Raw genomic sequence first — 57671 nt, forward strand, 5'->3', positions numbered from 1 at the left:
AATCTAATTTATATTTACGAATTAAATTATGTATATCTTCATCGGAAATATTATGACCATGTTGAATCATGAATCTCTTTCCGTGAATTATAGAGAAAACATAGGGTGTTTGTATAGGGATATCAAGCATCATTTGGTCTACAAAGGCATCACAATTCCCTTGAGCAATGAGCAAAGGAATAGGACAGGTATTTAATGCATTCGAAAGTTTTTGTGGATTATATCCTTCAGGAATTGAATTACGTGGTCCATGGTATAATACATCACCTGCATGAAAAATAACTTCTGTCTTATTTAAAAAATTCCACGCTTTTTCCCATGATTTATAATCTCCGTGAGTATCACTTATAATACCAATTTTCATAGAAAATACATCTCCCTTCTTAAAAGTTCTTTTATATTATTTTACCACAAATATTTGTTCTTTAAATGGGTGGGGAGTGGCTGGATGGTGTAAAGTTTTTGTAGGAAACAGTTTAAATAAACTTTTCATTAAAAGATTTTAACGTCGCTTCTCCTACACAAATTTTACGCTTTCAAAAAATATGCCCACAACTTGAGTGGGTACTAATATTTTGGTACATACATTTCTCTCCTCTGATTGCATTTTATTGTACAATGTAAAATGCTGTTATACATGAAATACCCCGTTTTTTTAGGTTAACCATTGACAGTTAACATTTTTCTCCAAATACACCTTATTGAAAGGTATACCTATTTTTTTACGTTATTCCGGAAATACTTATTTTCCTTGATTTTTTTAACCAGCCTGATATTGTTAATTTTGATATGCCATATTCGCTGCTCAACTCTAACACACTTACTGCCAAACCCGTAGTGGACTTTCACCACCAAGTTATCGCCCATGCCGGGCGCACAAGAAAAAACTCCATTCCAGTTGAATGGAGTTTTAAAATTATCATCGAACCAAAGTTATCGTATATAATTCACTACATCCTTTTTTCTTTCAGGTGTCTTAAGCTCCTTTTTCAGGTCTGGATATCCTAAGGCTACGGTAAAATATGGTTTATAGCCCTCCGGGAGATTGAGCTTTGCTACTTCCTCTTCCATTTCAAAGAGGAAGCTTGTGAGCCCTAACCAGCATGAGCCTAATCCAATACTGTGAGCGGCTAGCAGCATGTTTTGAATGGCTGCACAACAATCCGCTAAGGGCGAATAGGCATCCTTTCTACCGGAAACCACCACGAGTGTAGGTGCGTTATAGAAAAGATGCAGTTTTTCACTTCGGCCCATGCTGGATATCCAATCTATATCCGATTTTGCCATGGCTTCCTTGGTAACCCTACTGAAATGATCGATCAATTCTTTATTTTGTATTACGGTAAAGTGCCAGGGTTGCTCATTGTGGCCACTGGGTGCATAAATGGCCGCTTCCAGTATTAAATTAAGCTCTTCATCTTTTATCTGCTCAGGTTTGAATTTCCTTATGCTTCTTCTCGTCTTGATAGCAGAAATAACCTCGTTCATTTTAACCCACATCCTTTCGCTTTGCTCAAGCACAAATTGTAATGAAAGTGTGCTATTGAGCGATATTTTTGATATAATTTCTTTAAAATATATAGATATACTACAAAGCACGGAGGAGGGAGTGGAATTATTTTTACCACTCATTGGACTCAAGTCCGCATTTTAACATGTGTAGAATATCTTCTCAAGCACAAATAAGTGTGACTTTGATCACGTACACTAATCATTGTATAAGCAATTCCTTAGTGTTTTTGTGCTGGATATTCAGTCAATGTCTATATATTTTAATTTTTATCTCTAGGGTTGATCAATCAGTCAAGATGAAGGTTTGCAGAAAACACTATGACTTTATCAATCTTTGTGTTTCTGAGTTGGATAAAGCCATTTCTCAATTAGCCAAACCTTATCAAGACTTGATTGATATCTCTGTTACCCTACCTGGCATAACCGAAAAATCGGCAACTTATATCATCGCTGAAATCGGCACGGATATGACAGTTTTTAAATCTGACAAGCACCTTTGCTCTTGGGCTGGTCTTACTCCTCAAAACAACGAAAGTGCAGGTAAGAAAAAATCTGTCCATGTCTCAAGAGCAGGTGTTTACTTAAAACCTCTCTTAATACAGTGTGCCAATGCAGCAATTAGGGATAAAAAGAATCCTTATTTTAGGATTAAATATGAACGTATTAAAAAGCGCCGCGGTCATAAACGGGCAATTGTTGCTATTGCTCGTATGATCCTCACTTGTCTCTATTGCATAGGCAACAATATATTAAGAAAGCTATTAAACTTTTAGAAAAAGAAGGTTGTACTATTATCCCTCCAAAAATTACTTAAACATTATATGTTACCATTATTTGGCTTTGGGCAGCTTCATTTGGTGCCCTTTTTGTCATGCCCAAATTTAACTATTTTACTTTCACACTAACCCCTCCTAATTCCATAATTACTTTTAGGTTTTTGCAGAACCCCAAAATCCTCATAAATTAAGGGGTTCTGCTATATATTTTCAAAGGAATTCCCCCGCTTTTGTCAAATTCTTATATAGAGAAATACAAAATTCACAAAACGGAGGAAATCCTATGAAAAACAAAACTAAGCAATCATCTCTTTATATTGTTACTAATGGCTTAGGTGTTTAAAGCCATATAATGTCCATTTCAATTTCCTGATTGTAAGAGGGAAAACTGCTTTTTTCCTTCACATAAATTCTGGTACCATTTGTCTTCATCAATACTTTAGAACCTCTGCGAGTAATTCAAGCTGAAAGGCCATCGATTAATCTGAAAAATCTGTACATTGGCAAAAGAATCTCAGGGAAATCGGACGGCAGTCCATTCTCAAGATGATGATACTTTATCAAATAATACACCTTACTGTCTATATTATATAACGCCTTGCTTAAATCAGCACTTCGAAATGCATGAAGATAACCCTTTTCAAACGCTTCTTTCGGATTTACTATATCTCCTATCTTCAAGTCCGGCTGTACTTTCCCGATATCATGCAGAATAACTGCCTGTACAAGTGCATTCTTATCCATCCCAGGTAACTCCATCAAACCTTGTCTAAAAGCGTCTGCAATTAATTTAAGCATGTTTACGAGATACCTAAAACCACCATTCCTAATCACACCGGCTATCCTTACCATGTCTGTACTTTCGTCGTACTCATCCATATACTCTGGAATAGATTTTAATCGTGTCTCTATGCGCTGTGGTCCGGAAGCATGATCGTAATGCCGTTTCCACTTCATTTTGACTACTTCTCAATTTTTGCATCATATTGTATTCCACTTTATATCGGGAAATGTAACTAAAAAGTTATTTGTCTCACCTAAAATATTCGTACTCATTCTTTTTTCTTTTTGCATATTGACAAAACAAAGAAAAGCAAGTATAATTAATGCAGAAAGTAAATAGAAAAGAAGGCAAAGGCGCCTTTAGAAGAAAGGTGCCTTTGCTTTTTTAATTATTAGCCCTCAAATTTAATTTTCCATCAAACTTTATACCAAATATTATCTCCTAAAAAACCTTTTTAAAATATGAAGATCATTTTTATTATACCACAAATTAATTCAAATTTGAAAAAAGGAGCACAAGGAGGTGAAAATGGTTACTAATAGGACGTACCTAATGTATACTGAATATTTTAAGAAAAATAAAGAAAAATGAGAAAATCGTAGATATGTTTTTAAAATGATTATAATAGCCAGCAGAATTTGCAGCGGATTTGCACCCTTTTAAAAAGGAAAGGGGTGTAGCAGGACAGATTAGGTGCTTATAGCAAAAAAAGTGTAAGACTATTATTAAAAAACAGAAAATTTTAAAGGAGGATGGTAGGCCGTGCGTAAAGGCTTTGTTAGGGTAGTAGCATTAGGTTTATTATCGTTTTTACTTTTGTTTACTTCGGCGTGTGGAAATAAGTCTGAGAGTAGCAATGCTATAAAAATTGGAGCAAACTTAGAGCTGTCGGGAAATGTTGCCACATTGGGTCAATCAGGCTTAAATGGAATTATGTTAGCAGTAGATGAAATTAACAATGCTGGTGGAGTTCTTGGTAAAAAGATTGAAATAGTCAAGTATGACAATAAGTCTGATAATACAGAAGCCGCTTCGGTTGCTACTCGGTTAATTACCCAAGATAAAGTAGTTGCTATTATTGGTTCGTGTACTTCTGGCAATACCCTATCTTATGTTAATATTGCCGAAACTAATAAAGTTCCTGTGATCTCGCCCTCGGCAACTAACCCTGATGTTACAGTAGATCCTAAAACAGGCAAGGTAAGAGAGTATATTTTCCGTACTTGCTTTATAGATCCTTTCCAGGGAACGGCAATGGCAAAGTTCGTTTTGAATGAATTAAAGCTTAAAAAAGTTGCTGTTTTAAAAGATAATACAGCTCCTTATTCGGTGGGTTTGGCTAAGTTTTTTGTAGAAGCTTTCAAAGCTGGCGGTGGCGAAATTTTAGCTGATGAAAACTACACTACCCAAGATCAGGATTTTCGCTCGGTATTAACCAAGATTAAAAATTTAAAGCCTGAATTTATTTATGTACCTGGTTATTACGAGCAAGTGGGTCAAATTGTAAAGCAAGCACGGGAGCTTGGTATTAATGTTCCTATGGGCGGTGGTGATGGCTGGGATTCGCCAAAACTTGTTGAAATTGCTGGTGCTGCTGCGCTTAATAACACCTTTATTACCAATCACTATTCGTCTTTAATGCCTGATCCAAAAGTTCAGGACTTTGTTAAAAAGTATAAGGAAAAGTACGGCAGCGAACCGGATGCAATGGCTGCAGTAGGTTATGATACGGTACTTGTTTTAGTTGATGCCATTAAACGGGCTGGTGAAGCTACACCCGAAAAGATCAAAGAAGCTTTAAAGACCACCAAGGATGTAGAAGGAGTTACTGCAAAAATCTCCTTAGATGAAAATCACAATCCTGCTAAAAGCTTGGTGATTTTGGAATACAAAGACGGTAAGCAAACCTATAAAGCTTATGTAAATCCTTAAAAGATTAAAGGGGGAGGAATATTCCTCCCCTAAAAAATGAATTTAATTAGGTTAGAGGTGGTTAATATGATGGAATTTATCCAGCAGTTAATAAATGGAATATCAGTGGGAAGTATTTACGCTTTAATTGCTTTAGGATACACTATGGTTTATGGTATTATAAAACTCATCAATTTTGCCCATGGCGATGTTTACATGCTTGGTGCCTTTGCAGGACTATATGCGACCTTGGTTTTAAAAATGTCTTTTGTTCCAGCGTTAATTTTTTCCATGATTGTGTGTGCTATTTTAGGCATTTTTATCGAAAGATTGGCATATCGTCCTTTAAGAAACTCACCAAAAATTGTAATTTTAATTACTGCAATAGGTGTTTCCCTTCTTTTAGAATATACCACAATGTTTTTCCTGGGTCCGCAACCTCGAGCATTTCCGAAAGTTTTTAAAGAGATTTCGTATTCATTACTTGGCGGAAAGATTACCATATCAAATAGGGAAATTTTAATTATTGCGGTCACGGTTATCTTAATGATTTTACTGCAGTATATAGTTCATAATACGAAAATTGGAAAAGCAATGCGGGCAGTTTCTTATGACATGCAAGCTGCTCGTTTAATGGGAATAAATGTGGATACGACAATATCCATCACCTTTGCTCTTGGTTCAGCTTTAGCTGCGGCAGCAGGAGTGCTGGTAGGAATATATTACAATAAAGTATTTCCTTTAATGGGAATTATGTTCGGTTTAAAAGCCTTTGTTTCAGCGGTTTTAGGAGGAATAGGAAGTATACCTGGAGCAATGACCGGAGGGCTTATTTTAGGGATTACCGAGTCCTTAGTAAGTGGGTACGGTAGTTCTTTATATAGGGATCCCGTAGCTTTTGTGATTTTGATTATTATCTTATTAGTTAAACCTTCTGGCTTATTTGGGAAAAACGTTCGGGAGAAAGTGTAGGTGAAAGGGAATGCTAAAAAATTGGTTTACAAAGGAAAATCTTGCAGTAACATTGTTGTTAATAGCGCTTATGGTAGGAGTTCAGGTTTTGTATTCAGCAGAAATCATTAGTCCTTTTGTGATGTTAAACTTAATTATTATCGCAATTAATATCATTCTTGCAGTAAGTTTAAATTTAGTGGTTGGTTATACGGGACAATTCTCTATTGGTCACGCGGGATTTATGGCATTAGGTGCTTATGCGTCGGCTATTATGACTTTAAATTTTAATGCTCCTTTTATTGTATCCTTGTTAGTTGGAGCAATAGTGGCGGGTATTGGCGGCGTTATAATTGGCATACCTACCTTGCGTTTAAAAGGTGATTACTTGGCTATTGCTACTTTAGGGTTTGCAGAAATAATCCGGGGGGGTAATAACAAATATTAGTTATTTAGGTGGAGCTTACGGCTTAATGGGAATAACCCAGAGGACTAATTGGCTGTGGGCTTTTGGCTGCATGTTGGTTACAGTTTTAGTTATCAAAAATTTTGTTCAATCCAGCCACGGTCGGGCGTGTATTTCGGTTCGAGAAAATGAAATTGCGGCGGAAGCAATGGGAATAAATACTACAAAATATAAAGTTATAGCTTTCACTATGGGTTCATTTTTTGCTGGAATTGGCGGGGCACTCCTTGCTCATTATATTACCTTTATTGAACCAAATGCTTTTAACTTTTTAAAATCCTTTGATATACTTGTGATGGTAGTTTTAGGAGGGCAAGGGAGCCTCACTGGCTCAGTGGTAGCGGCAATTGTACTGACGTTAATTTCTACATTTTTACAGAGTTTAGCAGAACTGCGACTTATAATTTATGCCATAATCTTAATTTTGGTAATGTTATTTAGACCACAGGGCCTTCTTGGAACCCATGAGTTATCCTTTAAGCTTTTGCAGAAAAAGAGAGGTGTAAGTCATGGCAGCCATTCTGCAGACGCATAGCCTGGGGATTAGCTTTGGAGGATTAAAAGCAGTTCAGGATTTAAATCTGACCTTAAATGAAGGAGATTTAGTTGGGTTAATCGGACCAAACGGTGCAGGTAAAACAACGGTTTTTAACCTTTTAACGGGGATTTACCTTCCAACCACAGGTGATATAATTTTTAAAGGCGAAAGCATAGTAGGGTTAAAGCCTTACCAAATTGCTGCTAAAGGAATAACCCGCACTTTCCAAAACATTCGTTTGTTTGGTGAACTTTCGGTTTTAGAAAATGTTTTAATTGCCAGGCACTTACATGTTCCATATAACATGATGCATGCTATATTCCGTCTTGGGAAGTTTTACCGAGGAGAAAAAGAAATGCGGGATGAAGCTTATGAGTTATTAAAAATCATGAACTTAGCTCATAAGGCGGAAGAAAAGGCCAAAAACTTACCTTACGGAGAACAGCGCCGATTAGAAATTGCCCGAGCATTGGCTACTCACCCTTCCTTATTACTTTTAGATGAACCAGCAGCAGGCATGAACCCTCGAGAAACGACAGAGTTAATGGAATTAATTGATTTTATCCGAGGTAAGTTTAATATGACTATTTTGCTTATTGAACACGATATGCATTTAGTAATGAACATTTGCGAGCGGATTTACGTTTTGGACTATGGAGTTAATATTGCTCATGGGACGCCTGAAGAAATTAAAAACAACTCTCGGGTCATTGAAGCGTATTTAGGAGAGGGGGCATAACTATGAGCGGGAAAGAAGTATTAAGAATTGAAGAGTTAAATGTGTTTTACGGGGCCATTCATGCTTTGAAGGGAATATCGCTTACCGTAAACGAAGGTGAAATAGTAACCTTAATTGGGGCAAATGGTGCGGGAAAAAGCACTACTTTAAATACAATTTGCGGATTGGTCAAGCCTAAATCGGGAAGAATAATTTTTGAAGGTAAGGATATTACTGATAAAGCTGCTCATGATATCGTAAAAATGGGTATAAGCCAGGTGCCTGAGGGCCGACGGGTTTTTGCTAACATGTCGGTAATGGAAAACCTAGAACTAGGTGCTTATCTTTTAAAAGATAAAGTGGAATTTAAACGCAGGCTTACTAAGGTTTTTGAGCGGTTTCCGCGGCTTGCTGAAAGAAAGGGACAACTGGCCGGCTCTTTATCTGGCGGAGAACAGCAAATGTTAGCGATGGGGCGGGCATTGATGTCGGCACCTAGACTCATGCTTTTAGATGAGCCTTCAATGGGTTTAGCTCCTCTGTTGGTTAAAGAAATTTTTGCGATTATTAAAGAACTAAACGAACAAGGAACTACTATTCTTTTAGTAGAACAAAATGCACATATGGCTCTTTCTATTGCTCATAAAGGCTATGTATTAGAAACAGGAAATATTGTGTTATCTGGCCCCGTTTGGGAGTTGGCAGAAAACCCGCAGGTAAAGGAAGCTTATCTTGGGGGTTAAAGAGGAGGTTAGTAAGGCAATTTTACTCATCAGATTAAAGGCGAACCTCTACTTTTATACATAAAAAGTTTGGTTCGTCATGATATTATTTTTGTCAAAAAATTTACATTATAATAAAATTTTGAAAGTTTGCTCTGAGAATTGACAGGAGGCATTTAGTATAAGTACTCTATTTTTCTACAGCTTGGTTCCTGAACAATTCAACATTTATTATACATCCTTAAAAATAAAATATAAAAATATAACCTTAGAATGAAACAAAGGCGTTTCATTTATATGAGTATGCCTTTGTTTTATTTTTTAATATTTTATGCTTTTATACTTTAATTAATCATTATTCTATCTCCGTAAGAAAATGGCATTTTAGTTTTTATAAGTCCATCTGGTTGTGGCAAGACTAGAGGATGGAAGACTACATCACTGGAAGATTCGGTTAAAGGAGGTGAAAGGGTGAATCGCACTCATTTTGAAAAAGAATTAGAGAAACTTCATTATGACGTATTAAAAATGGGTAGCCTTGTAGAAGAGGCGATAGCGAACGCCATTGTTTCTTTAGTGAACCATGATACAGAATTGGCTCAAAAAGTTATAGATGACGATGACAGAATAGACAAAATGGAAGTAGAAATTGACAATAAATGTGCAAAGATCATTGTAACCCAGCAGCCAATTGCAAGGGATTTGAGAATAGTTTTGACAGGGCTTAAAATTGTTACAGACTTAGAAAGAATGGCAGACTATGCAGTAGATATAGCAAAAACTACTTTGAGGATTGCTCATCAAAAATATATAAAACCATTGATATATATTCCTAGAATGGCTGAAACCGTAAGAGAAATGGTAAAAATGTCATTGGATTCTTATGTCCGACAGGATTTAGACCTTGCAAGGACGATTGGTGAAAAAGATGATATAGTAGATGCCCTTTACAAACAAGTATTTACAGAACCATTAACTTATATGATGGAAGACCCAAGAAACATCGACCAGGCGAGTCAGTTTTTGTTTGTAGCTCGTTATCTTGAGAGAATTGCTGATCATGCTACTAATATATGTGAATGGGTAATTTACTTAGATACGGGAGAGCATATAGATTTAAATTAAAAATATTAGGTTGTTGAACAATTTTAAGCAAAGCCGCAGCCTATAACGAAAGTTTATGTGGAGTAAGGCGTCATTACTGCTGTTTATTTGGTGTATTTTGGTTTTCATTTTTATACATTTTTTAATTTTAATAACTTCAATAGGAATTCCTCTTGTAGATAAAAATCAAATAACTTCTATTCTATAAATAATATAGTTTTCGATAAAATTTTAAAAAAGTGTTGATATGGAGTGTATTAAAACAATTGGTAGCTACTTTACCGACAAAAGTCGTATGGGAAGTTATCCATGTGCCAGTTTGTATAATCATGACTACTGTCTATCCAATTAATCTTCTTCCAATTCATAGGCCATAACTGGCAATCTTCCTATAGCCAATGTTATATTAGCACAATCGTTGACAGTAACTACATTGGTGATATGGTGAACTAAAGGTGAGGTGAGCATTTTTACACAATGTCAAGAAGAAACATGCTTCCCTACGCAGGCATTACCCTGACAGGTTCAAAGGGTCGGGAACGAATTCCCTCTCAGCCACTTCTTGGCTCCCATAGCACTCGTCTTATTTGGTTTTGTCCAATATGCTTAAAGTAATTATACCACAAACCTAAAAGAATTCAATAATTATTTTGAAAATGGTATCAATATTCAATGAGTTAAGTCTATATAGTGTAATTTCATCCATGAAGTGATAGAAATTTTTGAGAAGTTATTAAAAGAAGGTATGGACATTACAGAGCTTGTATCAATAATCAAGGAAATAACGGATAAATTGGGGAGGGAAGCAATAATAGGATATGAAAGAACATATTACAAATCCAAAAGAGATGGTAGGTACACATATTTGGTAGATGACGCATTAGGGATAGAAAGGCATGAGAGGATAGAGAAGGGAGTAAAAATAAGGCTAGTAGAAAAATCGATATAAGAATCATACGAGAAAAGCAGTAAAGAAGCATGTCCAGAGGAATTAAGTAAACAGACGGTATTAAACGCAATAAAAGAAATAGGGGAAGTAGAAGTAAAGAAAGAAGAAAAAGTGAAGAAGGAAGTAAGGGTGTTATACATAGAAGCGGACGAAGACTATGTATCCTTACAAGATGGGAGTAAAGAGATGCCACGACTTGTATACATACATGAAGGGAAAGAAACAAAGAATGGGAGGAATGAACTAAAGAATGTTTATTACAAAGCATACGTAGGGGGAAAACCCGAAGACATATGGATAGATGTAGCAAATTATATAAATGACAATTACAAAGAAGAGAAGATAAAGAAGGTATACATAGCGGGGGATGGGGCAAAATGGATAAAAGAAGGATTAGAGTGGATACCAAAATCCAGATTTGTACTAGATAGGTATCATTTAAAAGCAACATCGAGGGAACCAAGATATAGAGATAGAATATAGAGGGCAGTAAACGAAGGGGATGAAAAAGCATTAAAAGAGGCATTTAATGAACTAGCGAAATTAGCAGAAACGGAGCAAGAGAAGAAGAAAGCAGGAATCCATTAGGATGGAGTAGAGAAGGGCTAAAGTTAATGGCAAAATTAAGGGTATTTAGCAAGAATGGAGGCAACTTAAGAGAAATAGAGCGGCGTAATAAAAGAAAAAATACCAATGGAGGTTACAAATTAACGAAGAAGCAGATGAAAGAGGTAGTGAAGAGAGCTAAAACGTATATAAATGAAAAGATAAATAATATTACGGTTTTAAATATAGGTAAAGTAACACCAATATACAGAATTTTAAAAGCAATAAAATATGAAAGTGTGATATAGAAAACATAATGGATGGGAACCTTGATTTAATGAGATTTCAGGGGTTGTCTTTAAAAAATGTCCTACAGTATCTTGACATCATTCACAATGGCACTCTTGACATGTCAATAAATCTCTGATAAAATACCTTTGTGCAGATTTTTACTCAGTGACCCTATGGTTCGAGTTCCTAATGGCGCACTATTTTAATATGCGGGCATGGCGGAACTGGCAGACGCGCCAGACTTAGGATCTGGTGTCTTTCGACGTGGGGGTTCAAGTCCCTTTGCCCGCACCAAGGTATAATAAGGATTGAAAAATAATGCAATACGCATTATTTTTTTAATAAATGAAAAAAGTAAGTTTCAAAGGAAAAGTGATAAAATTACAATAACTTGAGTTTGATTCACCGTTTTTTTATGTTATAATATTATAAGTTTAGAAGACTTTATTCGAAAGAATAAGAAATAGGAGGATTTACTTAATGGGTGTGAGTCTTAAAAAATTAGAGAAAAGTGTTGCAACGATTGAACTTACCATACCAAGTGAAAAGTTCGAAGAAGGTTTAAATTTTGCCTTTAAAAAGAACGCTTCAAAGTTCAATGTGCCGGGTTTTAGAAGAGGGAAAGCACCGAGAATTATTGTGGAAAGGTATTACGGTGAAGGAGTGCTATATGAGGACGCTGTAGAATATGTTTTTGATGGGGCATATAAAGAAGCTCTTAAAGTGTTTAATTTAGAGCCAATAGATTATCCAGACATTAATATTTTACAAATTGGAAAAGGTAAAGACTTAATTTTAGAAGCTACAGTACCTGTTATGCCAGAAGTGGAACTGGGAGACTACAAAGGTATAGAAATTGAAAAAATAGAGTATAATGTGTACGATGGCGATGTAGAATACGAGTTAGAAAAGTTAAGGCAGCAAAATGCAAGGATTGTCCCTATCGAAGGAAGAGCTGCCCAAGAAGGAGATATAGCTGTAATAGATTTTGAAGGTTTTATCGATGACAAGCCTTTTGAAAGTGGCAAAGCTGAAAATTATGAATTAGAATTAGGAAGCGGTACTTTTGTGCCTGGTTTTGAAGAACAAATTGTAGGCCACAATATAAATGACACTTTTGATGTGAATGTTACTTTCCCCGAAAATTACAGGGTAGAGGAATTAAGAGGCAAATCTGCTGTTTTTAAAGTCACTCTCAAGGCTTTAAATAAGAAAGAACTGCCTGAATTAGACGATGAATTTGCAAAAGATGTAAGCGAATTTGAAACCTTAGAAGAATTAAAAGCTGATATAAGAAAAAAAATAGAAGAAAAAAATAGATTAGAAGCTGAAAATGAAATGAAAGAAAAAGCGGTGATTAAAGTTGTAGAAAATGCAAAAGTGGACATTCCAGATGTCATGGTAGAAAGGCAAATAGACATTTCTTTAAGGGATTTGGACTATAATTTGAGATATCAAGGCTTAGACCTTAATAAGTATTTGGAAATTACAGGTAAAAGTTTAGAAGATTTAAGAAAAGAAATGTGGGAAGGAGCTCTAAAGAGAGTAAAGACTCAGCTTGTTATAGATAAAATAGCAAAAGTAGAGAAGATTGAGGCTACAGAGGAAGAATTAGAAAATAGGTTAAAAGAAATGGCAACGAATTACAGAATAAATTTGGAAGAATTAAAGAAAAGTCTCACTGAAAGCCAAATAAATAGCATAAAAGAAGATATAGCCTATTTTAAGACAATTGACTTTATTTTTAGTAAGTGTAAAATAATAAGTAAAGATAAAGTGGAGTGATTTTTATGAGTCTTGTACCTATAGTAGTAGAGCAGACTAATAGAGGCGAACGTTCATATGATATATTTTCTCGCTTGCTTAAAGACAGAATCGTTTTTTTGGGAGAAGAAATAAATGATACTACAGCAAGCTTAGTCATTGCGCAGCTTCTGTTTTTGGAAGCTGAAGACCCTGACAAAGACATCTGGCTTTATATAAATAGTCCAGGAGGTTCTATAACTGCAGGTTTTGCCATTTATGATACTATGCAATATATAAAACCAGATGTAGTGACTTTGTGCGTTGGAATGGCCGCATCTATGGCTGCCTTTTTGCTGGCAGCAGGTACAAAAGGAAAGAGGTTTGCACTTCCAAACAGCGAAATAATGATACATCAGCCTTTAGGAGGCATGCAAGGCCAAGCTACCGACATTAAAATTCACGCTGAAAGGATACTGAGGTTAAGAGATAAGTTAGACAGGATACTTGCGGAAAATACGGGGCAGCCTATCGAAAAAATAAAGGCGGATACTGAAAGAGACTTTTTCATGGATGCGGAGGATGCAAAAGCATACGGCATTATAGACGAGGTCCTTGTCAGGAAGAAAAAATAACGCCCCAAAAGAGGTGGAATTATGGCCAAATATGATAATCAAAAGCAACTAAAGTGCTCATTTTGCGGAAAGACACAGGATCAAGTAAAGAGATTAGTTGCAGGTCCTGGTGTATATATTTGCGACGAATGTATTGAGCTCTGTCAGGAAATCATAAATGAAGAATTTGAGGAAAATATAGATGTAGAAATCGGGGAACTCCCAAAACCAAAAGAAATAAAAGAATTTCTTGACCAATATGTGATAGGTCAAGAAAAAGCAAAAAAAGCTTTGGCGGTTGCTGTTTACAACCATTACAAAAGGATTAACAGCCGATTAAGGCCAGATGATGTAGAGCTTCAAAAGAGCAATATTTTGCTTTTAGGACCGACTGGTTCCGGTAAAACGCTTTTAGCGCAAACTCTTGCAAAATTACTCAATGTTCCTTTTGCAATAGCGGATGCTACTTCTCTTACCGAAGCTGGATATGTAGGTGAAGATGTAGAGAATATACTGTTAAAGCTTATACAGGCGGCGGATTACGACATAGAAAAAGCAGAAAAAGGAATAATCTACATTGACGAAATAGACAAGATAGCGAGAAAATCTGAAAATCCTTCTATTACTCGCGACGTATCAGGAGAAGGCGTTCAACAGGCACTACTTAAGATTTTGGAAGGAACTATTGCCAATGTGCCGCCCCAAGGAGGAAGAAAACATCCTCATCAAGAATTTATTCAGATAGACACCACCAATATATTGTTCATATGTGGAGGTGCTTTTGAAGGCATTGAAAAGATAATAGAATCTCGAATTGGCAAAAAAACATTGGGTTTTGGTTCAGACGTACAGAGCAGGAAAGAAAAAGATATCGGAGAGATTTTAAATCATATAATGCCTGAGGACCTCCTTAAATTCGGTATGATACCTGAATTTATAGGAAGGGTTCCGATTGTTGTAACGTTGGAGGCTTTGGACAAAGAGGCGTTAATAAGAATACTCACAGAGCCGAAAAATGCTTTAGTAAAACAGTATGAAAAGTTGTTTGAATTAGATGGTGTCAAACTTGAATTTGAGAAAAAAGCTTTAAGCCTTATAGCAGATAAAGCATTAGAGAGAAAGACAGGTGCAAGGGGTTTAAGGTCAATTCTGGAAGAGATTATGCTGGATGTAATGTATGAAATACCTTCCAGCGACAACATAGAAAAATGCATAATAACAGAGGAGACTGTTTTAAAGAAAGCTCCTCCTACACTGGTCTATTCTGATGTTCAAAAGACCAAGAAGAAGATAAAAAAGGCGGAATCCATCTCCTAAAAAAATTATAAGGAATTTACATCAATCCCCCTTCTCCTTCACATACTAAGATAGTGAATGAGAAGGGGGGTGGGATTATATTGCACAAAGAGGGGAAGATATGACACAGAAAAAGTACGTATTGCCTATGATTCCTTTGCGAGGACTAACAATTTTTCCCTACATGGTACTTCATTTTGATATAGGAAGAGGAAAATCCATTCGGGCTTTAGAAGAAGCCTTTATGAACAATCAATTGATATTTGTTTCAACGCAAAAAGAGGCAGAGATAGAAGATCCTTCTGTTGATGACGTTTACAAAGTAGGTACCATTACAAAAGTTAAGCAAATGCTTAAACTTCCAGGGGAAATCATACGAGTGCTTGTTGAAGGAATTAGCCGTGCTGAGATTCAGCAAGTCACCAAAGATGAGGAATTTTTTGAGGTTGAAGTTTTGGAAAAGGAAGAAAAAAGCGAGATAGAGAAAACACCCGAATTAGAGGCTTTGATGAGAAGTGTAACTTCTTCTTTTGAAGAGTATGTAAACATGACATCTCGGTTACCAATAGATAGCCTTTATAGCGTGTTTAGCATAGAAGAACCAGGAAGACTTGCGGATGTTATAGCAGCCCATATAGCTTTAAATACCAGCCAAAGCCAGCAACTTTTAGAATGTTTTGACGTAAATAAAAGATTAGAGACTCTTTTAGGGTTTTTGATGAAGGAATTAGATATATTAAAGATTGAAAGAGAAATAAATGCAAAAGTTAGAAGTCAAATCGATAAGTTGCAAAAAGAATACTATCTGCGGGAGCAGTTAAAAGCTATAAAAGCTGAATTAGGGGAAACTGATGAAATTGACCAAGAAATAGAAGAATATGAAAAAAAGATAAGCAAAGCGGATTTGCCAGAGGAAGTAAGAAAAAAAGCAAAAGAAGAATTAAAGCGCTTGTCAAAAATGGCTCCTGGCTCTGCTGAAGCGTCTGTTGTGAGAACTTATTTGGATTGGATACTGGACTTGCCTTGGAATTATGAGACAGAGGATATTTTGGATTTAAAGAGGGCACAAAAAATATTGGACGAAGACCACTATGGCCTTAAAAAGGTCAAAGAGAGGATAATTGAGTTTTTGGCTGTAAGAAGTTTTTACAACAAAATAAAAAGCCCTATTCTTTGCCTTGTAGGTCCTCCAGGTGTCGGGAAAACTTCTTTGGGCAGGTCTATTGCAAGAGCTATGAACAGGAAGTTTGTAAGGTTATCTTTGGGTGGAGTGAGAGATGAAGCTGAAATAAGAGGGCACAGGCGTACATACGTTGGAGCTATCCCCGGAGGTATTATAAATTCTATAAAAATAGCTGGCTCAAAAAATCCTGTTTTTTTGCTGGATGAAATAGATAAAATGAGTTCAGACTTTAGAGGAGACCCTGCTTCTGCAATGCTTGAAGTTCTTGACCCGGAACAAAATTCAGCTTTTAGAGACCATTACCTTGATTTACCTTTTGACCTTTCCAAAGTGTTATTTATAACTACTGCTAATACTACTGATACAATACCGGCACCCCTTTTAGATAGAATGGAAGTAATATACGTGTCTGGATATACAGAAGAAGAAAAACTTCACATCGCAAAAGACTATTTGATACCTAAAATATTGCAAGAACACGGAGTAACTGATAACAGAATTGTCATTCAAGAGTCTGCGATTAAAGGGATTATATCTGAATACACGCGAGAGGCTGGAGTAAGAGGATTAGAAAAGAATTTATCAAAAATTGTGAGAAAAGCCATAAAGAAAATGGTAGAGGATAACGTACAAGTAGTAAAAATAGGAAAGCAAAATCTTGTATCCTATTTGGGTAAACCTATCTACAGAATTGACAAAGCAAACCTAAAGGATGAAATAGGGACTGCTATGGGCCTTGCTTGGACAAGGACAGGGGGAGACACTTTAACAGTAGAAGCATCAGTGATGCCGGGAAGCGGTAAACTCAATCTCACTGGCCAGTTGGGGGATGTGATGAAAGAATCTGCTCAAGCCGGTTTTAGCTATATAAGAGCAAATGCCCAAAAATTAAATATAGATAAAGATTTTTACAAAAATGTCGATATACATATACACGTCCCTGAAGGGGCAATTCCAAAAGATGGACCTTCTGCAGGCATAACGATGGTGACAGCTATGGTATCTGCCCTTAAAAAAGTGCCGGTGAGAAAAGATGTGGCGATGACAGGAGAGATAACCTTAACTGGCAAAGTCCTTCCTATAGGAGGAGTAAAGGAAAAAGTTTTGGCAGCCCACAGGGCGGGAATACTTAAAGTAATACTTCCCTTTGAAAATAAAAGGGACTTAGATGAAATTCCTCAAAGTGTGAAGAGAAAATTGGAATTTAAGTTTGTAGAGAAAATCGACGAAGTGCTGGACTTTGCCCTGGTTAAGGAGGGCGTTTATGAAAATTAAAACTGTAAGGCTTGCTCACACTGCTTTTAATGAAGAACAGTATCCCAAAGATAACCTTCCCCAAATAGTTATTGTAGGTAGGTCAAACGTGGGTAAATCTACTTTGATAAATACTGTTTTAAATAGAAAAAATCTTGCAAGGACGAGTTCAAGACCGGGAAAAACCCGAGGTATAAATTTTTATTTGATAAACAACAACTTTTATTTAGTAGATTTGCCTGGATATGGGTATGCCGAAGTGTCAAAAGAGATGAAAAAACAGTGGGCGAAAAATATAGAGACTTTTCTCAATACTTCTAAAAATTTACGTCATGGCTTGTTTTTACTGGATATTCGAAGGACACCTAATGAAGATGACTTTCTCATGATAAATTGGTTTAGATATAGAAATTTGCCTTTTACAGTAGTATTGACTAAAGCTGATAAAGTAAACAAAGCGGAGATTGCTAAAGCAGTTGATGATATTTGTAAAATTTTTAACATTACTAAAGAAGATGTAATAGTTTTTTCTTCTTTGCAAAAATTAGGGGTACTTCAAGTGATAGCGATTTTTGATAAATATACTTAAAAAGATGAGTTTTTGCATGATTATGGAGGAATTTAGTTGATAAGGGGGTTAAGTCGCTAAATTTTTGATAATTTGGCAGAGATAGGTGATTCTAAGTTTAGTAAACGATTGTATTAAAATTTTATAAGAGGTACAATTTAATTAACCATCCATGCTTAACAAAACACAACCATAGATGAAAATATATTTTCGTATTAACTATTGATAAAAATTTTGTTTTGTGTGTTTGTGTGGAGGGATGATTTTGGTGAAAGGTTCGTTAGAAAGCAAGATTAATGAAGAAATGATCAAACTCACAAAAGAGGCAATTGGAAGAGGTGCGGAAGCTGCCAAAACCCGCATTTGCGATGACATGGTAATTGTAAGGCTTAGTAAGTCTTTGAGCCATGAAGAAATGCAAATTATCTCTACACAGGAAGGTAGAAAGCTTATCAAGCAGTTGAGAGAAGTGTTAGATGAGATATTAAAACCAAAATTTGAAGAGATGATATCTAGACTTACAGGATGCAATGTTGTGAGCATTTATAAAGATGTCAATCCACAAAAAGGGGAATATATCTATTTATTTGTATTAGACAGAAACTTAGAGGAAGAACTAAGAGCCAGATAAAATGAGTGAATATTGCTGTTTAATGGCAAAAAAGTAAATATTCTAAATTGAAAATTTTGAATCACAAGTTTATAATTATATGTGTTGGGAGTATCAGAAAGGAGGTGACTTGAGTGGAGATTGAACCGTCGGTAGTGTTTACGATACCTTTGTTTGGCGGAATTCCTGTTACAATGACAGTAGTAGTGGAATGGATTATAATGGCTGTACTAATTATTGCCTCATTAATAGTCACAAAGGGATGGAAACTAGTTCCTGAAGGTACACAAACTGTGGTAGAAGTTGCAATTGATAGTTTCAATAAATTTGTTGAAAATTCACTAGGTAACCATTGGAAAGAATATGCACCATACCTTGGAACTGTTGCGTTGTTTCTTATTGTAGCAAATACGATAGGCATTTTTGGTTTTCCGCCTCCTACGAAGGACCTTAGTACGACCTCTGCTCTTGCTATTATGTCAATTACTACTGTCATCATAGCCTCTATAAGAGCGAGAGGGATAAAGGGATTTGCAAAAAGTTTTTTTAAGTCCCCGATAGATTTTTTTATACAAATGTTAGACCTTTTTACAAGGCCACTATCACTTGCAGCCCGACTTTTTGGCAATATATTAGCAGCTACAACAATAATGGAACTTATTTCAAAGGCTGTACCGATAGTAGTGCCTGCAGTATTTAGTTTGTATTTTGACCTTTTTGACGGATTTTTACAGATGTTGGTATTTGTATTTTTAACGATGTTGTATATTGAAGAAGCAATAGAATAAGGTATAATAAAAGTAGTAAAACGATTAAAAAATTTTAATAAAAATAAAATAAAAAAATAAAAAAGAAAAGGAGAGGATTTAAATGGATTTATTAGCTATAGGAGCAGCTATTGCTGCATTAACAGGTATAGGCGCAGGTATTGGTATAGGCCTTGCGACAGGAAAGGCAGTTGAAGCTGTATCAAGGCAGCCGGAAGCAGGTGGAAGGATTATGCAGCTTCTTTTATTGGGAGGCGCGCTTGCAGAGGCAACAGCTATATATGGGTTGCTTGTGTCAATTATGTTAATAATATTCAAGCCATAATTCAATTCATTTACATTTAATAAATTTCGATTTCCTTACGAAAGAAGGGAAGAAATTGGCTCTTTTCAATGTCTGGACATTTATTTTTACAATAATCAATATATTGGTTCTTTACTATATATTGAAGAAGGTTTTATTTAAACCGGTGACAGAATTTCTTGAAGCGAGAGAAAATAAAATCAAATCCTCTTTAGAAGAGGCAGATAAAGTGAGGCAAGAAGCTTACAAGCTAAAGGCAAAATACGACGAGATGCTACAAAATGCTGACAATGAAGGAAAAGCCATTATTGAGAGGGCACAGAAATTTGCGGAGGATAAAGCAAACAAGATTATTGAGGATGCTAATAAAGAAGCTAAAGCTATATTAGAGAGAGCTAAAGAAGAGGTAACCTTAGAAAAGATTAAAGCAATGCACGACTTAAGAGTAGAGATATCGCAATTAGTCATCGATGCTGCTTCTCGCGTCTTTGAGAAAAAGCTTCCCATTGATGATGAGGACATCATCAATGAAGTCATTGAGGAGGCGGGGGCATCATGGCGCAAATAATTGCGAAAAGGTATGCTTATGCCCTCTTTGATGTAGCAAAGCAGCACGATAAAGTTAAGGAATATTATGAGGAGTTAAACAAAGCAATCGAAATAATTCGAATTGAGGAAGTAAAAAAAATATTTAAAAATAAAAGCATTAACAAGGCTCAAAAGATAAAATTTATGGAACAAGTCTTAGCTGGCATTGATAAAGATATATTAAATTTCATAAAAGTAGTAATATCAAAGCATAGAGAAGACTTGATAGAAGATATTGAAGAACAATTTCAAAATCTCTATAAAGAATATTTTAAAATTGTAGATGCTAAAGTTGTGTCTGCTTATCCTTTAAAAGAGAGTACAATACAAAAACTTAAAAATAGCTTAGAGTCAAAACTTGGCAAACATGTAAATATTGAACCTATAGTAGATAAAAGCATATTAGGCGGTTTAAAACTTATTATTGGGAATACAATAATCGATGGTTCAGTCAAAGCAAGACTTACTGCACTTCTAAAAAATATGCAACAAGCCGTGTAAAATGATTTTAAGAAGGTGAAAGAGTATGAGCATAAGACCTGAAGAAATAAGTTCAGTTTTGGAAGAAAAAATAAAGAATTTTGATTTTAACCTTGAAACACAAGAAATTGGCCATGTTATTCAATCTGGTGATGGAATAGCTAAAATTTATGGCCTTGATAATGCTATTTACGGAGAGATGGTGGAGTTTGAAAGCGGAGTCGTTGGCATGGTGCTAAACCTCGAAGAAGACACTGTCGGTGTAGTTGTTCTTGGAGACCCCGAAAAAGTTAAAGAAGGTGACATAGTAAAAAGGACAGGAAGAATCATGGAAATCCCCGTAGGGAAAGAAATGTTAGGAAGAGTAGTAAATCCCTTAGGGGAACCCATTGATGGGAAAGGACCAATAAACTATGAAGCAAAGCGCCCCATTGAATATCCAGCTCCGCCGATAGTCAGAAGGAAGTCTGTTGATACACCTTTACAGACAGGTATTTTGGCGATAGATTCTATGATACCTATTGGAAGAGGACAGAGGGAATTAATAATAGGAGATAGGCAGACAGGTAAAACTGCCATTGCTATAGATACTATAATAAACCAAAAGGGCAAAGGTGTATATTGTATCTACGTTGCAATAGGTCAAAAGGCTTCCACTGTTGCAGGAATTGTCAATACGTTAGAAAAGCATGGTGCTATGGCTTATACGACGGTTGTTGCTTCTACAGCCAGTGATTCAGCTGCACTTCAGTATATCGCACCTTATGCAGGATGCGCTATGGGAGAACATTTTATGTACCAGGGTAAAGATGTGTTGGTGGTTTACGACGACTTGTCTAAACATGCTGTTGCTTACAGAACTATATCTTTGCTTTTAAGAAGGCCACCAGGAAGAGAGGCGTACCCTGGCGACGTTTTCTACCTTCACTCAAGGCTTCTTGAACGTTCTGCGCGACTTGCTGATGAGTACGGTGGAGGGTCTTTGACGGCTCTTCCGATTATTGAGACATTGGCAGGGGATGTATCTGCATATATTCCAACAAACGTAATTTCCATTACAGACGGGCAGATATATCTTGAGTCAGAGCTTTTCTATTCAGGAATAAGACCTGCCATAAATGTAGGACTTTCCGTATCTCGTGTTGGTGGTGCCGCACAAATAAAAGCGATGAAAAAAGTAGCAGGTCGCTTAAGGTTGGAACTTTCTCAGTACAGAGAATTGCAAGTCTTTGCTCGATTTGGATCTGATTTAGATAAAGCTACTCTTGAAGTTTTAAGACAAGGGGAAAGACTTGTTGAAATTACAAAGCAACCTCAATATCAGCCAATGCCAGTAGAAGATCAGGTAATAGCTATATATACTGTGGTAAATAAGTATGTAACTGATATCGAAGTAGGAAAAGTCAGGTCTTTCGTAAAAGGACTTTTAGAATTTTTAGATATAAGTCATCCCGAAATAAAGCAGTCAATAAGAGACACAAAAGATTTAACTTCCGAGACAGAGGAAAAATTAAAAGCTGTAATTTTGGAGTACAAGGAAAAGTACGCCACAAAGGGTGATAGTTAATGGGGAAAAGAGATATAGCCTTGCGCATTAAAAGTGTTAAGGAAACACGAAAAATTACGAGAGCTATGTATTTAATATCAGCTTCAAAGTTTCAAAAAGCCAAAGTTATGTTGGACAATGTAAGACCTTATTACCAGAAGGTTCAGCTTACAATGAAAGATATACTGCTTCACAGGGGGGAAGTTACCTCCCGCTATCTTGAAAGAAAAGAAGATAACAAAGAGAATAAGAAAAAATCTTTAATAGTCGTAACAGGGGACAAAGGCCTTTGTGGCGGTTATAACCACAATGTCATAAAAAAAGCTCAAGAAATCATTGGTAAAGAAGAAGTAAACTTAATGGTAATAGGAGAAATTGGAAGGCTTTATTTCACGCTAAAAGGATATAATGTGGATGGAGAATTTCTCTATACCGCTCAAAATCCAACTACAGCCATAGCAGGAGAAATTAGCGATGTCATATTAAATGCTTACAATAGAGGGCTGACAGATGAAATATCTATTGTTTATACTGAAATGCAAGGACTTGTACAAAAGGTAAGGGTTTTAAGACTTTTACCTTTAGACATTGACAACTTTATGGCGTTAGCCAATGAAGGAGAAGAAGCTGAAAAGAATGAAGTAGTAATTGACAGTGACATGATATACGAGCCTTCTGCTTCAGAAGTTTTTGATGTGCTTGTTCCTGAGTATCTCAAAGGTCTCATATACAGCATACTTGTTCAAGCATTTGCTTCAGAGCATTTTGCAAGGATGGTAGCAATGGATGGTGCCACTTCTAATGCAGATAAAATGATAAACAAACTGACATTAGAGTATAACAAGCTCAGACAAGCATCTATTACTCAGGAAATATCAGAAATAATTGCTGGGGCATCTGTATAAAAGGAGATGATAAATTGAAGAAGGGATATATTACACAGGTTATTGGTCCTGTTGTTGATATAAAGTTTGAAAGCGATTTACCGCCTATAAACAATGCTATCAAAATCCCGATGGAAGACAGAGAATTGGTAGTTGAAGTAGCGCAGCACATAGGGGATAATGTAGTAAGGTGTGTTGCGATGGCTTCAACAGACGGTTTAAGAAGAGGCATGGAATGCGTAGATACAGGTGGACCTATAATGGTTCCTGTGGGAAAGGGAACTTTAGGGCGAATGTTTAACGTATTGGGGCAGCCTATAGACGAATTAGGAGAGGTAAAAGATGTACAATACATGTCCATTCACAGAAAAGCGCCCCCCTTTGAGGAACAAAGCCCTGCTACTGAAGTTTTGGAGACAGGTATTAAAGTTATAGACTTACTTACTCCTTATCCCAAAGGTGGTAAAATAGGGCTTTTTGGTGGTGCTGGTGTCGGTAAAACGGTTTTGATAATGGAACTAATACGAAATGTTGCTATAGAACATGGTGGTTACTCAATTTTCACCGGTGTGGGTGAAAGGTCCCGTGAGGGAAATGAATTGTGGCATGAAATGCATGAATCAGGAGTTATAGACAAAACCGCTTTTGTATTTGGACAGATGAATGAGCCACCGGGAGCCAGAATGAGAGTAGGTCTTGCAGGGCTTACAATGGCAGAGTATTTTAGAGATGAAGAACACCAAGACGTATTGCTATTCATAGACAACATCTTCAGGTTTGTTCAGGCAGGTTCAGAAGTATCAGCACTTTTGGGAAGAATGCCTTCTGCCGTTGGCTATCAGCCTACTTTGGCGACAGACTTGGGACTTTTGCAAGAGAGGATTACTTCTACAAAGAAAGGATCTATTACCTCAGTTCAGGCTGTTTATGTTCCTGCTGATGACCTTACTGACCCTGCTCCTGCTACTACGTTTACTCACCTGGATGCAACAACGGTATTGTCAAGAAGTATTGCAGAAATGGGAATTTATCCTGCAGTAGATCCTTTAGATTCTACTTCACGTATATTGGAACCTCATATAGTAGGAGAAGAACATTATTATGTAGCAAGAAAAGTCCAGGAGATTTTGCAGAGATATAAAGAATTGCAGGATATCATCGCTATATTAGGAATGGAAGAGCTGACAGAGGAAGACAAACTCATAGTTTATAGAGCAAGAAAGATACAGAGATTTTTGTCACAGCCTTTCTTTGTAGCAGAAGCTTTCACAGGAACTCGAGGAAAGTATGTGCCGCTAAAAGAGACAATCAGAGGATTTAAAAAGATTGTAGAGGGCGAAATGGACGATATTCCAGAAGCAGCCTTTTACATGGTAGGAAATATCGACGAAGTATACGAAAAGGCTAAAAGCATGAAATGAGGTGAAAAAGATGGATAAAAATTTTCACCTCGAGGTTTTAACACCTCATAGAAAGTTTTATGAAGGGGATGTGGAAGAGATAATAGTGACTATTACCACTGGCCAAATAGGTATCTTAAAGGGCCACATCCCCATGACAGCGGCTATAGGCACAGGCACTCTTCAAATCAAAAAAGACGGCCAGTGGCGAGAAGCATTTATCTCTGGCGGCTTTATGGAAGTCAAAAGAGACAGCGTGACGATTTTGTCCAGTGCAGTAGAATGGCCTGAAGAAATTGACGTAGCTCGTGCTCAAGCAGCCAAAGAAAGAGCAGAAGAAAAACTTAGGCAAAAGAAAAGCCGCCAAGAGCATCTTTTAGCAGAAGCTGCTTTAAAGAGGGCTCTTATGAGATTGCGTATTGCAAGTAAATATCAAAATATATAAAAAATACCTCCAAAACCAGGTATAAAAACTTCCTACTGCGTTTAAAATGTTAGTAGGAAGTTTTTTATTTAAACCTTATTCAAACCAACAATTGATTTAAATATTAAGATAGAGATTTATCTGATACTGGTATTTCAGAAAGTACAATGCCAGAGAACATAAAAATTCCGCCTAGTATTGCTCTAAAGGACATCACTTCACCTGCAATTAGAAAAGCAGCTATTGCAGCGAAAACTGGCTCCAGTGCGAATATCAAAGCTGTATGAGTAGCAGTAGTGTACGCTTGCATTGTGTTTTGAGCAACAATAGCAAAAGCAGTTGCGAATACCCCTGTTATTATTATAGCTGACCATACATCAAGGGAAGTGGGTATAAAAGGCTTTTCAAATATTAAACTCACAATTCCGCTTAAAACAGCAACTACTACGATTTGAATAGTAGCAAGTAAATAAGTATCTAAAGTAGAAGCGTATTTTGTTATCAAAACAATCTGCATTCCAAAAGCAAAGGCACACAAAAGTGTCAAAAAATCACCTATGTTAATAGATAAGTCAATATTTGTAGTGAGCAGTATAAGTCCTATAAAAGCGAGTACAATTCCTAAAATTGCAGGTTTTGAAGGCTTTCTTTTAAGAAACACTGCTTCTAAAATTGGCACTAACACTACGCTAAACCCTGTTATAAATCCTGATTTAGATGCTGTAGTGTATTTAAGTCCCATTGTCTGAAAGGCATAACCTAAAAAAAGCATTGTGCCAATTATTGAAGCAGCAGCCAATGTTTTATTGTCAATGTTTTTTAACTTTTTATGGAAGATTATTGCCAGAAGCAAAAAAGCCAATAAAAAGCGTATAAAAAGAAAATTGTATACAGGAAGTGTCTGTATAGCGTTTTTGACTATTACAAATGTAGACCCCCACACCATAGTTACTAAGATAAGCACAATGTCGCTTTTTAATTGTTTGGACAACTTAAATTCCTCCTCAGAAGTTACTTAAAAATCATAGTTTAAAGTTGTGAACAATTGGCATACGCCTTCCTGTTCCAAAGGCTTTGGTGGTGATTTTGAGTCCGGGTGCTGCTTGTTTTCTTTTGTACTCTACTCTGTTGACTTTATTTATAATATCTTTTACCAATCTTTCATCATATCCTTTTTCTATTATTTCTTTTGCTGACCTGTTTTCCTCTATATACATCTTTAATATTTCATCCAAAATTTTATAAGGAGGCAATGAGTCTTCATCTTTTTGATTGGGTCTTAATTCTGCAGAAGGGGCTTTTTCAATTATAGAAGTCGGAATTATTTCTTTTTCTCTGTTTATATATCTTGCTAGTTCATATACCATTGTCTTAGGTACATCTGCTATCACAGCAAGGCTTCCGCTCATATCTCCGTAAAGAGTGCAATATCCCATTGCTAATTCTGATTTGTTTCCGGTAGTTAAAACAATGTGCCCTTCTCTATTTGATATAAACATTAAATAATTACCTCTTATTCTTGCCTGTATGTTTTCTTCTGCCAGGTCACCTATAACGTTGTTATCCCCATTGAAAACGGATAAATAACTTTTGAACACAGGTTCTATTGGGATTACTCTAAATTCAATTTCCAGATTATCAGCCAGTATTCTTGCATCGCTTTTACTTCCTTCAGAGGAATATCTTGAAGGCATTGAAACCGCAAGAACATTTTCTTTTCCTAAAGCTTCTACTGCTATGGCACAAACTACTGCAGAATCTATTCCGCCGCTTAAGCCTACTACTGCCTTTTTAAAACCTGATTTTTTGCAATAATCTCTTACACCAAGGACAAGAGCATTGTATACCCATGATATATCCTCTTTTATCTCAGGTAACTCTTTAAAATTTTTAAGCTCTTCCATATCGACAATTTTAATGTCTTCCTCAAAAGCTTTAAGTTGTACTACTCTTTTGCCTTCTTCATTTACTACAAAGCTAGCACCGTCAAATATCAATTCATCATTTGTACCAACTTGATTTACATAAACAAAAGGTATTGCGTACTTTTTTATCTTTTTCTCTATCATTTCTACTCTCATATTTTGCTTACCCAAGTAGTAAGGAGATGCTGAAATATTTATAAAAATATCAGGTTTTAGCTTAAATTGTTCTTCTAAAACATCAACAGAATAATCTACACTTGGCTCAAAAACATAATCTTTCCATATGTCTTCACATATATTAACTCCTAATTTTATCCCTTTAAAAGAAGCTACCTTTCTTATTTGTGCTGGTTTGAAATACCTTTTTTCATCAAATACGTCATAGTTGGGAAGTAAAGTCTTATCAAAAACCTCGACTATTTTACCGTCATAAATAAAAAAAGCAGAATTATAAAGATTGCCTTCTGTGTCTTGCCTTACAGTACCAAGTATTACTCCGATTTGATAAGTAGCGGGCAAGACTATTTCATTTATATATTTTTCATTGGCCTCTAAAAAATCTTGCATAAACAAAAAATCTTTAGGAGGATAACCCACAGTAACTAATTCAGAGAATACTACGAGGTCAGCCTTTTGATATTTTGCTCTATTTATAAACTCTATTATCTTTTTGAAGTTTCCTTTTATATCTCCCACAACTGGATTTATTTGAGCCAATGCGATTTTCATTAGTTTTCACCCCGCATTTATAATACTACAATACATATTTTAGCACATAAAAAGACAAAAAACACTGTTTTCTATCTCCACCTTATCAGCTTTTTTTCAAGATACACTATAAAAATGTACATCAAGGCAGAAAGTATTGAAAGTATCAAAACACTTGTCATTACTAAATCTAGCTTAAAAATTTGACCGCCGTAGACAATCAAATATCCCAAACCTGCTTTAGAAACTAAAAATTCTCCTGTAATTACTCCTACCCAGGAAAGGCCGATGTTTATTTTTATGGCGGAAATAATCGTTGGGACACTGGCGGGAAGAATACATTTTGTAAGTATTTGCATTTTTGTGGCACCAAAGGTCTTTAAAAGTTTTATTTTTTCTTCGTCTACTTCTTTAAAACCCGTTTGTAAGCTGATTATAGTTACTATCAATGAAATAGCAAGAGCCATTGTAATTATTGGAGCTTCTCCATTTCCCATCCAAACGATAAATATAGGACCCAATGCAATTTTAGGGAGGCTATTAAGTACAACCAAATAAGGTTCTGCTACTTTTGACAAAAAGTCTGACCACCACAGAAGTATAGCGATTATCATGCCAATTATTGTGCCAAGAGTAAAACCTATTATCGTTTCACTCAAAGTAACCCATATGTGCATAAAAAGAGAACCATTCTGACTTAAGGCTATTATAGTTTTTAACATTCTTGAAGGCTGGCTGACCAAAAAAGGGTCTACAATTTTATACATTGCCACAATTTCCCATGTAACAAAAAAGACGATTAATAATGCAAATTGAGTGACTCGTATTAATACATTTTTTCTCTTTACTTTTTTTAGAAATTCCCTGTGCTCTTTTGAAATATAAGGGGTTGCTGCTTCATACATGGACATCCAACTCCTTCCAAATTGAATTAAAATATTCTCTAAACTCAGGAGCTTTTCTGCAGCCTATGGGAGTTCGATCTTCACAAGTTAGGACAATGTCATAAATCTTTTTTAGATGGGCAGGCCTATTTGATAGAACCACAATTCTGTCACACATAGAAATTGCCTCTGAGATATCGTGAGTTACTATGACCGCAGTTTTTTGCTCATATTTAAGAATTTTATACACTTCATCGGATATAGCAAGTCTTGTTTGGTAGTCTAAAGCAGAAAAGGCCTCATCTAGTAAAAGTATGTCTGGTTTTAAAGCCAATGTCCTTATGAGAGCGGCTCTTTGTCGCATTCCACCTGACAATTGATTAGGATAATGGTTTTTAAACTCGCCGAGGCCGTATTTTACAAGCAAACCTTCTACGTATTTTTTAGACTCTTCTGTTAGACTTTTTTGTATTTCAAGTCCAAGTAGCGCATTTTGCCATATATTTCGCCATTCAAAGAGGTGATCTTTTTGAAGCATATAGCCTATTTTTCCGTTTACTTCTACACTTCCGTAAGAAGGCTTTAAAAGACCAGAAATAATAGAAAGAAGAGTAGATTTGCCACAACCAGAAGGGCCTATAATCCCTACAAATTCTCCTTCGTACACATCAAAAGAAATATTTTTTAAAGCTTCAGTTTCACCCTCTAAGGTGTGATAATTAAAGGATACATCTTTGAGGCTTACCATTATTTTATTCATAAAAGCACTCCCTTCTATGTGAAAAGTCAGTTAATAAAAGGGGAATTGTGCTCAATATGGGAGGGACATATTGAGCACAATTTAAAACTTTACTTTTTGATCATTTTTTCAGCTTTTTCAGCGAAAGTGTTGTTGATTAGATGATGTGAGTCCACCTTTTCTTTTATTACACCTGCATCTAAAAGTATATTTTGTAGAAAATCAAAGTCATCAACTTTCATTTTTAGAGTAGTGCCCCAGGTGTTTTGATTTTTGTACCTTTCAATTGCTGTCGCCATAAGGTCTACATCAGCATCTGGGAAGAAAGGCTTAATTGCTTCCGCTACTTCTTTAGGAGAATGAGATTCCACCCACAGCAGTCCTTTATACACTGCGTTTACAAAACGCTGTATTATATCGGGATGTTTTTCAATATAGCTTTTTCTTGCATTAAAAGTCGTATAAGGAACTTCATGACTGGAAGCGCCAACTGATGCTACAATGTATCCACCTTTTTGTTTTTCAACTAGGGAAGCTGTAGGTTCAAATAACGCCACGTAATCAGCATCGGAAGACATAAAAGCTCCCGCTGCGGCTGTAAATTGAAGATTGGTGATAAGGGTTAAATCTGTCTTCGGGTTTACGCCGTGCTCTTTTAAAATGTATTCCAGTGTCATTTGAGGCATCCCGCCAGGCCTTCCACCTATTACCTTTTTACCTCTTAAATTTTCCCATTTAAAGTCCGGTTCAGGCTTTTTCCCCAAAAGGAAAGACCCATCTTTTCTTGTGAGCTGCCCAAAGTTTACAAGATAATCATCTCTACCTTCTTTAAGTACGTATACAGTGGTTTCGGGTCCTTGAAGTCCTATGTCTGCTGTGCCAGATAAAACGGCCGTTGCAGCTTTATCTGACCCTTGAGCAGTTGTAATGACGAGTTCCAGCCCCTGTTCTTTGAAAAAGCCTTGGCTTACAGCTACGTAATAGGGAGCGTAAAAAATAGAATGGACTGTTTCTACAAAATTAATTTTTGTAAGTTTTTGACTTTTATTTGTACACCCTGCAAATAAAGAAACTGTAAGGGCTAATACTAACAGGAATACAATTAAGTACTTAAGCCTCATACCCATCCTCCTTTTTCTATTTTCACTTTATTATATTCTTGCAATTAAAATGTGTGATTGAGGCAAATTGTGCCTTTTTGCGATTTTAAATTTGTAATTGATAGTTTGATAAAAAGAAGGAAAAGTGAAATTTTTGTCGAATATGTATATACTGTGGTCTTAATGGATTAAAATGCTACAAGAAAAGGGGATTGAAAATGGCACAAAAAGTAGCTGTAAAAAAGGGCAAGACATTAAAAAAACAAACGAAAAAAACCTACAGAAGTTTTGCAAGCTTAGACACAATATTTTATATATTGCTTTTAGTTCTCGTATTTTATCCACCTTTTTTTAGAGGCATGTACTTTGAAAAAGAAATGTTTCCCACGATTGCATTGACTTCTGCGGTATTTATTATATGGGCTATTTTTAAAATTGTGCAAAAAGAACCCATAATAAGTACTACCTTAGACTATGCTGCTTTATCTCTTGTAGTGGCGTATATAATCTCTAGTTTTTTTGCTGTAAATATAAGGGCGAGCATAGGGGAAGTTTTGAGATATTTTGATTATTTGTTCATGTATTTTATGGTTAGTAGAACCGTAAAAGATAACAAAAAAATTTTTATGCTGTTAAATGTGCTAGTTTTAAGCTCTTTTGTAGTAGCGGTTGTGGGGCTGGGATCTTCAGTTAATCTCATCCATTACAACGGTTCATGGGTAGGAGGCAGGATAAACTCTACTTTTCAGTACCCTAATACAACAGCTTCATTTTTGATGGCTTTTTTCCTTGTCAATTTAGCTTTAATTTCTTATACTGATAATAAATATTTAAAGGCAATATACGGCGTAACCGCTTATACACAGTTTTACGCCTATGTATTTACCTTATCTCGCGGAGCATGGCTTATGCTTCCTTTCCTTGGCATTATCCTCATGTTTTTGATGCCAAGAGGCAAAAGAATAGAACCTTTTATGTATTTTGTAGGGGTTTTAATTGCTTCAGCACTGCCTATAGTAAAATTTAATTCAGCAGTTGCCAGCGGTGTAGCTCTCAATTTAATCAAATGGTATTTGATTGGGGTTTTTGCTTCACTAATTGTTACATACGCAATAAGCTTTTTTGTAAGTGTTGTCAATAAAATAAATGTGAAAGTGGGAATAGCTATTGCTGCTGCAATTGGAATCTTTGTGTTAGCAGCAGGATACATAATTTTTACGACACAAGTTCCTTTGACTTTAAAACATGATGTAGAGGAGCCTGACAGTATAAAAAGTGTTACGAGATTTGTGAGTGCAGAACCTGACAGAGTTTATGTATTAAAATACGATGTTGTAGCCAAAAATTCCTCAAATAAGGATTGGGCTTACGGCATAATAATAAACAGCAGAAATGAAAATGACCAGGCGATTAAAATTGCAGAATTCTACGACAAAGACAATTTCATAGGAGAAAAAACAATAGAATTTTCTACTTTAAAAGACACAAAAAGGCTTGCCATAACATTTGTAAATAATTTCCGAAACACGTCAGTTACTTTTACAAAGGCGCAAATATATCCTAAAAATGCTCCTTATGAAGTACAAAACATAATGTTAAAATATAAATACTTGCCGGAGGATATTGCATCCCGCGTGCAAGATATAGACTTTACCAGCCGCAGTAGTTCACAGAGGATGCAATTTTATAAAGATGGATTTAAAATTTTCAAAGATTATCCTATATTTGGAGCAGGTGGCGGTGCATGGGCATCACTATATTTCAAATACCAATCTTACCTGTATTGGACTACTCAGACTCATAACTATTTCATGCAGGTACTTTTAGATACGGGTATTATTGGAGCTATCGCTATAATGTTTTTGCTTTTGTCACTATTTAGGGGTATGTACAGAGTGTATAAGGGATATTTGGAGGAAAAAGACAGAATATTAATTTCTGCTGTTATAACAGCAATAGTAAGTCTTTACGCTCATGCTGCAATGGATTTTGACCTGTCGCTTTCTGCAGTATCTATTGCACTTTGGGCGTTAATTGGTGTAATAAATTCTTTGGACATACTAAAAGTTAAAGTAAAAAACAAAAAAATTTACTTAAACTATTTAGCGATAGTTGTAGCCTTTGTTGTAATGTTTATGTCTACTTCTATGTCAGTAGCGTTAAGTTATGCCGTAAAAGGGGATAACTTTTTGAGACAACAAAATCTTATTTTGGCGGAACAAAATTATGAAAAAGCAGTATCCTATGACCCGTGGAACGCAAAATACAGAATGACATACGGGCAAATTCTCACCGCCCTTGGTGACCAGTTAAAGGATGCTGTAAAGCTTCAAAAAGCGATGTTTGAGGAAGAAAAAGCCGTGCAATTAGAGCCTTTTAATTCTCAACTTAATGCCCAACTGGGAGCTTTCTATCTTGCTCATGGACAAATTGACCTTGGCCTTAAATATGTATTAAAAGCAGTGGAAGTACAACCATTGAGGCCAGAAAATTACCAGCAATTAGCTGATGCTTATAACAAAGTTGGTATGTATTATTTAAACAATGGAGATAAAGAAAAGGCAAAAGAATTTTTGCAAAAAGCGGTAGATGTACAAAAAATGTTTGACAAAGCAAATTCCAAATCATTAGAGCCAAAGCCTATGACTGAAATGACCAAACAGATAATAGAAGAATCCCAAAAGACGCTTCAAGAGATACATTAAAAGTGTATCTCTCTTTTTTTATCTTGATTTACTATAGTAAAAATGGTATGATGAAGCTAGTAAAAGGTTTTTATATGTTGGCCATGAAATGACAAATGAAGATTTTGTGAATTTTATTGTTGACAAATTTAATAGTTTTGAAAAAAGGTTTGACAACTTTGAAAAAAGATTGGATGGATTTGAAGAAAGATTTGATGAAGCTATTACAAAAATAAAGATGAAGTTAGAGAAAACACTAGATTAGCATGATAAAAAGATTACCGAATTAAACCAAAAATCACAGGAAGTAAAGTTGGATATAGTAGAGAAAAATAACAAAAAAGTTAAAATGTATTAAAATTTTTTATAAAATATATTATCTAGAAAGTGAGGTGTATGAAGATAACAGTCAAGAGAGTAGAACAAATACAGATAAATAGAAATCACGAATTGTGGGATTACTGTGATAAAATATGTTTTGCAGCAAAAAATCTATATAATTACGCTAACTACATTGTAAGGCAGGAATTTATAAACAACCATAAATGGATAAGATACAGAAATCTTAATAAAATGCCAAAAGAACACGAAATGTACAAAAACTTACCTGCTCAGACAGCGCAGCAAACTTTAAGACTTCTAGATAGAAACTGGAAGTCATTTTTTAGAGCAATGAAAGAATGGAGTAAAGATAAAAGTAAATTCAACGGCAAACCAAAGCTACCAAAATATAAAAAGAAAAATGGCAGAAGTACTGTGGGGTTACACCCAGTTAGGCTGAACATAGCCTAACAAAGAATAGTATTTAATAAAATTTTAAATAGTTTTTAATATTTTAAATACTATTCATAACCTACAGCTTTTAAAGAGAGCAGTAGTAAATTTGTAGACATCGAGATACACTATAAAGTGTGTCTTTTTTTGTAAAGTGTAGCAGTAAATCTTGAGCCGAAGTGAAACGAAGCCTTAAGCCGAAGAATCTCATGCATAAAGGAACACGAAAAAAATGCAAAAAAGTATTAAAAAAGAAAGGTAGGAAGGTGCAGAGATGAAGAAAATACCCTATGGGATGTCCAATTTCAGAGCGATGAGAGAAGAAGGGTACCTGTATGTAGACAAAACGATGTATATAGAGAAGATAGAGAACTTAAATAGCAAATACCTGTTTTTCATAAGGCCGAGGAGGTTTGGGAAGAGTCTATTTCTTTCTACATTAGAGAACTATTATGACATAAACAATGAGAAAGACTTTGAGAAACTATTTGGCGACTTATATATAGGGAAGAACCCAACAAAGCTAAAGAACAGTTATATGATACTCAAGCTGAATTTTTCAGGCCTAAACACAGAAAACAAAGACCAACTAAAAGAGTCCTTTTTGTTAAGTGTGAAAAATTCAATAAATGCTTTATTAGACAGATACGAGGGTATATTAGAAAATACGGAAGAAATAAGGAAGAAAATTGACCAAATAACTGATATAAATGCAGTTATAATGACGATAATAAATGAAGTAAAAAAAGTAGGTAAAAAGATATACCTAATAATAGACGAATATGACCATTTTGCCAATGACATAATAGCGATGGGTGAGAGTGAATTTTACAGAGAGATAGTGAGGGCATCAGGTTTTGTAAGAGACTTTTATGAGACATTGAAGATAGGGACAGAGAGTGTAATAGACAGGATATTCATAACAGGGATATCCCCAATAATGTTGGACGACTTAACGAGTGGATTTAACATAGCATTAAATGTCACAATGGATTTAAGCTTAAATGAGATGCTAGGATTTACAGAAGAAGAAGTAGTGAAGATACTAGAAGAAGTAGGGATAGAGGAAAAAGAGAAAGAAAAATCATTAGAAGAATTAAAAGAATTATACGATGGTTATTTATTTAGTGCAGAAGCGGAGAAAAGGATATACAATCCCGACATGGTATTGTATTATCTTGACAGTATAGTAAGATACAAAAAACCGCCTAGAAATTTAATAGACGACAATGTAAAGACAGACTATGGCAGGTTAAACAGACTTACGATGAATGAAGAGAACAGGGCATTATTAGAGAGAATCATAAAAGAGGAAGGGATAGTAGCGGAGATAGTAACAAAATTTTCATTTGACAGGATGTACGACGAAGAATACTTTATATCGTTGTTATTCTATATGGGGTTACTAACGATAGAGAGGCAAGAAAAAACGAGATTATTTTTAAAAATACCCAATTACGTAATCAAGACAATAATGTGGGAATATATAGAAACGAATTTAAAGAAAGAATACAAAATTAATCTTGACCTAAATGAGTTAAGGAAGACCATAGAAGAGATGGCGTATGAAGGGAGAATAAAACCGTATATAGAGTATATAAGCCAGAATGTGCTAAAGGTGCTTTCGAACAGGGACATAATAAACTTTGATGAAAAATATATCAAAGTGATATTAATTACGTATCTTGTAAACAGTAAAGCCTATAGGCCAATAAGTGAGAGGGAGACAGAAGGAGGGTATATAGACATATACTTGGAGAGGGACATAAGGATACCGGATGTAAAATACGAGTGGTTAATAGAGCTAAAATACATAAAGAAAAGTGAGAAAGACAAAGTAGACAAGATAAAAGAAGAAGGTATAAGGCAGCTTAAGAGGTATAGAGAAAGCAGAGGGCTAAAAGAGAGAAAAGATGTAAAAGAAGCACTGCTTATATTCATAGGAAAAGATGAGTACCAAGTAATTGAAGTGTAGATCAAAACGTATGTTCCAATTTCTCATTAAAATTTCATATGATGGCGTGGTTTTTTTTTTAAAAAGATAGTAAAGAAAAATAATAAATGGTTTTAAATGTATTAAAATTTTTAATAAAACGTATTTGCATTATCTTGTGAATTATGTTACAATATTTACAAAGTGAGGTAAATATGAAAGCAAAAGATGTTTTGGAATTATTAAAAATATCGAGACCTACATTAACCAAAGAAGAAAAGTTCAAAGAATAAAAAAGCACACTGTGTTGCGAATCTGTCTTGTGAGTTTCAGCTTTACCTTAACTATATGAGTTGCTGAAGCGCTCTGGATATTGGAATATTCTGTGTTTTAACTAGGTGATAAAGTCAAGTGTGTTAATTGGTTTGCTGTGAGTGAACAGGTTTCAGTTACTTAAAAGATAAGAAGAGGGTGATTGTATGAAAATCACAAAGAAAATAGAAATTCCGGAGGAAATACTTATAAGTCTTAGAAAAAGTGAAGATGAGTTTATAGCTGAGCTGAAAAGAACAGCAGCAGTGAGATACTATAGGGAAAGAAAGCTTTCTCTGGGGCAGTGCGCAGCACTTGCTGAAATGAGTGAGGAAGAATTTATAAAATACCTTGCAAGTTTTGACACAAGTATTTTTTCCTTTGATGATAAGGAAGAACTTTTGGAGGACATTAAAAATGCCTAAAGTCGTTGCTAATTCAACGCCAATAATAGTTCTTTCCAATATAAACAAAATTGAAATTTTAAAAAAGCTCTATGAAGTTGTTTACGTACCTTATGGTGTTTTTGAAGAAGTAAGTTTTGGCGATAGTAAAGATACTTTTAAAACTAATGATTTTATAAAAATTGAGAAAATAGAAGACAAAGAAGCCACGTAGTTTTTTCCTGCCTACCTTCATAGAGGAGAAGTAGAAGTAATGATCTTAGCAAAAGAAATTAGCGCTGATCTATGCCTAATAGACGATTACCTTGCAAGAAAGCATGCAAAAAGCTTAGGGCTGACTGTCACTGGGACGTTAGGAGTATTAATAAAAGCAAAAGAGAAAGGCCTTTTAAAAGAAATAAAGCCTTTACTGGATGAGATGATACAGAAAAAGTTTTTTATTGATAAAAAATTGTATGATGAAGTTTTAGAAATTTGTAAAGAAAAGTAATGCATCGTCAGATGTTTTATTTTACAAAATTTTGAAATGAAAGCAGATCTTAATTTATATGTAAGATGATAAAATGTTAGAACTGAAAAAAGTTGTTCGGGAAAGAGGGAGTTTTATCTCTACAACAGTTAAAGTTTTCCATTACTATATGGGTTTATCCTAAAATTTTGCTAAAAATTTATAAAAAATTTCCTTAAAAAAGAAGGAAAATAGTATTTTATGTCGAAAATATATTAATTGGATTGGTTATCCATTCTTTTTGACATGACCCGATAGGACTTATGAGGCTGTTTCGGCGCCCATAAGTTTTATTGGTGGTAATATAGATTATAGATACAAAAAGCGGAGGTGGTGCTATTTAAGCACTTGCGCCCGCAGAGTGAGGCTTTATCTTTTTTATTTCCTGCAGTAGTCAAAAATGATGTGATATAATATAGGTGAGATATGATGGAAACTGATAAAAATAAAAAGAATTTAAATGCCCCTCATGATAAAGGTTATAAATATCTACTTTCTCATAAAAAAGTATTTATTGAACTTTTAAGAAGTTTTGTCAAAAAAGATTGGGTAAATGAAATAGACGAATCTAAAGTAATACGAATAAACAAATCCTTCATATTGCAAGATTTTAAAAATAAAGAGGCTGATTTGGTTTATCAAGTAAAATTGAAGGATAAAGAAGTTTTCTTTTATATATTGTTGGAATTACAATCAAAAGTTGATTTTCAAATGCCATACAGATTGTTATTGTATATAATTGAAGTGTGGAGAGAAATTCTTAAAGATACATCATTAAACCAGCAAAAAAGGAAGGACTATAAATTACCAGCGATTATTCCTATTGTGTTGTATAATGGTGTTAATAGATGGACTGCTTCTTTGAGCTTTAAAGAAACGATAGATTCATATCAATTATTTGGAGAAAATATAATAGATTTTAAATATATTTTCATTGATGTGAATAGATATAATGAAGAAGAACTTTTACAATTATCTAATCTTATAGGTAGTGTCTTTTTGCTAGACAGAAGGATAGACAGAGAAGAATTAATAGAAAGATTAAAAAAATTAACAGATGTGCTTAAAAATCTGTCTGAAGAAGAGTTTATATTATTGAGAAACTGGTTTGTGTCTATTATATTCAGATTTCTACCCGAAGGCAAAAGAGAAGAGGTAAAGAAAATATTCGAAAAGAGTGAGGGGGTGGAAAAAATGATTTCCAATTTAGAACGTAGTTTAAAAGAGGAATTTAAAAAAACTAGAAAAGAAGGAAAAATAGAAGGGAAAAAAGAAGGAAAAATAGAAGGAATACGAATGGTGCTACTTGAACAATTGAAAGAAAAGTTTAAAGATATACCTTTTGAATATATAAATGGACTTGAAAAGTTAGATGACAAAGCATTACTTGCTTTAGCAAGAGATATTTTGAAAATTGAAAAATTAGATGACTTAAAGAAGTATATAAATTAATTTTATAGGCATGGTCTTTTATTTTTTGGTGTAATAATGGACTAATTGTACGAAATCATAATTTAGTATAATTGGGTGGAGAGGGAATTTTTTTATTTTAAGGGAAATCAAACTTTCTAGAGAGGGTTTTAAGTATGGAGATAGAATTAATTAATTTGAAACGACAGTATAAAAATTTAAAAGATAAAATAAATCAAGCAATAGAAAAAGTTTTAGAAAATGGCCAATATATCTTAGGTCCAGAAGTAAAAGCTTTTGAAAGAGAAATAGCAGAATACTTAGGTGTAAAATACGCAATAGGTGTAGCAAACGGGACTGATGCTTTGGTGCTTTCATTAAGAGCTCTTGGTATTGGACCAGGGAATGAAGTTATAACAACTCCTTTTACCTTTTTTGCAACATCAGAGGCAGTTTCTCAGGTAGGTGCTACACCAGTTTTTGTTGATATAGATCCAGATACCTACAATATAAATCCTGATTTGATAGAAGAAAAAATTACTGAAAAAACAAAAGCTATCTTACCAGTACATATTTTTGGACAACCCTGTGATATGAACAAAATCATGGAAATTGCCAAAAAACACAATTTATACGTAATCGAAGATGCCTGCCAAGCAATAGGAGCAGAGTATAAAGGCCAAAAAGTAGGCACTTTTGGAGATGTCGCCTGTTTTTCATTTTTTCCCACAAAAAACTTAGGTGGTTATGGCGATGGGGGAATGGTTGTAACTAATAATCCAGAAATAGCTGAAAAAGTGGACATTCTCAGAAAGCATGGCAGCAAAAAGAAATATTATAACGAAGAAATTGGATATAACAGCAGACTCGATGAACTGCAGGCTGCAATTTTAAGAGTAAAATTAAAATATCTTGATATGTGGAATGGTCAAAGAATTAGTGCAGCTAATAAATATAACGAACTATTAAAAGACTTATCGGATGTCATAAAAACTCCATATAAATTGCCAGAGGTTAAACACATATATCATTTGTACTGCATACAAAGTGAAAAAAGAGAATTTTTAATGGAAAAATTAAAAGAAAATGGCATTGCAACAGGGATATACTATCCTGTGCCATTACATCTTCAAAAGGCGTATGCGGATTTAGGCTACAAAGAAGGCGACTTGCCAGTTGCTGAAGGAGTATGTAGAAAAATTTTTGCTATACCGATGTATCCTGAAATTACTGATGAAGAGATTAACTATGTTAGTGAGATACTGCACAAAATTGTAAACGAAGGAGATTGATATTGTGGAGAGGAAGAAAGAGTTTAGCAGGACATACTATGAACTTTTAGACAAAATAGAGAGCAAAAAGGCAGTAATAGGGGTAATAGGGTTAGGCTATGTAGGATTGCCTCTTGCGGTGGAAAAAGCTAAAGCAGGATATAAAGTAATAGGATTTGACATTCAAGAGCACAAGGTGGAAAAAGTAAACAAAGGCATAAATTACATTGGTGATATCCTAGATGGAGACTTAAAAGAAGTGGTTGAGCAGGGAAGATTAACGGCCACAAATGATTATGCTTTTCTAAAAGATGTAGATGCAGTTGCGATATGTGTTCCTACACCTCTTGATAAAAATAAACAGCCTGACTTATCCTACATAATTAACTCTACCAAAGAAATAGCAAAATATTTACATAAAGGCATGTTGGTTGTACTTGAAAGCACTACATATCCCGGTACCACTGAAGAAGTTGTAAAACCTATTTTAGACGAGACTGGCTTGATATGCGGAGAAGACTATTTTTTAGCCTATTCACCTGAAAGAGTGGATCCCGGTAACAAGCAATACAATACAAAAAATACTCCTAAAGTGGTAGGCGGCGTCACAAAACAATGTACAAAAATTGCCGCTGCTCTTTATAGAAATGTCCTTGACAGTGAAGTGTTTGAAGTATCAAGTCCCAAAGTAGCAGAGATGGAAAAAATATATGAAAACACTTTTAGAAATATCAATATAGCACTGGCTAATGAAATGGCTATCATATGTTATCGCATGGGCATAGATGTATGGGAAGTAATTGAGGCAGCAAAGACAAAGCCCTACGGTTTTATGGCTTTTTATCCTGGTCCAGGACTTGGTGGCCATTGCATTCCTATTGATCCTTTTTATCTCGCGTGGAAAGCAAGAGAATATGACTATCATACAAGGCTCATCGAAACCTCAGGTGAAATAAATAATTACATGCCAGAATTTGTAGTGGAGCGCATTTCAAGAATTTTAAATAGATTTAAAAAACCAATCAATGGTTCGACTATCTTGCTTTTAGGAGTAGCTTATAAAAAAGATATAGATGATATAAGGGAATCACCCGCTCTAAAGATAATCTCAATGTTAGAAAAAGAAGGAGCAAAAGTAAAATATAACGATCCCCATGTACCTGAATTTAAACATAATGGCAAATTGTATTATTCAGAGAATCTAACTGATGATTTATTAAGTTCCTCTGACCTTGTTGTAATTACAACAGACCACACAAAATACGATTATGAGCATATAGTTAAGACAGCAAAGTTTGTATTTGACACAAGAAATGCTACAAAAAACTTAAAAGAATTAAGAGAAAAAATAGAAGTGCTGTAGGTGATAAAATGGATAAAAAATTAAGATTTGGATTGATTGGTTGTGGCAGGATTTCTTTTAAGCATATTGAAGCCTTAGCAAATAATTATGATAATGCAGAATTAGTTGCACTGTGTGATTTGGAAATTGAAAAAGCTGAATTATTGAAAAAAAGATACATAGAGCTATTGGATAAAAAAAATGTAAAGATAAATAACATAGAAATATATCGGGATTATCAAGAACTACTAAAAAGAGCCGATATAGATATAGTGAGTATTGCTACATATTCGGGTACACATGCAGAAATAACTATAAATGCTTTGAAATCAGGTAAACATGTAATTGTTGAAAAGCCAATGGCTCTATCTATCAAAGATGTAGATGAGATGATTGAAACTGCTAGAAAATATAACAGAAAATTAACTGTATGCCATCAAAATAGATTTAATTCAACTGTTCAAAAATTGAGAAAAGCTATAGAAGATAAGCGCTTTGGCAAATTGGTTCATGGAGTTGCCAGTATAAGATGGAACAGAAATGACGAATATTATAAACAAGCTTCCTGGAGAGGTACATGGGAACAAGATGGCGGAACTTTAATGAATCAGGGCATACACAATATTGACCTTCTCCAGTGGATGATGGGACCTGTTGAAAGACTCTACGCTGAAGCAGACACATTTTTAAGAAATATTGAAGGAGAAGACATGGGAGCAGCAGTACTGCGATTTAAGAATGGTGCTATAGGAATTATAGAAGGAAGTGCGTGTATTTATCCTAGAAATCTTGAAGAAACATTGAGTATATTTGGGGAAAAAGGCACAGTAAGAATTGGTGGAGTTGCTATTAACAAAATAATTGACTGGAAGTTTGCTGATGGATTAGATGATGAAGAAGAAGTAAAAAAAGAAGCTAATTATGAAGATCCAGATACAGTATATGGCTATGGTCATACTCCTTTATATAAAGATTTTATTGACGCAGTGCTAAACGATAGAGAACCTTACATAACAGGCGAAGATGGTAAAAAAGCTGTAGAGATAGTGTTGGCAATTTACAAATCAAGAAAAACCGGTTTACCTGTAGAATTTCCTTTAAAAGATTTTTCAACACTTGATATGAAGGAATGATGAAAATGAATTACATATCTGAAAAAGCCAGAATTGGACAAAATGTAATAATAGGCTATTTTACAGTTATTGAAGATGATGTAGAAATAGGAGATAACTGTGTTATAGGGAATAATGTTACTATATATAAAGGAAGTATCATAGGTAACAATGTAAGAATTGACGATAATGTAGTAATTGGCAAACAGCCAATGAGAGCTGCGACTAGTATTTTTAAAGATAAGCAACAAAAACCTCCTTGTAAAATAGGGGATGATTGTATAATAGGTACTTCTACCGTGATATACGCTGGCTGTGAAATAGGTAAAAAGTGTTTAATTGCTGATTTAGCAACTGTTAGAGAAGATGTAGTGATAGGTGATATGACTATTGTAGGGAGAGGTGTGGCAATAGAAAATTACTGTAAAATAGGATCTAAATGCAAAATAGAAACAAATGCCTATATCACAGCTTATTCAGAGTTAGAAGATGAAGTTTTTATTGCTCCTTGCGTCGCAACTTCTAACGATAATTCTGCTGGAAGAGATCCAGACAGATTTAGCAAGATGAAAGGAGTAACTGTTAAAAGAAAAAGTAGAATTGGAGTCAATGCTACAATATTACCTGGAAAAGTAATAGGTGAAGATGCCTTTGTTGGAGCTGGTTCAGTTGTGACAAGAGATGTGGAAGATGGTAAGATTGTGGTAGGTAATCCGGCTAGAGAGTTTATGAAGTAGGAGGTCAAAATGAAAGTTATATCTTTAGTAGGTGCAAGACCACAATTTATAAAAGAAGCTGTTTTGCAAGAGCACTTTATCAAAAATGATATCCAAGAAATACTAGTCCATTCTGGGCAGCACTATGACTATGAAATGTCAGATGTTTTCTTTAAAGTTTTAAAAATGAGAAAGCCAGATTATAACTTAAATGTAGGTTCGGGTAGTCATGGTGTTGTTACAGGTAAAATTATGATAGCTTTTGAAGAGGTTTTAATGAAAGAAAAGCCAGATGTAATAGTTGTATATGGAGATACTAATACAACAGTTGCGGGAGCATTAGTTGGAGCAAAATTAAAGATTCCTGTAGCCCATGTGGAAGCAGGTATAAGGCAGCAGCCTAAGGATATGCCTGAAGAAATAAACAGAGTTGTGACTGACCACATTTCGCAATACCTTTTTTGTCCGTCGGAACTTGCTGTAAAAAATCTTGAAAGAGAAAATATAAGAGATGGTGTATACTTTGTTGGGGATATAATGTATGATTTAGGTCTTAAAGAAAATGAATATATTCTATGTACAATCCATAGAGACTTTAACACTGATGATCCTGAAAAATTGAAAAACATCTTGAGTGGTCTTTCTCAGATTGCCCATGATATGAGAGTAATATTTCCAATACACCCAAGAAACTAAAAAAATGATAAATCAATTTGGATTTGAGTCTCTATTAAAAAATATTACTGTCATAGAGCCAGTTGATTATTTAAGTATGATGGGACTTTTATAAAAATGCTTTATGGTAATAACAGACAGTGGCGGCTTACAGAAAGAGGCCTATTTTGCTGGAAAGAGAGCTTTAATTGTAATGCCGGATACAGGATGGCGAGAATTAATTGAGATAGGCTGGAATAAGCTTGTAAATATTCATGATATATATATTAATTACCAAGGCATTGTTTATGAAAGAAGTAATTCATTTAGAAAGACTTACATTTATGGAGAGGGGGAATCTGCGCGGAAAACATTCGAAATCCTTGAAAATGGAATAGGAAGACAATTTTGCGAAAAAAAGTTTGAAGATATTCAATAAGATAAGAAGAATAATTGCAAAAACGATAGAATTGCAGTTAATGTAGTAATTTATTCTTTATCTTGATTCTTTATCTTAGAGAAGAATAATAGGTAAGGCACTTCTATTCATAACATTTGTTGATAATTAAAGAAGTAGAAAGAGGAAAGTTGAAATGAGATGAGCAATCCTGGAAGGGTAAGAAAATAGGAGGTTTTGAAGTGAGAAAAAGAATATTGCATATTTTGTTTAGCAACAAATATTCAGGGGCTGAAAATATAGCAATCAATATAATTAAAGGACTTAATTCAAAATACGATTTTGCCTATGCTTGCCCATATGGTCCTATAGTAGAGGTTTTAAAAAAAGAAGGCATCAATTATATTCAATTGGAGGGTATGCCACTTCTTAAAATACGCCATATTGTTCAAAAATGGAAACCAGATATTATTCATGCTCACGATTTTAGAGCCAGTATTCTATCTGCTTTTTCGCTTTTATCGGTACCCGTAATATCACACCTACATAACAATCCTCTTTGGATTAAAAGCTTAAATTTATATTCGATCATTTTTTACATTGCTTCTTATAAATTTACTAAAATATTGACAGTTTCTAATGCATTTGGTGATGAATATATTTTCAGCAGACATATAAAAAATAAAATTGTTGTAGTGCACAATGCTGTAGATATCGAGAAAGTTAAAAGTATGGCTAAAAAAATTGAAAATACAGAGCAATATGATTTGGTTTTTATTGGTAGACTTACAGAGCAAAAGGATCCAATAAGGTTTATTGATATTGTAGCTGAATTACATGACAAATATCCTAATATTACTGCGGCAATAATTGGTGATGGTGAATATAGAGCTGATTGCGAAAGGCATGTGTATGAACGTGGAGCTGAAAAGTATATAAAAATGTACGGATTTGTTCAAAATCCATTTGCAATAATCAAAAATGCACGCATTGTGGTGATGCCTTCAAAATGGGAAGGTTTTGGTCTTTCAGCTGTAGAAGCTATGGCACTTGGAAAGCCAGTTCTTGCTTCACCTGTAGGAGGTCTTAAGGAAATTATTGACAATTCGTGCGGTCGTTTGTGCCGAACAAACGAAGAGTTTGTTGATGCTTGTATTGAGTTTTTGGTTAATAGTGATTATTACGCTAAGGCCAGTACGGGTGCCTACAAAAGGGCACTTAAATTTGGAGATATTGAAGGTTATTGTGGCAAGATATCAAACGTATATGAAGAAATTAAATAAATATATCATTTTAGTCCACTTTCTTAAGGGTAAGTAGGAGGGTTATTTAATGTGAGTAGATTAACGATATTTACGCCTACATATAATCGAGCATATACATTATCAAGACTTTATGAAAGCCTGAAGCAACAAACATGTAAGAATTTCATGTAAGAATTTCATTTGGTTGATAGTAGATGATGGTTCAACAGATAACACATATGAACTTATAAGAAGTTGGATGGATGAAAAACTTATAAGCATAAAATACTATAGACAGCAAAATAGTGGAAAACATGTAGCGCATAACGTTGGAGTAAATCTGTGTGATAGTGAACTATTCTTCTGTGTAGACTCTGATGATTGGTTACCAGATTATGCAGTTGAATTTATAATAAAATTCTGGGAAAATAATTATTCGCCTGAAATAGTTGGGATTGTGGGGTTGAAGGCATTTGAGAGTGGAGAAGTAGTAGGTTCATACATGCCACAAGGAATTACTAAATCTACATTATTTGATCTTTATAACAAATATAAGAAAAAAGGCGATTCAGTTTTAATTTTTAGAACAGATGTGCTAAAAAGATTTCTGTTTCCGGTAATTGATGGAGAAAAATTTATTACAGAAAACATAGTATATGATATGATAGATCAAGAATATCAGTTGTTGGTTGTAAATAAGGTTCTTTATTATTGTGAATATTTAAATGATGGTTTGACAAGAAATGCTGTTAGATTGCGAAAGAATAATCCTAGGGGGTATATTTTATACTATAGAAATCGCGTGAAAATTGCTCCTACTTTGAGCTTGAAGTTTAAATATATAACCATGTATTCTGTTTACAATATGTTAGCAGGAAAGAAAGGTTGGATAAAAAAATTCTCCATATAAATTTCTGACTCTTATATCAGTTCCATTTGCAATAGCAATTAAGTTTTATAGATATCATAATGTGAAATAACAAGATAAAGGTGTGGCAGTTATGGATGTAGTTTTGATGACATTTGTTGACTTCGAAGACACACAATCAAGTGGTTTTGTAAAGAAAATAGAAGGTCAGGCAAAAGCATTTAGATATTTTGGATGTAAGGTCGCACTTGCTTATTATCGTAAAGATTTGTATTGTATTGATTTACCAGATGGTAAAACAATCTGTCGATATGCAAATAGCACAAATAGGATTTTATATAGAAGAACAGCCTATCAAAGTATTGAAGATTACTTAAAATCTAGAAAAAGTACGGATCTTCTTTTTATAAGATCACTTTATTGCGATTTTCAGCTTATTACATTTCTAAAAAAAATTAGAAAATATGTAAATAAAATAGTTTTGGAAATTGTAACATATCCTTTTGATGGTGAGATAAAGCGAAATATTAGATATGCATTTAAAGAATATAAATTTAAGCGAGTATTTATTGAAATTATAAAGTATGTTGCATATCTTTTAAGCAGAAACTTTTTAAAATTTTATGTAGATTATATAGTGGTATATGGGAATAGCGATAAATATATATGGAAGATACCGTCTATTACATTAGATAATGGAATTGATACGGAGAATATACGCAAACGTATCCCTAAAAATTTAAAAAGCAACAAAATAGTAATGCTGGGTGTTGCTGGACTTAGAGATGTTCATGGTTATGATCGAGTAATAAAAGGAATTGCTAATTATTACAAAAAATACAATAATAAACCTGAAGTGGATGTGGAATTTAGAATTGTAGGGATAGGAATAGAGCTGCCAAGACTTCAAGAATTAGTTAAAAAATTGGATGTGGAAAACTATGTTAAATTTCTTGGCTTTAAATCGGGAAATGAATTAGATGATGAATATGATAATGCAGATGTTGCAGTTTCGGCGCTAGCATTACACAGAATAGGTTTGAAGGAGGGATCACCATTAAAACTTCGTGAATACTGTGCAAAAGGGATACCTTTTATTTACGCATATGAAGAGAAAAATCTTGATGAAAACGTACCTTTTGCATTAAAACTTGAAGCAAATGATAGCGACATTGACATTGATCAGATTGTTGATTTTTCCATGAGGTGCAGAAGTATTGATAATATAACAGATATAATAAGACAATATGCGGAAGAAAATTATGAGTGGAAAGTTCAAATTGGAAAGTTACTTAAAACTTTAGGAGTAATTTAGAATGTACATTATAAAATTATAAGTCATAGTTCGTACAAATGGAAATTCCAATAAAATCAAAAATTTGCAAATCGGAGTGTATAGATTATGATAACAAACTATGCTATTTTTTTGCTTTTAGGTTTTTTCTTAGGAATAGTAGTATTTGGTATCTTTCACCTATCTATAGATGCAGGTTTATTTTTAGGATTATTTTTATTTAGTGATTCTCTTTTGTTTATATTGAGTAAGGTTTTGCCTGATTACAAATCTTTACTAGTAATTTTTCTATTTTTTATAGGTGTAACTATATCATTAGTTTTACTTTTCCCTTATAGAACTTTTAAAGGATTAGATGAAAGGGGAGTTTTTTATTGGACTTTGTTTTTATTGTATACTTTATTATCTCTTATTTGGAGTTCAAATAGAGAATATGGGTATTTTAAACTTTTGCTTTTTTTAGTGAAAGGTTATTTTCCAGGAATAGTTGTTTTTATTGTCTTTAAAATATTTAAAAAGTTTGCCTATAAATCTTTAATTTTTTGGGGAGTTATATACAGTATTGTATTATTAATTTATGGAACTTATGAATATCATGGACGCATAAGCTTACCTGGACAAAATCCAATATGGACTGCGCGTTCTTTAATCCTTTTTATAACAATTCTTCTTCTATATCAAGAGAAGAGTCGACTATTGGTTATTTGGAAAATAGTACTTTTGTGTTGTAGTATATATCTATTTTTAAAAACTCAATCACGAGGTCCATTAATTGCTTTTATTTTTACATGGACATATTATATAATTAATAAGTTAATTGGACCAAAAAATGGTGGTTTATTTAGGGTTAAATTATCTAAAACTATTTTGACGTTTATGTTTTTAATATCTCTTTTTGTAATGACCGTTATGTTACCAAGTTTTAATCAATCAAGCGTATTTAACGGGGATAACCGATTTGCAGTTTTAATCAATAAAAACCTCTTAAGCGAAGATCAAAATTTTGTTTCACGAAAAATTATGTGGAAAGAAGCTTTAAATAAATTTTACAATAGTCCATTTTTAGGTGTAGGCGCAGGAGGTTATTCATTTAGTGGGATAGACTATCCTCATAATTTATTACTCGAAATAATGAGCGAATTAGGGATTATTGGTTTAATTTTATGGGGTATGTCTTTATACAGGTCTTTTAAAGCTACTAAAGGAGATTTAATAATGCGAATGTTTTTCTTGCAGACAATCTTTTTTTCATTATTTAGTGGTGATTTAGGTGGAAATTATGAGCATGTTATAATTGGATTGGCAGCTTTGGCAAAAAGACAAAAAGTTTAAGATATCAAACCATAGATATAAAATTATTTTTATGAGAAAACTTTGCTTACAAAAATTAGGGATACTAGTAAATAACACCCTTTTACACATAGTTCTACGCGTGTTCGTGCATCTATAGTAGAATAATAATTAGAATAAAAGCCTCAAATTATTATAAAAAACTGACAGAGTGGATGATGATTATATGAGCAATAAAATAAACACTTATAAAATTTTATTTATAGCAACAATTGAATCCCATATATTAAATTTTCATATTCCTTTTATACAATATTTTCAAAACAAAGGATGTGAAGTCCATATAGCGACAAAATTGGAAAATAGACAGGACGAACTAAAAAAATTGGGAGTTGTATATCATGGCGTTGATTTTGAAAGATCTCCATATTCATTTTCTAACATAAAGGCATTAAAGCAATTGATAAATATTATGAAGAGAAATAAGTATTCACTAGTCCATGTCCATACTCCTGTTGGAGCTTTTCTAGGTCGACTGGCTGCAAAAATTACAAATACAAAGCCTGTACTTTATACAGCCCATGGATTTCATTTTTACAAAGGAGCTCCTTTGAAAAACTGGATTATATATTACACAATGGAAAAAATAGCTGCTCATTGGACAGATGGACTTATAACTATGAATGAAGAAGATTTTAATATTGCAAGGAAGTTCAACTTGAGAAGAAAAGATGCAGTGTTTTATGTGCATGGTGTTGGTATAGATATTAATAAATATTGTGTAAATGATGAAGAGAAAAGAAAAAAGTTGAGAGAAGAATTAGGCTTTTCAGAGGATGATATTTTAATATTGACTGTGGCAGAAATAAATACCAATAAAAATCATAAGCAAATAATCGATGCCATAAAAATCCTGAAAAATTACACTGATATTTACTATCTCATTGTAGGCACTGGAGAAAAGGAAGAGAAATTAAAAAACTATGTTTTGCTTAATAATTTGGAAAATAGAATAATATTTTTGGGATATAGGAGAGATATTTCAGAAATTTTAAATGCTGTTGATATTTTTGCATTAACATCTTTACGGGAAGGTCTTCCAAGAGCTATAATGGAAGCAATGGCAGCAGGTAAACCTATTATTGCCACAAATGTAAGAGGGAATAGAGATTTAGTTAGAGATGAGGTCAATGGATGCTTGGTTCCTGTAAATAATATAGAAGAAACAGCTAAAGCAGTTGCAAAATTAGCCGAAAATAAAATGTTAAGGACCAAGATGGGAGAAGAAGGTAAAAGAATTATACAAGATTATGCTATCGAAAGAGTTTTAAAAGAAATGGATGAGATATATAGTCTGTATTTGTAACTAGTAAGACTTTTAGGGTAGGAAGGATGAAGTAGAAAAATCTTTTTCTCCTGAGAGAGTTAAAACTGCACTTTATCGTTTTGGAATTTTTCCTCCTGAAAATGTTCTTCATATTCATGAAGACTTGCTAAAACAAAAGTACGTAAGAAAGTCTTCTTGGACTATAGCTAAAGTATTAGTTACAGAGAATGAGATTGAAGGGAATTGGCTTAATCTGAGACTTGATGAGATAGATAGATTTATCCATAAACGGATTAAATTTTATTTGGATGATAAATATGCAGATCGTACATATTTCCCGAGTATTCTCATTCAATATATTACTTGGAAAGATAAGAATAGAATTTTAAATGATTACTGATATAATTTTTGAGTGTTTGGCACTAGATAGATATCAAATTGAAAATGGAAAAATAATTAATGCCTTGCCTGCATCTACAGAAACTAACCACATACGAAAAATAAACTTGAACAAAAATTATGTGCTTTAGGTTGTTCTGTACCTTTACAACATCTCCAAGATGCTTGTGAAGACTATGCTGAAGAGCGTTGGGCGGCAGCTAATGCGTCTATTCGTTCTTTTCTCCAAGAGATATTTGATAATATAACAGAGATTATACCAAATTTTCACAAAGAAGGGTTAGATCCCGAAGGAGCGCAACGCCAATTTCGAGAAACAATAAAGTTTTTAACCAATGAGGAAGCAGAATTTAGTGCGTGCTCTTTTTAGAATTCTTCACACCAATGGTCCTCACCCCGGCCTTTCGGATGAAAGTGATTGTTCTTCAAGGATTTTGATGTCCATTGGAATTTGCTTGGCGATTCCTCTCGCGATTTTTAGAAAAAGGAGGGAGTTATTCTTGGAGTTAGTTATAAAAAGATTAATTGACATTTTTGTATCACTTTTTTTATTAATTATTTTGTCACCTCTGCTAATTATTATCTCCTTAATTATTTTTATTACGATGGGGCCTCCTGTTATATTTAAACAAGAAAGACCGGGATTTAAAGGTAAACCTTTTACAATATATAAATTTAGGACAATGACTAATGAAAAGGATGAATATGGTAATCTTTTACCAGATGAAAAACGCTTAACTAAAATAGGTAAATTCCTTAGAAGTACAAGTCTTGACGAATTACCGGAATTATTTAATGTTTTAAAAGGAGATATGAGCTTAGTGGGGCCAAGACCCTTGCTTATGGAATATTTGAATTATTACACAGAAGAACAAATGAGACGTCATGATGTAAAACCAGGTATAACTGGTTGGGCACAAGTAAATGGACGCAATAGTCTTTCATGGGAAGAGAAATTTAAGCTTGATGTATGGTATGTAGATAATTGGAGTTTATGGCTCGATTTTAAAATATTATTCTTAACACTTATAAAAGTCTTAAAAAGGGAAGGTATTTCTGCTGAAGGTTATGCTACAATGCCAAAATTTACGGGAAGTAAGGATTAAGAAGTGAAACGGAGGTATCAACAATGAATAATATAAAAGATATAGTGATTATAGGTGCAGGTGGATTTGCCCGAGAAGTTGCTTGGTTGATTGAAGATATTAATAAAGACAAACGAAAATGGAATTTATTAGGATTCATTGATGAGGATATACACAATAAAGGAAAGATTTTAAATAACTATCCTGTATTAGGTGGTTTTGAAGTAATTGAAAAATTTAATGATTTGTATGTAGTTTGTGCAGTAGGTGATCCAAAAATTAAAAGAAATTTAATAACAAAAGCTTTAAAATATAATGTAAAATTTGCAACGCTGATTCATCCTAGTGTTATAATGTCACAATATTTGACAATTGGTGAGGGTTCTATAATATGTGCAGGAAATATTATTACTACAAACATAAAAATTGGGTCACATGTTATAGTTAATCTTGATTGTACTATAGGTCATGATGCTGTTATAAGTGATTATGCTACGATATTACCTAGTGTAAATATTTCAGGAAACGTATCTATTGGAGAAGGATGTAGTATTGGTACAGGAAGTGCGATAATACAGGGTAAAAAAATTGGCGAATGGTCAATTATAGGTGCAGGGGCAGTTGTTGTTGATGATATACCGCCTTATTGTACAGCAGTAGGAGTTCCAGCAAAGCCAATAAAATTTCATGAGGAGGAAAAATAAATGAAAGTTCCTTTGTCAAAACCGGATATTACCCAAAAAGAAATTGATGCAGTTGTAGAGGTTTTAAAGTCGGATATTTTAAGCATTGGACCCAAGATAGAAGAATTTGAAAGAAAGATAGCTGATTACGTAGGGAAAAAATATGCGATTGCAGTAAATAGTGGGACGAGCGCTTTGCATTTAATAGTAAGGTCATTAGGGATAAAAGATGGAGATGAAGTTATAACTACACCTTTTACTTTTATAGCATCTGTAAACTGTTTTTTATTTGAAAGGGCAAAGCCTGTTTTTGTGGATATAGATCCAGACACACTGAACATGGATATTAACAAAATAGAAGAAAAAATAACAGAGAAAACCAAAGCAATTCTAACAGTAGACGTCTTTGGGCAACCAATGGACATGGAGAAGGTAAATGAGATAGCCAAAAAATATGGTCTCAAAGTTATCGAGGATTCCTGTGAGGCGTTAGGTTCAGAGTACAAAGGTATTAAAGCAGGAACATTGTGTGATGCAGGTGTTTTTGCTTTTTATCCTAATAAACAGATTACAACTGCTGAAGGTGGGGTAATTGTTACAGATAATGAAGAAATTGCACAATTAAGTAGAAGTATGAGAAGTCAGGGAAGGCCTATTACTGGATTGTGGTTAGAACACGAACGGCTCGGTTTTAACTACCGTCTTAGTGAATTACATGCTGCTCTTGGAATAGTTCAGTTAGAGAGGATAGAAGAGATAATTAAGAGGCGGTCAGAAATAGCTGAGAAATATAATGAACGATTGAGAGATGTCAAGGGAGTTAAAATACCATACATTGCTCCTGAAGTAAATAAGATGAGTTGGTTCGTCTACGTGATAAGAGTAGATGAAAACATAGACAGAGATAAGGTTATGCAGTATTTAATTGACAATGGTATAGGTTGTAGACCGTATTTTACGCCAGTACATTTACAATCTTACGTAAAAGAATTAACTGGCCATAAAGAAGGAGATTTTCCTATAACAGAGAAAGTGGCAAGATCTACAATAGCTTTACCTTTTTTCAATAAAATAACAGATGAACAAATTGATTATGTAGTCGATAAGTTAAAAGAGGCGATAAAGATATATAGTAGGTAAATGGGAGAGATTTATATGTGGAAAAACAAGAGAAAAATTTTATTATTGCTTATTGACATTATCCTGTTGAATATAGCATATTTTCTAGCTTTTTATTTGCGCTTTGACTATACTATTCCTCACCAATATTTTCTCTTATACAAAAAAACCTTTTACATAGTAGTTGCAGTTACTGTCGTAACATTTGTCTTTTTCAAACAATACAATAAAATCTGGAGATATGCAAGTTTACATGATATTATGGATTTGATTATTTTTATTACCATTGGCAGCGCTATGGCTGCTTTTGTTTTACTATTTTTACAAATACGTTTGCCACGTTCTATTTATCCTTTATACTGGTTTTTGAGTGCATTGCTAATAGGTGGAAGTCGTATTGCTTATAGAAGTTATATGGAAAATAACAGTAAAGTTAAAGTAAAGAATATAAAATACAAAAAAGTGTTAATAGTAGGTGCTGGAGATGCTGGGCGTATACTTGTAAGGGAGATAAAAAATCATCCAGAAACAGGCCTTAAGCCTGTAGCAATGGTAGATGATGATGTGTCTAAATTACACAGAAGTATTGATGATGTGCCTGTTGTGGGGAAAATTGATGATATTCAGGAAGTTATTACGGAGAAGGAAATTGATGAAGTTATTTTTGCTATTCCTTCTGCACCCAGAACTGTTTTGAAAAAAGTTATTGATAAATGTAGTGAAATGCGCATAAAAGTTAAGACATTGCCAGCTATTTATGAGTTAGTTGATGGAACAATATCGATAAGCAGTATAAGAGATGTTGATATAAATGATTTGTTAGGTAGAGAACCTGTCAAAATTGATTTAGAGGAAATAAGCAGTTACATAAAAGGCAAAAAAGTTATGGTTACAGGGGGAGGAGGATCTATTGGGTCTGAACTTTGTAGGCAAGTAGCCAGGTTTTCACCCTCTCGCCTTATTATACTAGACATATACGAAAACAATATGTATGAAGTACAGCAAGAATTGAAAAGGAAATATCCTGAACTTGATATTGTTTGCTTAGTAGCGAATATAAGAGAGGAAAAGAAAATGAATAAAATTTTTAGTAAGTATACTCCTGATATTGTTTTTCATGCAGCTGCTCATAAACATGTTCCATTAATGGAGGACAGCCCTCATGAAGCTATTAAAAACAATGTATATGGGACATTGAATCTTGTAAAAGTTTCTGACTTATATAATGTCAATCGCTTTGTAATGATTTCGACGGATAAGGCTGTCAATCCTACAAGTGTTATGGGAGCTTCTAAGCGCATATGTGAGATGATAATTCAAGAATATGATAAAAAAAGTAAAACTGAGTTTGTTGCAGTGCGATTTGGAAATGTGTTGGGAAGCAATGGAAGCGTTATACCTCTTTTTAAAAAGCAGATTGCAGAAGGTGGACCTGTTACGGTGACCCATGAAGAAGTAAAAAGATACTTTATGACAATACCAGAAGCTGTTCAATTGGTTATACAAGCAGGTGCTATGGCAAAAGGGGGCGAAATATTTGTACTTGATATGGGTGAGCCGGTTAAAATTATAGATTTAGCAAGAACGTTAATTCGATTATCGGGTTTTGAGCCTGATGTAGATATACCTATTAAGATTATTGGTTTAAGGCCAGGAGAGAAATTATTTGAGGAATTATTAATAAGTGATGATAAATACGTGTCGACAAAGCATGAGAAAATTTTTATTGAAAAGCCTGTTTCTGTTGAGTATGGGAATTTAATTTTAACATTGGAAAAATATAAAGATAAGATAGACGATATGAATGAAGATGAAATAAGAGAGTTTATAAAATCCCTTGTACCAGAGTATAACCCTGATTATCAACGTTTCTTAATGGAAGAAATTGCTGCTACTGAAATAGAATAGTTTTTGAATTTTAATAAGTGAGGAGATACGTATAATGAAAGTTTTAGTCACAGGCGGTGCAGGCTTTATAGGTTCACATATAGTAGATTTGCTGATTGAGAATGGATATGAAGTCGTAATAGTGGATAATCTTTCAACAGGAAAAAAAGAGTTTATAAATAAAAAGGCTATCTTTTATAAAAAAGACATCACAGATGAAGACTTATGTGAAATATTTGAAAAAGAAAAACCTGATTATGTAATACATCAGGCAGCTCAAATAGATGTGCAGAAATCAATTGATAATCCTGTATTTGACGCGAAGGTAAATGTACTGGGGACAGTAAATTTACTGGAATGCTGCAGAAAAAGTGGTGTTAAAAAGATTGTATATGCTTCATCGGCAGCAGTATATGGAAACCCTGAGTATCTTCCTATTGATGAAGGACATAAAATAAATCCCATATCTTACTATGGCATATCAAAACACACACCAGAGCATTATTTTGAGGTATACAGTCAATTGTATGGATTGAAATATACGATTTTGCGCTATGCAAATGTATATGGAATAAGGCAGGACTCAAAAGGGGAAGGTGGAGTAATATCTATTTTTATAGATAAAATGCTTAAAGGGGAAAGACCTATTATTTTCGGAGATGGAAACCAAACAAGGGATTTTGTTTATGTAAAAGATGTAGCTAAAGCCAATCTTCTGGCATTGGAGAGAGGAGATAATGAGATTGTAAATATAAGCACAGGAAAGCCCACAAGTATAAATGCTCTTGTTGAGATGATGAATAAAATCATGAATACCTCTTTAGAGCCTATTTATACAGAGCCACGAAAGGGAGATATAATGCATAGTTATCTTGATAATAAAAAAGCATTGGAAATACTCAGATGGGAGCCAAAATATAGTTTGGAGGAAGGGTTAAGGGAAACAATTGAGTATTATAAAAGGGAACGTCAAATAACGCTATGAAGATTCCCTAAAAAATTTCGGGAGGGACATCAAATGAAAAAAGGCAAGTCTCCAACAGTAGGTTATTTATTGGCTTTTTTCTTAGGGGGTTTTGGAGCACATCTTTTTTATTATCAAAAATATCTAAAGGCCGTGATATATCTCTTGATTGTCATATTTTCTGCGGGCAAATTGCTCCCTTTGACCATGGTATTGGGTTGGGTAGATATGTTTTTTATTAAGAAATGGCAGAAGGAGTATTCAGAAAGGGAAGAAAAGGTTTCAAAGAGGCCTCCTGAAACATCAACTCAGCTTCCTTTTACGAAGGAAATCACTCAAGTCAAAAAACTTGAACCTTCTGCAGAAAAAGTTTTACCTCAAAAGGGAGAAGAGAAATTTTACAAGGAAGAAGATATCATACTGCCAGAATATGCTCATCTTGAAACTCCTTTCTACATAAGGAAAGAAATTGATGAACTAAAAAATTCTGTTAAAGCCAAAAAGTCGAGTTCACCTGCTATAGAAATTACCTTTTCCACTCGCGATACAGAGTTTATGAAAGATTCAATTAAATACGCTGATATGAAACTCAAGAAGGCGGATTTTGTGCCATTGAAGGTGTATTGGACTACTTTTAGAGATTTGGACGAAAGGCAGAAGAGGTGGTATTTCTACTGGAGGTATCAGGCGCTAAACGGCAATTATTTGGACACAGATTTGAGCTACGTAATATTATTTGTTTATGAACTCTTGAACTATACATTTAATCAAAATGCTGCGTTCAACGTTAGCATGATGGTCCGCTTACGGGAGGCGTACAAGGATAGACTTCCTGATCTGAACAGATATATTGTGCCCTGGATAAGGGATATGTTGGTAGAACTGAATGAAATTGAATTGGCTTATAAATGGGGATTAGGGGCAGAACCGTATTCTGGGCTCAATTTTTATCAGATTTTTAAAGAATATCAAGATGATATTAGCAAAATACCTATGGAAGAATGGCGAAAGGTTCTATATGGATATTCAGAAACTACCTTTTTTAAGGCCAATGCCAAAAAAGTATATGCTGTTTTTGAACAGGCTTTAAAATTATTTCAAAGGATAAATATAGAAGAGGGATTGGATCTGGAGAAAGCCTGGTTTAAACCAGAAGAAAAAATAGAGACATATCACTTTTTTAGTAGTGCAGTAATAGGTCGAAATGTTCCAAGCCGTATTATAAAGTACTTACAATATGTGCCTACAGATTATTTCTACAATGAAGTAACAGCTTTATTCCGGCTTTCAGAAAATGTTGCTCGATTGCTCGCTGGAATTACCAGACAGCTTCAAGTAAACGAAGAATTGTTGCCTCCTGGGTTCAAGGAAGCTTTATTAGAGGAAATAAAGAGATTAGATCTAACAGAGGATGTAGGACTAAAAAGCCGCTTTTCTCCAGATAAAAAAATAAAGAATCGTTTTTATCAAGTAGCATCGAAAGAAAAGGAAGAGTCGAAACATACTATACCTCAAAGACCAACCCAAACCACAGGAATAGACGGCGAGGAAATTGAACCTGAACTGGACTTGCCTGAAATAGACATTCCCGAAAATAGGTCTCGAATCCGCTTGTCTGATGAAGAAGTTGATGTGGAAGGATTTATTTCTTCCTTAACAGAAGAGGAATTCAAATTTATCAGCACGTTTTCTAATGGAAAGAAAAGTAT

Annotated in this window: 52 protein-coding genes, 1 tRNA gene, 4 pseudogenes and 1 riboswitch (2 of these 58 only partly in view); of the genes and pseudogenes, 48 read left to right on the forward strand and 9 right to left on the reverse strand. The window is 34.3% G+C overall.

Annotation, left to right across the window (positions count from 1 at the left end; all coding sequences use genetic code 11):
• Positions 1-364, reverse strand: the 5' portion of a protein-coding gene (yfcE, locus tag TKV_RS03010; protein WP_049684696.1) for a phosphodiesterase. It extends 188 nt beyond the left edge of the window; 364 of the gene's 552 nt are visible here — the first part of the coding sequence; it begins with the start codon at positions 362-364; the stop codon falls past the left edge of the window.
• 569 nt (positions 365-933) lie between these two features.
• A complete protein-coding gene (locus TKV_RS03015; protein WP_049684697.1) occupies positions 934-1488 on the reverse strand; it encodes a nitroreductase family protein in 555 nt (184 codons plus the stop codon).
• A 320-nt stretch (positions 1489-1808) separates the two neighbouring features.
• Between TKV_RS03015 and TKV_RS12705 the strand changes: the two genes are divergently transcribed.
• Entirely contained in the window at positions 1809-2285 is a 477-nt protein-coding gene (locus TKV_RS12705) for a transposase (protein WP_158506590.1), read from the forward strand.
• 462 nt (positions 2286-2747) lie between these two features.
• On the opposite strand, the gene TKV_RS03025 is transcribed toward TKV_RS12705, so the two are convergent.
• A complete protein-coding gene (locus TKV_RS03025; protein WP_236617315.1) occupies positions 2748-3245 on the reverse strand; it encodes an HD domain-containing protein in 498 nt (165 codons plus the stop codon).
• Positions 3246-3834: 589 nt separating this feature from the next.
• On the opposite strand from TKV_RS03025, the gene TKV_RS03030 reads away from it, so the two are divergent.
• The 6 genes and pseudogenes from TKV_RS03030 to phoU all read left to right on the forward strand — a co-directional run bounded on the left by TKV_RS03030 (position 3835) and on the right by phoU (position 9503).
• Positions 3835-5004, forward strand: coding sequence for an ABC transporter substrate-binding protein (locus tag TKV_RS03030; RefSeq protein WP_049684698.1), 1170 nt, complete (start codon positions 3835-3837; stop codon positions 5002-5004).
• A 66-nt stretch (positions 5005-5070) separates the two neighbouring features.
• Positions 5071-5955, forward strand: a complete 885-nt coding sequence (locus tag TKV_RS03035) for a branched-chain amino acid ABC transporter permease (RefSeq protein WP_049686186.1) — start codon at positions 5071-5073, stop codon at positions 5953-5955.
• Positions 5956-5965: 10 nt separating this feature from the next.
• A pseudogene (locus tag TKV_RS14080) lies at positions 5966-6935 on the forward strand (branched-chain amino acid ABC transporter permease).
• Positions 6910-7677, forward strand: a complete 768-nt coding sequence (locus TKV_RS03045) for an ABC transporter ATP-binding protein (RefSeq protein ID WP_049684699.1) — start codon at positions 6910-6912, stop codon at positions 7675-7677. The pseudogene TKV_RS14080 and the gene TKV_RS03045 overlap by 26 nt, the downstream one beginning before the upstream one ends.
• Positions 7678-7679: 2 nt before the next feature.
• Complete coding sequence (locus tag TKV_RS03050; RefSeq protein ID WP_049684700.1) at positions 7680-8399, forward strand: ABC transporter ATP-binding protein; 720 nt, start codon at positions 7680-7682, stop codon at positions 8397-8399.
• Between the two features lie 450 nt (positions 8400-8849).
• Positions 8850-9503 (forward strand): phosphate signaling complex protein PhoU, encoded by a 654-nt coding sequence (gene phoU, locus TKV_RS03055; RefSeq protein ID WP_049684701.1) that lies wholly within the window; start codon positions 8850-8852, stop codon positions 9501-9503.
• 333 nt (positions 9504-9836) lie between these two features.
• Here the strand turns inward: phoU and TKV_RS12255 are convergent.
• Positions 9837-9950 (reverse strand): annotated as a pseudogene (locus TKV_RS12255) (hydroxyethylthiazole kinase); the annotation flags it as partial.
• A 12-nt stretch (positions 9951-9962) separates the two neighbouring features.
• A riboswitch (TPP riboswitch) is annotated at positions 9963-10065 on the reverse strand.
• 117 nt (positions 10066-10182) lie between these two features.
• On the opposite strand from TKV_RS12255, the pseudogene TKV_RS12260 reads away from it, so the two are divergent.
• The 16 genes and pseudogenes from TKV_RS12260 to TKV_RS03140 all read left to right on the forward strand — a co-directional run bounded on the left by TKV_RS12260 (position 10183) and on the right by TKV_RS03140 (position 24950).
• Positions 10183-11285, forward strand: a pseudogene (locus TKV_RS12260) (ISLre2 family transposase).
• A gap of 192 nt (positions 11286-11477) precedes the next feature.
• Positions 11478-11562: transfer RNA gene (locus TKV_RS03070), tRNA-Leu, on the forward strand.
• 186 nt (positions 11563-11748) lie between these two features.
• A complete protein-coding gene (gene tig, locus TKV_RS03075; RefSeq protein ID WP_049684703.1) occupies positions 11749-13053 on the forward strand; it encodes a trigger factor in 1305 nt (434 codons plus the stop codon).
• 5 nt (positions 13054-13058) lie between these two features.
• Positions 13059-13646, forward strand: coding sequence for an ATP-dependent Clp endopeptidase proteolytic subunit ClpP (gene clpP, locus TKV_RS03080; RefSeq protein WP_049684704.1), 588 nt, complete (start codon positions 13059-13061; stop codon positions 13644-13646).
• A 21-nt stretch (positions 13647-13667) separates the two neighbouring features.
• The gene (gene clpX, locus TKV_RS03085) at positions 13668-14942 is read left to right on the forward strand and encodes an ATP-dependent Clp protease ATP-binding subunit ClpX (RefSeq protein WP_049684705.1); all 1275 of its coding nucleotides are present in this window, start codon (positions 13668-13670) and stop codon (positions 14940-14942) included.
• Positions 14943-15042: 100 nt separating this feature from the next.
• Positions 15043-17379 (forward strand): endopeptidase La, encoded by a 2337-nt coding sequence (gene lon / locus TKV_RS03090; protein WP_049684706.1) that lies wholly within the window; start codon positions 15043-15045, stop codon positions 17377-17379.
• On the forward strand, positions 17369-17947 hold the full coding sequence (yihA, locus tag TKV_RS03095; RefSeq protein WP_049684707.1) for a ribosome biogenesis GTP-binding protein YihA/YsxC: 579 nt from the start codon (positions 17369-17371) through the stop codon (positions 17945-17947). The genes lon and yihA overlap by 11 nt, the downstream gene beginning before the upstream one ends.
• 247 nt (positions 17948-18194) lie before the next feature.
• Positions 18195-18557, forward strand: coding sequence for a DUF2294 domain-containing protein (locus TKV_RS03100; RefSeq protein WP_049686187.1), 363 nt, complete (start codon positions 18195-18197; stop codon positions 18555-18557).
• Positions 18558-18670: 113 nt separating this feature from the next.
• Positions 18671-19324 (forward strand): F0F1 ATP synthase subunit A, encoded by a 654-nt coding sequence (locus TKV_RS03105; protein WP_049684708.1) that lies wholly within the window; start codon positions 18671-18673, stop codon positions 19322-19324.
• Between the two features lie 82 nt (positions 19325-19406).
• On the forward strand, positions 19407-19628 hold the full coding sequence (gene atpE / locus TKV_RS03110; RefSeq protein WP_049684709.1) for an ATP synthase F0 subunit C: 222 nt from the start codon (positions 19407-19409) through the stop codon (positions 19626-19628).
• Positions 19629-19683: 55 nt separating this feature from the next.
• Positions 19684-20175, forward strand: a complete 492-nt coding sequence (gene atpF / locus TKV_RS03115) for a F0F1 ATP synthase subunit B (RefSeq protein ID WP_049684710.1) — start codon at positions 19684-19686, stop codon at positions 20173-20175.
• Positions 20163-20696 carry an ATP synthase F1 subunit delta gene (gene atpH, locus TKV_RS03120; protein ID WP_049684711.1) on the forward strand — a complete coding sequence of 178 codons (534 nt, stop codon included), beginning with the start codon at positions 20163-20165 and terminating at the stop codon, positions 20694-20696. The genes atpF and atpH overlap by 13 nt, the downstream gene beginning before the upstream one ends.
• A 25-nt stretch (positions 20697-20721) precedes the next feature.
• The gene (atpA, locus tag TKV_RS03125) at positions 20722-22242 is read left to right on the forward strand and encodes a F0F1 ATP synthase subunit alpha (protein WP_049684712.1); all 1521 of its coding nucleotides are present in this window, start codon (positions 20722-20724) and stop codon (positions 22240-22242) included.
• Positions 22242-23126 (forward strand): ATP synthase F1 subunit gamma, encoded by an 885-nt coding sequence (gene atpG, locus TKV_RS03130; RefSeq protein WP_049684713.1) that lies wholly within the window; start codon positions 22242-22244, stop codon positions 23124-23126. The genes atpA and atpG overlap by 1 nt, the downstream gene beginning before the upstream one ends.
• Positions 23127-23140: 14 nt before the next feature.
• Positions 23141-24526 carry a F0F1 ATP synthase subunit beta gene (gene atpD, locus TKV_RS03135; protein WP_049684714.1) on the forward strand — a complete coding sequence of 462 codons (1386 nt, stop codon included), beginning with the start codon at positions 23141-23143 and terminating at the stop codon, positions 24524-24526.
• A 10-nt stretch (positions 24527-24536) separates the two neighbouring features.
• Positions 24537-24950: a F0F1 ATP synthase subunit epsilon gene (locus TKV_RS03140; RefSeq protein ID WP_049684715.1), complete on the forward strand. Its 414-nt coding sequence runs from the start codon at positions 24537-24539 to the stop codon at positions 24948-24950.
• A 103-nt stretch (positions 24951-25053) separates the two neighbouring features.
• On the opposite strand, the gene TKV_RS03145 is transcribed toward TKV_RS03140, so the two are convergent.
• The 5 genes from TKV_RS03145 to TKV_RS03165 form a co-directional block, all read right to left on the reverse strand.
• Positions 25054-25920 carry a DMT family transporter gene (locus TKV_RS03145; protein WP_049684716.1) on the reverse strand — a complete coding sequence of 289 codons (867 nt, stop codon included), beginning with the start codon at positions 25918-25920 and terminating at the stop codon, positions 25054-25056.
• A gap of 31 nt (positions 25921-25951) precedes the next feature.
• On the reverse strand, positions 25952-27583 hold the full coding sequence (locus tag TKV_RS03150; protein ID WP_049684717.1) for an NAD+ synthase: 1632 nt from the start codon (positions 27581-27583) through the stop codon (positions 25952-25954).
• Between the two features lie 71 nt (positions 27584-27654).
• Positions 27655-28467 (reverse strand): ABC transporter permease, encoded by an 813-nt coding sequence (locus TKV_RS03155; RefSeq protein ID WP_049684718.1) that lies wholly within the window; start codon positions 28465-28467, stop codon positions 27655-27657.
• Positions 28460-29206, reverse strand: a complete 747-nt coding sequence (locus TKV_RS03160) for an ABC transporter ATP-binding protein (RefSeq protein WP_049684719.1) — start codon at positions 29204-29206, stop codon at positions 28460-28462. The genes TKV_RS03155 and TKV_RS03160 overlap by 8 nt, the downstream gene beginning before the upstream one ends.
• Positions 29207-29295: 89 nt before the next feature.
• Complete coding sequence (locus TKV_RS03165) at positions 29296-30306, reverse strand: ABC transporter substrate-binding protein (RefSeq protein ID WP_049684720.1); 1011 nt, start codon at positions 30304-30306, stop codon at positions 29296-29298.
• Between the two features lie 197 nt (positions 30307-30503).
• Between TKV_RS03165 and TKV_RS03170 the strand changes: the two genes are divergently transcribed.
• From TKV_RS03170 to TKV_RS03285, 25 genes and pseudogenes are all read left to right on the forward strand, one after another.
• Positions 30504-32990: an O-antigen ligase family protein gene (locus TKV_RS03170; RefSeq protein ID WP_049684721.1), complete on the forward strand. Its 2487-nt coding sequence runs from the start codon at positions 30504-30506 to the stop codon at positions 32988-32990.
• 88 nt (positions 32991-33078) lie between these two features.
• Entirely contained in the window at positions 33079-33234 is a 156-nt protein-coding gene (locus TKV_RS13130) for a hypothetical protein (protein WP_003870603.1), read from the forward strand.
• A gap of 131 nt (positions 33235-33365) precedes the next feature.
• Positions 33366-33722, forward strand: a pseudogene (locus TKV_RS03175) (RNA-guided endonuclease TnpB family protein); the annotation flags it as partial.
• A 295-nt stretch (positions 33723-34017) separates the two neighbouring features.
• The gene (locus TKV_RS03180) at positions 34018-35718 is read left to right on the forward strand and encodes an AAA family ATPase (RefSeq protein WP_049684723.1); all 1701 of its coding nucleotides are present in this window, start codon (positions 34018-34020) and stop codon (positions 35716-35718) included.
• Positions 35719-36155: 437 nt separating this feature from the next.
• Entirely contained in the window at positions 36156-36413 is a 258-nt protein-coding gene (locus TKV_RS03185) for a UPF0175 family protein (protein WP_049684724.1), read from the forward strand.
• Positions 36406-36606, forward strand: a complete 201-nt coding sequence (locus TKV_RS13325) for a hypothetical protein (protein ID WP_236617316.1) — start codon at positions 36406-36408, stop codon at positions 36604-36606. The genes TKV_RS03185 and TKV_RS13325 overlap by 8 nt, the downstream gene beginning before the upstream one ends.
• 39 nt (positions 36607-36645) lie before the next feature.
• Positions 36646-36882, forward strand: coding sequence for a DUF3368 domain-containing protein (locus TKV_RS13330; protein ID WP_236617317.1), 237 nt, complete (start codon positions 36646-36648; stop codon positions 36880-36882).
• 444 nt (positions 36883-37326) lie between these two features.
• Positions 37327-38352, forward strand: coding sequence for an Rpn family recombination-promoting nuclease/putative transposase (locus TKV_RS03195; RefSeq protein WP_049684725.1), 1026 nt, complete (start codon positions 37327-37329; stop codon positions 38350-38352).
• 134 nt (positions 38353-38486) lie between these two features.
• The gene (locus tag TKV_RS03200; RefSeq protein WP_049684726.1) at positions 38487-39602 is read left to right on the forward strand and encodes a DegT/DnrJ/EryC1/StrS family aminotransferase; all 1116 of its coding nucleotides are present in this window, start codon (positions 38487-38489) and stop codon (positions 39600-39602) included.
• A gap of 4 nt (positions 39603-39606) precedes the next feature.
• Positions 39607-40944, forward strand: coding sequence for a nucleotide sugar dehydrogenase (locus TKV_RS03205; protein ID WP_049684727.1), 1338 nt, complete (start codon positions 39607-39609; stop codon positions 40942-40944).
• Between the two features lie 8 nt (positions 40945-40952).
• A complete protein-coding gene (locus TKV_RS03210) occupies positions 40953-42056 on the forward strand; it encodes a Gfo/Idh/MocA family protein (protein ID WP_049684728.1) in 1104 nt (367 codons plus the stop codon).
• Positions 42053-42772 carry an N-acetyltransferase gene (locus tag TKV_RS03215; RefSeq protein ID WP_275451146.1) on the forward strand — a complete coding sequence of 240 codons (720 nt, stop codon included), beginning with the start codon at positions 42053-42055 and terminating at the stop codon, positions 42770-42772. The genes TKV_RS03210 and TKV_RS03215 overlap by 4 nt, the downstream gene beginning before the upstream one ends.
• A 9-nt stretch (positions 42773-42781) precedes the next feature.
• Positions 42782-43447, forward strand: a complete 666-nt coding sequence (locus TKV_RS14235; protein ID WP_201769484.1) for a UDP-N-acetyl glucosamine 2-epimerase — start codon at positions 42782-42784, stop codon at positions 43445-43447.
• 103 nt (positions 43448-43550) lie between these two features.
• Positions 43551-43844 carry a UDP-N-acetylglucosamine 2-epimerase gene (locus TKV_RS14240; protein WP_201769485.1) on the forward strand — a complete coding sequence of 98 codons (294 nt, stop codon included), beginning with the start codon at positions 43551-43553 and terminating at the stop codon, positions 43842-43844.
• 200 nt (positions 43845-44044) lie between these two features.
• Positions 44045-45085, forward strand: coding sequence for a glycosyltransferase (locus TKV_RS03225; protein ID WP_049684729.1), 1041 nt, complete (start codon positions 44045-44047; stop codon positions 45083-45085).
• 166 nt (positions 45086-45251) lie between these two features.
• Positions 45252-45956, forward strand: coding sequence for a glycosyltransferase family 2 protein (locus TKV_RS03230; protein ID WP_158506591.1), 705 nt, complete (start codon positions 45252-45254; stop codon positions 45954-45956).
• A gap of 91 nt (positions 45957-46047) precedes the next feature.
• Positions 46048-47229, forward strand: coding sequence for a glycosyltransferase (locus TKV_RS03235; RefSeq protein WP_049684730.1), 1182 nt, complete (start codon positions 46048-46050; stop codon positions 47227-47229).
• 87 nt (positions 47230-47316) lie between these two features.
• Complete coding sequence (locus TKV_RS03240; RefSeq protein ID WP_049684731.1) at positions 47317-48540, forward strand: O-antigen ligase family protein; 1224 nt, start codon at positions 47317-47319, stop codon at positions 48538-48540.
• A 184-nt stretch (positions 48541-48724) separates the two neighbouring features.
• Entirely contained in the window at positions 48725-49864 is a 1140-nt protein-coding gene (locus tag TKV_RS03245; RefSeq protein WP_049684732.1) for a glycosyltransferase family 4 protein, read from the forward strand.
• Between the two features lie 860 nt (positions 49865-50724).
• Positions 50725-51330: a sugar transferase gene (locus TKV_RS03260; protein WP_049684733.1), complete on the forward strand. Its 606-nt coding sequence runs from the start codon at positions 50725-50727 to the stop codon at positions 51328-51330.
• A gap of 23 nt (positions 51331-51353) precedes the next feature.
• On the forward strand, positions 51354-52013 hold the full coding sequence (locus TKV_RS03265; RefSeq protein WP_148307240.1) for an acetyltransferase: 660 nt from the start codon (positions 51354-51356) through the stop codon (positions 52011-52013).
• Positions 52014-53132, forward strand: a complete 1119-nt coding sequence (locus TKV_RS03270; protein ID WP_049684734.1) for a DegT/DnrJ/EryC1/StrS family aminotransferase — start codon at positions 52014-52016, stop codon at positions 53130-53132.
• A 15-nt stretch (positions 53133-53147) separates the two neighbouring features.
• Positions 53148-55019 carry a polysaccharide biosynthesis protein gene (locus tag TKV_RS03275; protein ID WP_049686191.1) on the forward strand — a complete coding sequence of 624 codons (1872 nt, stop codon included), beginning with the start codon at positions 53148-53150 and terminating at the stop codon, positions 55017-55019.
• A gap of 34 nt (positions 55020-55053) precedes the next feature.
• The gene (locus TKV_RS03280) at positions 55054-55983 is read left to right on the forward strand and encodes an SDR family oxidoreductase (RefSeq protein WP_049684735.1); all 930 of its coding nucleotides are present in this window, start codon (positions 55054-55056) and stop codon (positions 55981-55983) included.
• Positions 55984-56016: 33 nt separating this feature from the next.
• On the forward strand, positions 56017-57671 hold the 5' portion of the coding sequence (locus TKV_RS03285) for a TerB N-terminal domain-containing protein (protein WP_049684736.1). The gene runs 190 nt beyond the window's last position; only the first 1655 of its 1845 coding nucleotides appear in the window; the start codon lies at positions 56017-56019; its stop codon lies beyond the right edge, outside the window.

This window comes from Thermoanaerobacter kivui (assembly GCF_000763575.1).
Taxonomy (GTDB): domain Bacteria; phylum Bacillota; class Thermoanaerobacteria; order Thermoanaerobacterales; family Thermoanaerobacteraceae; genus Thermoanaerobacter; species Thermoanaerobacter kivui.

Excerpts from the sequence above, each read along its gene's own strand:
- TKV_RS03015 (WP_049684697.1), bottom strand. The coding sequence starts at position 1,488 with ATGAACGAGGTTATTTCTGCTATCAAGACGAGAAGAAGCATAAGGAAA.
- TKV_RS12705 (WP_158506590.1), top strand. The coding sequence starts at position 1,809 with ATGAAGGTTTGCAGAAAACACTATGACTTTATCAATCTTTGTGTTTCT.
- TKV_RS03025 (WP_236617315.1), bottom strand. The coding sequence starts at position 3,245 with ATGAAGTGGAAACGGCATTACGATCATGCTTCCGGACCACAGCGCATA.
- TKV_RS03035 (WP_049686186.1), top strand. The coding sequence starts at position 5,071 with ATGATGGAATTTATCCAGCAGTTAATAAATGGAATATCAGTGGGAAGT.
- TKV_RS03045 (WP_049684699.1), top strand. The coding sequence starts at position 6,910 with ATGGCAGCCATTCTGCAGACGCATAGCCTGGGGATTAGCTTTGGAGGA.
- TKV_RS03050 (WP_049684700.1), top strand. The coding sequence starts at position 7,680 with ATGAGCGGGAAAGAAGTATTAAGAATTGAAGAGTTAAATGTGTTTTAC.
- tig (WP_049684703.1), top strand. The coding sequence starts at position 11,749 with ATGGGTGTGAGTCTTAAAAAATTAGAGAAAAGTGTTGCAACGATTGAA.
- clpP (WP_049684704.1), top strand. The coding sequence starts at position 13,059 with ATGAGTCTTGTACCTATAGTAGTAGAGCAGACTAATAGAGGCGAACGT.
- clpX (WP_049684705.1), top strand. The coding sequence starts at position 13,668 with ATGGCCAAATATGATAATCAAAAGCAACTAAAGTGCTCATTTTGCGGA.
- lon (WP_049684706.1), top strand. The coding sequence starts at position 15,043 with ATGACACAGAAAAAGTACGTATTGCCTATGATTCCTTTGCGAGGACTA.
- yihA (WP_049684707.1), top strand. The coding sequence starts at position 17,369 with ATGAAAATTAAAACTGTAAGGCTTGCTCACACTGCTTTTAATGAAGAA.
- atpE (WP_049684709.1), top strand. The coding sequence starts at position 19,407 with ATGGATTTATTAGCTATAGGAGCAGCTATTGCTGCATTAACAGGTATA.
- atpH (WP_049684711.1), top strand. The coding sequence starts at position 20,163 with ATGGCGCAAATAATTGCGAAAAGGTATGCTTATGCCCTCTTTGATGTA.
- atpA (WP_049684712.1), top strand. The coding sequence starts at position 20,722 with ATGAGCATAAGACCTGAAGAAATAAGTTCAGTTTTGGAAGAAAAAATA.
- atpG (WP_049684713.1), top strand. The coding sequence starts at position 22,242 with ATGGGGAAAAGAGATATAGCCTTGCGCATTAAAAGTGTTAAGGAAACA.
- TKV_RS03140 (WP_049684715.1), top strand. The coding sequence starts at position 24,537 with ATGGATAAAAATTTTCACCTCGAGGTTTTAACACCTCATAGAAAGTTT.
- TKV_RS03150 (WP_049684717.1), bottom strand. The coding sequence starts at position 27,583 with ATGAAAATCGCATTGGCTCAAATAAATCCAGTTGTGGGAGATATAAAA.
- TKV_RS03155 (WP_049684718.1), bottom strand. The coding sequence starts at position 28,467 with ATGTATGAAGCAGCAACCCCTTATATTTCAAAAGAGCACAGGGAATTT.
- TKV_RS03160 (WP_049684719.1), bottom strand. The coding sequence starts at position 29,206 with ATGAATAAAATAATGGTAAGCCTCAAAGATGTATCCTTTAATTATCAC.
- TKV_RS03165 (WP_049684720.1), bottom strand. The coding sequence starts at position 30,306 with ATGAGGCTTAAGTACTTAATTGTATTCCTGTTAGTATTAGCCCTTACA.
- TKV_RS03170 (WP_049684721.1), top strand. The coding sequence starts at position 30,504 with ATGGCACAAAAAGTAGCTGTAAAAAAGGGCAAGACATTAAAAAAACAA.
- TKV_RS13130 (WP_003870603.1), top strand. The coding sequence starts at position 33,079 with ATGACAAATGAAGATTTTGTGAATTTTATTGTTGACAAATTTAATAGT.
- TKV_RS03180 (WP_049684723.1), top strand. The coding sequence starts at position 34,018 with ATGAAGAAAATACCCTATGGGATGTCCAATTTCAGAGCGATGAGAGAA.
- TKV_RS03185 (WP_049684724.1), top strand. The coding sequence starts at position 36,156 with ATGAAAATCACAAAGAAAATAGAAATTCCGGAGGAAATACTTATAAGT.
- TKV_RS13325 (WP_236617316.1), top strand. The coding sequence starts at position 36,406 with ATGCCTAAAGTCGTTGCTAATTCAACGCCAATAATAGTTCTTTCCAAT.
- TKV_RS13330 (WP_236617317.1), top strand. The coding sequence starts at position 36,646 with ATGATCTTAGCAAAAGAAATTAGCGCTGATCTATGCCTAATAGACGAT.
- TKV_RS03195 (WP_049684725.1), top strand. The coding sequence starts at position 37,327 with ATGATGGAAACTGATAAAAATAAAAAGAATTTAAATGCCCCTCATGAT.
- TKV_RS03200 (WP_049684726.1), top strand. The coding sequence starts at position 38,487 with ATGGAGATAGAATTAATTAATTTGAAACGACAGTATAAAAATTTAAAA.
- TKV_RS03210 (WP_049684728.1), top strand. The coding sequence starts at position 40,953 with ATGGATAAAAAATTAAGATTTGGATTGATTGGTTGTGGCAGGATTTCT.
- TKV_RS03215 (WP_275451146.1), top strand. The coding sequence starts at position 42,053 with ATGATGAAAATGAATTACATATCTGAAAAAGCCAGAATTGGACAAAAT.
- TKV_RS14235 (WP_201769484.1), top strand. The coding sequence starts at position 42,782 with ATGAAAGTTATATCTTTAGTAGGTGCAAGACCACAATTTATAAAAGAA.
- TKV_RS14240 (WP_201769485.1), top strand. The coding sequence starts at position 43,551 with ATGGTAATAACAGACAGTGGCGGCTTACAGAAAGAGGCCTATTTTGCT.
- TKV_RS03235 (WP_049684730.1), top strand. The coding sequence starts at position 46,048 with ATGGATGTAGTTTTGATGACATTTGTTGACTTCGAAGACACACAATCA.
- TKV_RS03240 (WP_049684731.1), top strand. The coding sequence starts at position 47,317 with ATGATAACAAACTATGCTATTTTTTTGCTTTTAGGTTTTTTCTTAGGA.
- TKV_RS03245 (WP_049684732.1), top strand. The coding sequence starts at position 48,725 with ATGAGCAATAAAATAAACACTTATAAAATTTTATTTATAGCAACAATT.
- TKV_RS03265 (WP_148307240.1), top strand. The coding sequence starts at position 51,354 with ATGAATAATATAAAAGATATAGTGATTATAGGTGCAGGTGGATTTGCC.
- TKV_RS03270 (WP_049684734.1), top strand. The coding sequence starts at position 52,014 with ATGAAAGTTCCTTTGTCAAAACCGGATATTACCCAAAAAGAAATTGAT.
- TKV_RS03275 (WP_049686191.1), top strand. The coding sequence starts at position 53,148 with ATGTGGAAAAACAAGAGAAAAATTTTATTATTGCTTATTGACATTATC.
- TKV_RS03280 (WP_049684735.1), top strand. The coding sequence starts at position 55,054 with ATGAAAGTTTTAGTCACAGGCGGTGCAGGCTTTATAGGTTCACATATA.